The organism is Rhizobium sp. CC-YZS058 (genome assembly GCF_034720595.1).
Lineage (GTDB): Bacteria > Pseudomonadota > Alphaproteobacteria > Rhizobiales > Rhizobiaceae > Ferranicluibacter.
The window spans coordinates 57672-100369 of record NZ_JAYESJ010000002.1; the positions used below are offsets into that span (position 1 = coordinate 57672).

Below are 42698 nucleotides of genomic sequence, written 5' to 3' on the forward strand. Positions count from 1 at the left end.
CGCACGGAACCGCAACCAATCTCCCCAGAACTCGGCTTTCGCTCCATCTGGGGGCGGCAGCCTAGAGAGGGCTGCCTCTTCGATTCCTTCAGACGCCGAAAGGAGCAGCGAAGCCAAATGCGCTGGCCCTGCATAATTTGTTTGCAGAGGCCCTCCAAACATCTCGGCGCTACCATCGTCAGTGTACGACGCAAGCTCGATGACAGTCGCAAACGCGTGTCTGGCGGAATCAAAACGAGAAGGTGTTGCCGCAGGGACATCGACGGACATCATGTTTGCAGCCAAACGTTCCACACCCTCGATCAAAGCCGATAGGAGGTAGCGAAACGCACGCGTCTGGATGGTGCCTAGGATTGGTTCATCGCGGCGCCAGCGCTCGGCTCGCGCTAGGATCGCTACCAGCCTTCCTTGTGCTAGATCGCGTAGATGGTCTGCGAGTATTCTGTTCTCGTAAGGACCCCGCGCGCGGGGAATGGAACTGCCCGCCTCAAATGCGTCCGCGTATTGTTCGGCCCCTAGGAAAAGAACAGCAGCAGCAGTGGTAGGGTCGAGGCCGTCTCGACTAACAGGGATTTGTCGCTCGATCTCCTCTACAGGCGGCGCTCGCCGCGCGAGGATTTGCTGAGCTGTTCCGGCAACGAAAGCTGCAGCACGCCGCAAAACAACATCGCTTTCGATTGAAGCTACTATCTCGTACGCATCCGCGATTCGGTCGAGCGTCCAGTTTCCTTCGCCGGCTGGCTCGTCGTCTCCGCCCCGGAGCCTAGTCGATACCAGTTCAGCATAGTGCCGAGTCAGCATCTCCGGAAGTTTGTCGGCCTCAAGCTCCGGCAGGCTAGGGGCTGAGCGAAGTAGTTCCGCGGTCCGCACGTCAAACATCGGCATTCTCGTATTCATTGAGGGCGACGATAACTTCATCGGCCAAGCTCTCAAACCATTCGCGGAGTTCTTCCACGATCAAGGTTGCTCCAATACGTTGCTCTTTCTTGATTTCTTCGAGGTCAGTATACCCCTTAAACAGCTTCTTCCGCCGCTGTGGGGTCGAGATGTCCGAACCTACCGTGAGCGATGCCCTATAGGTTCGAAACGACCGGTCAAGCACCCTTGCTGCCGCCTTCGTCGCCTCTGACCCGTTGAGCCCACTCTCTCGTATAAGAGAAACCGCATTGGCTACCAGGTCCCGGACCCGCTTGCTCGTGTGATGTTCCCCGAATGTCACCATCACCTCACTATGGAACTTCTTCCTGGGGTTATCCGTGCATTTGTCCTCGAATATGGTTGCCCCGATCATTTCGTCCTTCTCGGAGTCCATCTCAATCGCCAGGCCATCCAGACCCTGCGTCGTCGCTGCGATATGCGGATCTTTCATGAAAGTGCGCGGTGAGCTCGACTGGCGCGCGACGATCCATGAAATGCACTCAAATAGAAAGCCATCTCGATGGTAGCGCGATGTCTCTTTCTGTGCCTCGGTCGTCCCCCTGATAAACATTTGCCCCCGGGCTCCTCGAAAAAGCTCCGCAGCTGACAGGGCAGGAGCGACGGGCTCGAGCTCGTCGATTATTCTAACCGCGTGCTGCGCTTGACCCAGTGCGATCACCGCTATCAGTTGCGCAAGCGACTTGACGTCGTTCACATTCCACAGTTGCCCGGTGACGTCGTCGTCAACCTCAACCGTCGATGATGTTACAGCGCGCATCCCCCACCCCCTGACCTGACCGCAGCGTTGCCGCAAGATATTGGGAACGTTTCATTCCTTCAACGAGCGATGGTCGATTTCGCTAGAAAATCCGTCGGTACTCGCTGTCCCAGGGCAATGTCAAAAGGCCTATGTCATATACAACATCGTGAGTCCCACAGTCGCCCTCGTCTTCCTCTCACACGCTACTGTCTAGGTTGGCATCATGCCCGCAGTGTCTTATCCAAGTTGTCAGCCGGAAACTTTCAATATTATTGATAACTTTTAGATACTTAAACTAATCCGAACCCCACATTTCACGCCAAGGCCTTCCCATGAGCAGAGTTCGCCCTCAACTGAGCAAACAGCATCGGCCCAAGCGAAAATTCCCCGCGCCGCGCCTTCGCGGTCAGGTCCCGCAAATAGCCCCCGGCCGAATTGATATGGCCTGCCCGCTCGTAGATGCAGCCGATCGCTATCGCCGCGCCGGCTTGCCCCATCACCTCACAGCATTCTTCGTAGGCGGACGGGCTGACACCAAGCATGGATTTAACCGTAATCGCGGCCGACATCAGCTCCCGCCAACTCCCAATGGACCCGCCAGGCCCAAAGGTTGAGATTTCGGGGCAAGCCCGAAGCACCATCGATAACGGGAACACCTCCGGTTCGACTTTCCGTTCCGGCCGTTTGGTTGGCTCCAACTTCTCGCCCGGCTTCTTTTCGAAGCGAGGTTCAAGTTCATTGAAAGATTCGGTATTTGAATTCTGTTTGTGGCATCCAGATGCGTTGTCATTGCCATCGCTTTTTTTGGATTCTTCCCGTGTTTCCAGCATCCTGGAGACTTCTTCATGCAACAGAGACATTTCGTCGAGGCTCGCAGTCAGATTGTCTAGCGTCGGGCGACGAACGAAACGTCCAACGATCTCAACAAAAGATGCCTCCGCGGCCGCCCAATCACCAGGGAGATTTTCTTCCATCCCTACGGTAATGAGCTTGCGAACGTCTCGGCGAACGATCGTGAGGCGGTCCTTCGTGATGCGGAAACGGCGCTGCTCGGCGGCAACATCCTGGGCGAGGGCCGCGAATTCGCTCGCTCGCGCGATGAGAGGCGCCAAGCTGAAACCGTAAGCGTCCTCGATACCGCCTTCGTTTCCTTTACGGGCATAACGTTTGCCGTTTGGGCTATCCTTCCTGATGATAACCCCAGCGTCTACGAGCATACCCAGGCATTTCCGAAGCGTCGTTCCCGCGATGCCGTTCGAGCGCGCGGACAACTGGGTATTTGAAGGGAACACGATGAGATTCGTATCGTGGCAAAGCTCCGTTGCAGGATAAAAGGATAGCAGTGCGTTAAGGACCGCGAGTGCACGGTCCTGCAAACCAAGGCGCGATCGGGCGTCACCGACGTCGCGAAACACTCGCCATTTGTCGATCGGCCTTGCGGATTCCATTTGTTCTGTCTCTACCTGCCTCTTCACTAAGGCAAGCGTCATCGGCCGCCGCCCAAAGGGCGTCGTTATGTATCCCGTTTCCATGTTCCTCACCTTTCACAAGGCAAAGAAAAGGCTACGCCGGTGTGGCGTTGACTCTTGACTGTGATTCCGGGAAGTGCGATTCTCTAAGCGACCAAACTGAGAGAGGCCTTCTGGAACACCGTTTCGGAGGGCTTTTTCTTTGCTCTAACGATCCTTTCCTCGTTTCGTCTGACCTACTGCTTCGTTTTTTTGAACGACGCGTAGATTTCAGGGAGCATCGACATCAGGTAGTCCCCGAATTCTGGGGCGGCCTTTTTGTCGATCATCAATGTTAGTGTGCGCTTGTCCTGGCGGAAGCTCGCGGCCTTAACGCCATCATCAGCCTGCCAAGTCGTCGCAGCGGATTTCTCTTTCTTGACCTTTTTGGGCGCGGCAAGCTCAAAGATCCGCGCGAAGCGTTCGTCAGAGGGGAGGGTTTTCACTTCCTCGTCAGACAGCAGCGCTCGAACCCTATCCGCGGCGTCATCCTTGCTCAGCCGTGTGGCGAGTTCACCCCATCTGTCGCGGCCCGTTTTCGGGGCTGCGCCAATGCCACGGATAATATCGGCCGGTAACTGCGTAGCCGCCTGGATCAAGCGAGACAGATTGCTTTTGTCGACCGCAAGGGCAGCCATGATCACCGGCCGTTGAAATCCCTTTGCTTCGAGCTCGGCCGCGTAAAGCGCGCGTTCGATGAACGATAGGTCCTGGCGAGCACTGTTCTCTTGGCCTTGAGCCAAAACAAGCTCGTCGTCAGTCATCGTCCTGACGGCCGCTTTCACTTTAAGCCCAGCAGCCTTGACTGCACGAAGGCGCCGACGACCGTAGGCGATTTGATAGCGTCCATCGATGGACGGGTGAGGGCGGACGAGAATTGGAACTTGCTGCCCGTTCTCTCGGATGTTTCGAGCAAATTCCTCGAACTGCTCGCCATCTTCGTCAAGCCGATCAATCACAGACGGAGCATCAATGAGATCTGGGTCAAGATCGGTAAGCGACTGAGACTTTAAAAGCTCAATCGAACGAGAAACAGCACCGATTGCTCCTCGCGGCGCGTATTGGGGGGTGATGTTTCCCTGGGCTGTGCCATCAATATTCTCAATGGCTTGGGTCTTCGGACCTGCAAGATCGGAAAGAAGGTGCTTTCTAGCCATTTCTTGCTCCTTTCTTCCAATCTAAAATCACCAAATCGCTCATATTATTCAGGCAATTGAGCGTGAAGTTTCCGGCTGGCAACTTGTCAGCGAAAGAGCAACTCATGTGGGTCATGGTGTGCATCACTTTCGGCCCCACGATGATTGGATCAACTGCTCGATCTCTTTGTTCACATTATCGAGTGATTCCATCGCTCGGTCGTATGTGGCTCTTGTGAACTGATCTCGGCTTACTTCGTACAGGGTCTGTTTGGTGATACCAGCATCAGAGATCGCAGTGCTCTTAAGCATCGGATGATTGAGCACGTGATCGCCAAACATTGTCCGCATGAATGAAACCATCTGGTTCTGCGGGCCATCGCCGGGCTCATAGCGGGTCACGAGATAGCGCATCCAGTCGTAGTTCATGCTGCCGCCCGCATCAGCGACAACACTGAGCAGCTCCGAGGTCATCAGTAGGAACTGACACATCGACATGACGTCCAACATCTGCGGGTGCACAGTCACGAGAACAGCTGTCGCAGCACAGAGTGCCGAGATCGTCAGAAAACCCAGTTGCGGAGGGCAATCGACCACGACGACGTCGTAGTCGTCGGCCACGGAGGAGATCGCTTCGTCCATGCGCGTGAAAAAGATGTTCTTTCGGTCGTTAGAACCGAGAACCTTGGCGGTGTCATGCTCGAACTCCATAAGCTCGAGATTGCCCGGCACGAGATCGAGATTGGTGAAGTAGGTCTTCTTGATGACCTCCTTCAACGGACGCCTTTCACTGTCGTAGCGCACCGCGCCATAGAGCGTCTCGTTGTCATTGACATCGAATTCCGGTTGGAAACCGTGCAGTGCAGACATACTAGCCTGCGGGTCGAGATCAATCGCAAGCACACGATATCCGTTCAACGCCAGAAATTGAGCGAGATGTGCGGCGGTTGTCGTCTTCCCGGAGCCACCCTTGAAATTGACGGCAGTTATGACCTGAAGATGTTCGCGTCCGCTCCGGCGAGGTGAATATCGGCGATCACCTTTGCCGTTCTCGTCGAGGTATTCTCGGAGAGCCTGGATCGTTTCAACCGAATAGGAACGGCGATTGTTGTTCCCGATTTCAGGCTGGGGTCCTTTCCCTTCGAGAGACAAATGGCGGAGATAGCCGTCGTTGATGCCGATCAGCTTTGCAGCTTCGGTTGACGAAAACGAGCGAAGCGTCTTTCGAGCCTCAGGCGGGTACAGCTTCACACGATGTTCGTGGAGCGCGCCCGACAGATCTCGCGCATGGGCGGCTATCAGTTTATGGATAGCTTTCTGAAGCTGAGCGGGATTCTCCACGACGTCCTCTCGTACACACGGTAATTTTCGTAAACACAGCGATTTGCCGTGGATAGGTCAACCGATTCCGTTCGGTTTTGCAAGATATTTAAAGTTAATCAATAGTTAACGCGCTCGTCTCCTGCCGCTGTACGAGAAGAAGAAATGGACCGATTCTGTTTATGAATCGGCAGGTTAGCGCCGAACAATGCTAAGTTGGGATCAAGCCTTCACTAACACTTTTGTTAGTGCTCCGATCGCTGCTCCATCTCCAAAAGAGCGGTGGAAGGACGCTGACAGATAGAATCACTCGCTAACACTTTTGGCAGTTGATCGAATTCTTCAGCCCCGGCAAACCTCCATGCGTCACCAACGCAAGGGAGATTTGCTCGATGCGCGTCGTCGCCATCAAGAACCCAAAGAGCGAGGCTGAGCACCGCCTTATTCACGAAATGCACCGGCTTCGCGCCCGCATTTTCCGCGGTCGCCTGGCATGGACAGTTCGTTGCACCTCCGGTCTCGAAGTCGACGGTTTCGACAAGCTAAAGCCGACATACGTCCTATGCATCGACCCTTCTGATGCAGTGATTGGATGCGCTCGGCTCCTGCCCGCGACCGGCGGCACGATGCTGGAGAAGGTTTTTCCTCAACTCCTGGAGATGGACCATCTCGCCACTCACCATCGGATGATCGAAAGCTCCCGATTTTGCGTGGATACGAACGCGGCTGCCGAGCGCGAGCAAGCGGGCCTCCACTCAGCGACACTCGCCATGTTCGCCGGCATCATCGAGTGGAGCATCCTGAACGGCTATCGAGAAATCGTCACGGCCACAGATGTCAGGCTTGAGCGTATCCTCCGTCGCGCTGGCTGGCCTCTCACCCGCCTCGGCTCACCGGCCCAGATCAACGAGACCAGAAGCGTCGCCGGACTGCTCCCCGCAGACTGGGTGAGCTTCGACCGACTTCGCCCCAGCATCTATTCGTCGAGTTTCTCACTCCATCACAAGAAAGCGGCCTGATCATGCTTAGCACCCAAAACCGCTCACTCCCCCGCCTCGTCAGTAAGCTACAGAACGCTCTGGGTGACCATTTGTGCGTCGCGCTCGAAGACCCGAGCGTCGTTGAGATCATGCTCAACCCTGATGGGCGTTTGTTCATCGAAAGGCTCGGTCATGGTATGGCTGCAGCAGGCGAGATGACACGCTCAGCCGCCGAAACCGTGATCGGGAGTGTCGCACATGTCCTGAATTCGGAGGTCGACGACGATCGCCCGATCGTGTCGGGCGAACTTCCAATCGGCGGGCACCGTTTCGAGGGATTGCTGCCACCGGTGGTTTCCGGACCATCGTTCACGATCCGTCGTCGCGCGTCACGCCTCATCCCTCTGGATGATTACGTGGCGAGCAAGGTTATGACCGCGAAGCATGCCGAGATCATCCGCAGCGCTATCGCCTCAAAGCTCAACATCCTCGTTGCCGGTGGCACGGGCTCGGGTAAGACCACCCTCACCAACGCGATCCTGGCGGAGATCGTATCGAGCTCTCCCGATGACCGCCTCGTCATCCTGGAAGACACAGCCGAGATTCAGTGCGCCGCGGATAACGCAGTCAGCCTGCACACCAGCGATGCCGTAGACATGTCGCGTCTCCTGAAGAGCACAATGCGCCTCCGACCGGATCGGATCATAGTTGGCGAGGTCCGTGACGGCGCAGCGCTGACCATGCTGAAGGCCTGGAACACCGGGCACCCCGGAGGAGTCGCAACGATCCACTCGAACAGCGCACGCTCCGCGCTTCAGCGCCTTGAGCAGCTGACTGCCGAGGCCAGCCATCAGCCGATGCAGGCCGTTATTGGAGACGCAGTCGATCTGATCATTTCGATCGAGCGAACCGCCAAAGGCAGGCGCATCAGCGAAATCCTTCACGTTACCCGCTTTGCAGGCGGCCAGTACCAAACAGAACCCTATGCAGAGGAAAACCGCGATGCAGCATAAGAGATCACTCCTGACCCTTGCCGCGATGGCCCTTTCTATCGCCTCCGCTGCGTCCCCCGCCTTCGCGAGTTCCGGCGGAAGTCTTCCGTGGGAAGGACCGCTCGAGCAGATCCAGGAATCCATCACTGGTCCGGTCGCCGGCTATATCGCACTGGCAGCAGTCGCGATTGCCGGCGGCATGCTGATCTTCGGTGGCGAGCTCAACGATTTCGCCCGCAGACTGATGTACGTCGTCCTGGTCGCCGGCATTCTGCTCGGTGCGACGACAATCGTGGGCCTCTTCGGCGCCACCGGTGCGTCTATCGGCCTGCCAAAAGAGCAGGTCACGCAGGTCGTTTCAGACGGAGCGGGGGAGGAGGGCGCGTCGTGAGCCTCCACCGCAATCGCATTCATCGCGCGCTGTCTCGTCCGAACCTTTTGATGGGCGCCGACCGCGAGCTGGTGCTGATCACCGGGCTTGCGGCCGTGATCCTGATCTTCGTCGTGTTGACGGTCTATTCGGCGCTCTTTGGCGTGGCCGTCTGGATCGTCATCGTTGGTCTACTCCGCATGATGGCCAAATCCGATCCGCTGATGCGGCAGGTCTATGCCCGTCACATTTCCTACAAGCCCCACTACCGGCCGACGGCCGCGCCGTGGCGAAGATACTGAGGTGTCCTGATGGCTGCCCTCAAACGGTTCCGCGCGACCGGTCCCTCGTTCGCTGATCTCGTTCCCTATGCAGGCCTGGTCGATAACGGTGTTCTGCTTCTGAAGGACGGAAGCCTGATGGCCGGCTGGTATTTCGCGGGTCCGGACTCCGAAAGCGCCACCGACCTCGAACGCAATGAGCTGTCCCGACAGATCAATTCCATTCTGTCACGACTGGGGACCGGATGGATGATCCAGGTCGAAGCCATCCGCGTGCCGACGGTCGACTATCCCACGCCGGACCAGTGCCATTTCCCGGATCCTGTCACCCGCGCGATCGATGCCGAGCGTAGGAGCCATTTCGGGCGGGAGCAGGGGCATTTCGAGAGCAAGCACGCGATCATTCTGACCTATCGGCCGCTCGAGTCGAAAAAGACGGCGCTCAGCAAATACATCTATTCGGACGAGGAGAGCCGGAAGAAGTCCTATGCGGACACGGTCCTGTTCGTGTTCCGCAACGCGATCCGGGAAATCGAACAATACCTGGCTAACACCCTATCGATCGCCCGCATGCAAACCCGCGAGGTCCGCGAGAGGGGAGGGGAGCGTGTCGCACGCTATGACGATCTCCTGCAGTTCGTCCGCTTTTGCATTACGGGGGAGAGCCATCCCGTCCGGCTGCCGGAAGTACCCATGTATCTCGACTGGCTGGCGACGGCAGAGCTCGAGCATGGCCTGACGCCGAAGGTTGAGAGCCGGTTCCTTGCCGTCGTCGCTATCGATGGCCTACCAGCAGAGAGCTGGCCCGGCATCCTCAACAATCTTGACCTGATGCCGCTGACCTACCGCTGGTCTTCCCGGTTCATTTTCCTCGATGCGGAAGAGGCGCGCCAGAAGCTCGAACGCACGCGAAAGAAGTGGCAGCAGAAGGTTCGACCATTCTTCGATCAGCTCTTTCAAACGCAAAGCAGATCGGTCGATCAGGATGCCATGACAATGGTCGCCGAGACCGAGGACGCCATCGCTCAGGCCTCGTCCCAGCTTGTCGCCTACGGCTATTACACTCCGGTCGTCATCCTGTTCGATGAGCATCGTGAAGCGTTGCAGGAAAAAGCGGAAGCCATTCGGCGACTGGTCCAGGCCGAGGGATTCGGGGCTCGCGTCGAGACCCTGAACGCGACAGATGCGTTTCTCGGCAGCCTGCCCGGGAACTGGTACGCCAATATCCGCGAGCCGCTGATCAATACCAGCAACCTGGCAGACCTCGTCCCGTTGAATTCGGTATGGTCGGGCAATCCGATGGCGCCGTGCCCGTTCTACCCGCCGAACTCGCCGCCGCTGATGCAGGTGGCCTCGGGTTCAACGCCGTTTCGCCTTAACCTGCATGTCGACGACGTCGGCCACACTCTGATCTTCGGACCGACGGGCTCGGGGAAATCAACCCTTCTCGCGCTGATCGCCGCGCAATTCCGTCGCTACGAGTTTGCGCAGATCTTTGCCTTCGACAAGGGCAACTCCCTCCTCCCACTTACACTAGCCGCTGGCGGCGATCACTACGAGATCGGCAACGATCAGAACGGGGAGGGGAGGGCCTTGGCATTCTGCCCGCTGTTCGATCTTTCGACAGATGGCGACCGAGCCTGGGCGACCGAATGGATCGAGATGCTCGTCGCCCTGCAGGGCGTCACCATCACGCCCGACCATCGCAATGCAATCTCACGCCAGATAGGCCTGATGGCGACGGCGCCAGGAAAATCACTGTCCGACTTCGTTAGCGGCGTGCAGATGCGCGAGATCAAGGATGCGCTCCATCACTATACCGTCGATGGCCCGATGGGCCAGCTTCTCGACGCGGAAGAGGACGGTTTGACGCTCCGGGCGTTTCAGTGCTTCGAGATCGAGCAGCTCATGAACATGGGCGAGCGTAATCTGGTGCCCGTTCTCACCTACCTCTTTCACCGGATCGAGAAGCGGCTCGATGGCTCTCCAAGCCTCATCCTCCTCGACGAAGCCTGGCTGATGCTTGGTCATCCCGTGTTCCGCGACAAGATCCGGGAGTGGCTCAAGGTTCTCCGCAAGGCCAATTGCGCTGTTGTTCTGGCGACGCAATCCATCTCCGACGCCGAGCGCTCCGGCATTATCGATGTGCTGAAAGAATCTTGCCCGACCAAGATCTGCTTGCCGAATGGCGCCGCGCGCGAACCGGGCACGCGCGAGTTCTACGAGCGGATCGGGTTCAACGAGCGCCAGATCGAGATCGTCTCAAGCGCCATCCCCAAGCGTGAATACTACGTCGCGACTCCGGACGGCCGTCGGCTTTTCGACATGTCGCTCGGGCCGGTAGCGCTGAGCTTTGTGGGCGCATCCGGAAAGGAAGACCTGAAGCGGATCCGCGCGCTGAAGGCGGAACACGGCCAGGACTGGCCTACCCATTGGCTTGAATCGAGAGGAGTTCACGATGCCACGTCGCACCTCAATGTCCAGTAACTGGATCGTCGCAACGATGACTGCGGCAATCGCGCTGTCACCGACAGCTCCCGCCCACGCTGGATCTGCAACGGGCGCTGCCACGGAATGGACGCAGCTTGCCAACAATGCGCAGCTCATCGACCTTCTGAAAAGCTCCGGCCTGCAGGTCGATAACCAGCTGACCCAGATCACGCAGCTGGCAGAGCAAATCCAAAACCAGCTGAAGATCTACGAGAATATGCTGCAGAACACGGCACAGCTCCCTGATCATATCTGGGGCCAGGTCGAGAGCGATCTCAACCGTCTGCGCAGCGTTGTCGATCAGGGGCAAAGCATCTCGTTTTCGATGGGCAATGCAGACGATGTCCTTCAGCAGCGGTTCAAGAGCTATGCGGATCTGAAGACCAATCTGCTCAATTCTGAAACCTTCTCGAGCACCTACCAATCCTGGTCGGACACGAACCGGGACACGATCGGCAGCACGCTGAAGGCGGCGAGCCTGACAGCGGATCAGTTCGACACGGAAGAAGGCACGATGAGCTCGCTGCGATCCATGTCGGAGTCGGCCGACGGCCAGATGAAGGCCCTCCAGGTCGGACACCAGATCGCCGCCCAGCAGGTTTCCCAGATGCAGAAGCTGCGTGGTCTTGTCTCGCAGCAGATGACGATGATGGGGACATGGCTCCAGACCGAGCAGACGGACAAGGATCTCGCGCAGGCCCGGCGTGAGAAATTCTTCAATGCCGATGTTACTACAATTCCGAGCGGCCAGAAGATGGAGCCACGCTGGTGAGCCGCCCGGTCCTGATCGTCATGGCGCTGGTCATGGTCGCTGCCGCGGCTTCCGGTGCCAGCTTCTATCTCGTCCAGGTGAACGCCCCGGCAACACCCGAGATGAGCGAAGAACAACGCATCACCCGTGAGAAATTCTTCGGCACAGCCAAAGAGCTGCCGCCGATCGAGAAAGGCCAGGAGATGCGCCCGCGATGGTGAAGCGAAGTCTTGAGGACGCTTTCGTGCTCGCCGGCATAGCGTGCCTGATCCTGGCCACTCCCGCGTTCGCACAGCAGGGACAGGTCCTGACAGAGCTTGAAAACCAGGTCTCTGCTGCCGCGAAGGGGTGGGAGACCACCATCATGGACGCGGCAAGGTCGCTGTTCTGGATCCTTGCGGGGATCGAGGTCGGCATCGCCGCCGTCTGGCTCGCTATACAGGCCGCATCCCTTGAAAGCTGGTTCGCCGAACTCGTCCGACGGATCATGTTTATCGGCTTTTTCGCGTTCGTTCTCACCCAGGGACCAACGCTTGCGAGGGACGTCGTCAACAGTCTCTACCAGATCGGCGCGGGCGGGGGCTCTGCCTCACCGGCCGAGGTCTTCGATGCCGGTATTCGGGTCGCATCGCAGATGTCCGAGCAGGCCAAATTCGGGGTTTTCGAGGACAATGCGCTTGCGATAGCCGCCGTGCTGGCGATGGGGGTCGTCGTTATTTGCTTCTCTCTCGTCGCCGCAATCTTCGTCGCGGTCATGGTGGAGATGTATGTAGGGCTGCTGGCCGGCATGATTATGCTCGGCCTGGGGGGCTCGTCCTTTACGAAGGATTTTGCCGTCCGCTATCTGGTCTATGCCTTCGGCGTCGGCATGAAGCTCATGGCGCTGGTCATGATCGCGAAAATCGGCTCCGAAGTCCTTCTCGGTCTGGCGCAAGCGCCGACAGCGGATAGCGATCAGTTCATCACGACATTGGCGATCGCCGGCATTTCAGTCGTGGTGTTTATCATCTCGATGTACGTGCCGACGATTATCCAAGGCGTCGTTCAAGGTGCGTCTGTCTCTGGCGGCATGGAAGCCATCCGCCATGGGGGGCAGACCGCATCATTTGCACTTGGCGCAGCCTCGCTGGCCGCCGGAGCCGTCGGAGCCGGAGCCGCGGCAGCACAATCCGCACGCGCGGCGGGATCCTCTGTTGCGGGGGCAGCACTTCGCGGCATGGGCGCTGGGATCGGGTCGGCAGGGAAGGCCGCCGGGTCGGCTGCCAAGGAGAAGGCGATCGGTTCGCCCGGAGCCTATGCCGGTTCGATCATGGGGCTGGCCAACGCCAAGCTCGACCAGAGCCGCACCGGTCAAGCCGGCCCCAAGACGCCACCCGAACGAAACGACAAATAAGCATCAGAAAGGCGACAAGCGATGGCAGCAAACCGGCCGCCCGACAGCCCTTACCTTGCCGCGCGGCAGGAATGGACGGAACGATATGGATCCTACGTGCAGGCCGCGCGCGCATGGCGGATCGTCGGCATTCTCGGACTATCGATGGCCGTGATCGGCTTCACCTATGCGATGTATCTCAGCACGCAGGTCAAGCTCGTGCCCTACATCGTCGAGGTCGACAAGCTCGGGACCTCTGTGACGGCCGGCTTTCCCCAGCAGATCGAATATGCCGATGCCCGGGTCGTTCGCGCGACACTCGGCAATTTCATCACGAGCCTGAAGTCGATCACGCCCGACGCGGTGGTGCAAAAGCAATATATCGACCGGACCTATGCGCTTCTCAGGACGTCCGATCCGTCGACCCAGAAAATCAATGCCTGGTTTCGCGGCAATTCGCCGTTCGAGAAGGCGAAGGCATCGACCGTCGCCATCGAAGTCAACAACATCGTGGCGCTCTCTAATCAGACCTACCAGATCGACTGGACCGAATATGAACGCGACCGCAAGGGCAAGGAGACCGGCACGCGCCGGTTTCGCGGCATCGCGACGGTTGCGCTGACCGCGCCACAGGACGAGGCGATCATCCGGCTCAACCCGATCGGTCTTTATGTCCAGGACTTCGACTGGACCGCACAGCTTTAAGGGCAGGGGAATTCACATGCACAGAACAGGATTGATCGCGGCCGTCGGCTGCATGGCCGGGCTCGTCCTTGCGGATTGCGTGATGGCGCAGAGCATGACGTCGAACGAGGTGAAGGGGACCAACATCTCGCGCAAATGGCGGGGGACGCCCGGTCTGGTGACGACCGGTCCAGACGGAAAGGTGATCTTTCTGTTCGGCGAGACCCAGCCCTCCGTCATCTGCTCACCGCTTCAGGTCTGCGATATCGAGCTGCAAGGCGGCGAGATCGTCCGCGATGTGCTTGTCGGTGACACAGTCCGCTGGAAGGTCGAGCCCGCGACATCGGGGGCAACCGGCGGGCAGGCGATCCACTTGATCGTCAAGCCATCCGAGGCGGGCCTGGTGACGTCGATGGTCGTCACGACCTCGCGGCGCACCTATCATATCCAGCTCAAATCCCATCCCAGCCAATACATGGCCCGGATCGGTTTCGAGTACCCTGAAGATGTGTCGACCAAGCTGGCCGACATCAATACCCGGCTTGAGACCGGCGGTATTCCGGGAGCCGCACCAGACAAGCTGAACTTCTCCTATTCGGTCAGCGGTGGCGCCTCGTGGCGGCCGAAGCGCGTCTATTCCGACGGCACAAAGACCTATATCCAGTTCCCCCGGTCGATCTCCGGCCAGGATGCACCAGTTCTCTTCGTCGTCAGTGGCGGCCAAAACCGCATCGTCAACTACCGCATGAAGAACGACATGATGATCGTCGACTACGCCATCGACAAAGCCGTGCTCGTCTCCGGGGTTGGCTGGCGCCAGCAGAAAATTACGATCCGGCGGGGAGGCTGACCGATGAAGAAAACCATCGCCGCCATCATCTTCACTGCCCTCCTTTCCGGTTGCCAGACTGCGCATGAAACACTGACTACAAGCTCCACACCGATTGCCATTACTGGCCCCACAGCAAGTGCGATCGCCGGCGATATGGCAAGCCGTCTTGCCGAACAGGTCGGCCCGGCCGGCACCACGATCCTCAAGATGGATAAGGACACCTCCGAGTATGCCGCCGCGCTCGAGGCAGCGCTGAAGGGATGGGGATACACCGTCATCACCGACAATAAGGTCGGAAAGGATCAGAAACCCGTCGAGATCGCGTGGTCGGTCGACAGCTTCGACGGACAGGTCCTGGCGCGGATCAGCACCCCGACCATCGCGCTCGGGCGCGCCTATACCGCGACATCAGCCGGCGCCACGCCAACCAGTCCGCTTTCGATCATGCAGCGAAACTGAGGGGAGGGGAGACCATGGTTCAATCGCTCCAGCTCGGCACGGCGGGCAATGCCGACGATCAACAGAGTATGCGACGCCTTAATCGCCTGCCGATCATCGTCGCGATTGTCATCATCATTCTGTTCTTCGGCGTCGTGATCGTCGGCCTGTCGTGGCGCGGTCTTTCCTTCAACCGTGGGAACGAGCTCGACACCACCTCCGCGTCGCCAGCGACAACGTTTGGCGATCAGCTGAAACGCGGGGTCTCAGACGGGATCATCGGCGAACCGGAACAGCGCGAGGTGTTTCAGCCAACGCCCGTCGTTGTCAAGCGCGAGCCAGTGAGAGAACCGGTTGTAGAGCGGCAGAATGAGGTCCGGACGGAACGGCGATCGCAACTCGAGCCGGAGGCCGAGTGGAAGGCGCGGCTGAAGCGGGAACAGGACGAGCAGATCCTTCGCGAGGCGCAGCGTCAGAGAATGGCGAGCCTCCAGGCGCGGGCGACGGCGCTCGATTCCCCGCTCAAGGTGGACGTCTCTGAGGTCCAGAAGAGCGCTTCCGAAAGCAAGACGGACGCCCGCCAACCGCTCAACGCCACGACGAACAGTGCATCCGATCTATACAGCGCTGCGATGCAGTCTGGTCTCCTCGGCCAGAACGCCGATCAAAATGGCCAGACCTCGAAGGAAGATTTTTTCAATCAGGACATCAAGGATCTTGGTTATCTGCCGAACCAGGTCGTCCCGCAGCTTTCGCCTTACGAGTTGAAGCGTGGCTCTGTTATTTTAGCGACCATGATCACGGGTCTGAACTCAGACCTTCCGGGGCGGATTTCGGCTCAAGTCAGCCAGAACGTCTATGACAGCGCCACTGGCTACCGTCTGCTCATCCCTCAGGGAGCGAAGCTGTTTGGGCGCTACGATTCCAAGGTCTCATTCGGGCAGGAGCGCGTGCTGGTCGTCTGGACCGACCTGATCTTCCCCAACGGCTCAACACTTCAGATCGGCGGCATGTCCGGCACGGATGCCGAGGGGTATGGCGGCTTCAAGGACAAGGTCGATCGCCATCTCTGGCGCACATTCGGGTCCGCAGCTCTCGTTGCCATCATTGGCACGGGGATCGACATGTCGATGCCGGAGAGTTCGACACTGGCCACGCAGGACACGGCTTCAGATGCTGCACGGCGAAATTTTGCCGAATCGTTCGGACGTGTCGCGGAGCAGACGATCTCGAAAAATCTCAACGTGCAGCCAACGATCCGGATTCGACCGGGCTACAAATTCAATGTGCTCGTGGATCAAGACATTATATTCCCAAGTTCTTATCGACAATAGAACCGACCTTGGCGCAACCTGGTCATCGGGCAGGTAATTGAAACGAAGCGACATAATACAATCTTGCGTGGGTAATTTCTTTCTCTTAATAGTCAACTTTAGGCGAGCGCGATCGTGTGCTTCGCCTTTGTTTTGGAGCGACCGGACCCTCGACAAGGGGTACTGCCACATATGATTGCAACCCTGTTGCGCTCATATCCTCACGAATAGGAGGCCTTGAATTGAACCAATGGTTTGAGCGTTTGACCGAGCAGGTCGCCCTGGCGCATGACGAAGCCTCGGTAAAAGCGACCCTGGAGAAGCTAAGCCAGGAAGCAGGTTTTGGGGCATATGCCTACTTCAATCTGCAGGCAGAGACGCAAACGGCGATCTCAAACTATGATGTCGAGTGGCAGCAGCGATATTTCGAGAAATCTTATGCTCTGATCGACCCCGTCGTGCGCAATGCGCGCGATCAGTTGGAAGCATTCGCATGGTCCAACGAATCGTCGCTCAGGATGAGCAAGGAGCGCCGGAATTTTTACGGCGAAGCCGGCGAGTTCGGGATTCGCTCCGGTATCACAATACCCATCAAGACCGGTTTTGGCCGGATGGCGATGCTCACTTTGGCCTCGGAAGAAGCGGAATTTGCTCTGAGGCAATCGCTGAACCCCGTGCTTGCGGCTTCCGCGGTCGCGCAACTGCATTCGCGGCTGGAAGGACTTGGAGCGAAGCCGACACACCACACACCGATCCGCATGAAATCGGATGAATTGACTTGCCTGCGCTGGTCGGCCGAAGGCAAGTCCATGAAGGCCATCGCCATCATCGAAAACACCACCTACGCCAATGTCGCGTTCTTCCTCCGCAACGCCAAATCGGCATTGGGTGCGACGACCTTGCCCCAAGCGACTGCCATGGCCAAGGAGTTCGGCCTGATCTAGTTCAGTGCCCCTTTGATCTCGGCATGTCCGGTATGTAACCCAGAATGTCGAGAAGCGTTGAAACGACCGTCTGCTGTGCGTGGACGGCGATCATCGCCGCGATATAATTCTGACTTGCCTCACGAGCGGCTTCTGGCTCCGATGCTGCATCGAGTTTTGCTTCGAGCATCACAGCACTATCGCGCAAGCGACGGTGCTTCTCGAGCTCGCGCACGACGTGGCGTTCGATATCTTCGGGCGCCTGGTCACTCATCAATCCGATGAGTGGGCGCAATATGAGTTTGGTATCAGACACTGGCCCGTCTGCATTTGCTTTAAACATTATCGGTCCAATTACCGTCCATTTACCTCTGGTGTAAACCTTCTTTGAAACGACCTATCTACAAAAGCAAATCGGTTTAAATCCCAATTACATACTATAGTTGATAAACTTAAAGTATGTAAACGTCGATCTTCCGACCATGGATATGCGCAAGCTGGTCGGTCGGAATTTTGCCCGCCTCCGTCGGGAAAAAGGCCTGACACAGGAGGATGTGGAAGCGCGCTCCGGCTTCAGCCAGCAGTATCTGAGCGGTCTCGAAAGAGGGAAGCGAAACCCCTCCATCGTGACACTTTATGAGATCGCTCAGGCCCTCGGCGTCAGCCATGTAGAGCTCGTCACGCCAGACCAGTCAGACTAAGTAGGCGAGGCTCTCCACCGGTCAGTATGACTGGAATTCTCTCTGATCACACCTAGAACCGAGGTCCCATTTCACAACGCGCAGTGAAATCGCTATATATTCTCCGTAAGGAGAATGATTATGGTTCAGATGTCACGTGCCTACACGCCTGCAGAAGCCGCTGCCGTCAGCGAAATTGCCGTGAAGTCGGTTCATAATGCAATCGACAAACGGATCATCGCGCGTCGTCTTTCGGAAGACGAGGGACGGGCACTCTCCGACGACGACCTGCTGCGCCTCAAGCTCTGGTATGGAGTCGGCTCTATCCTGTCGGCCGAGCGGCGCCAGCGGCTCTTCGACATGATTGACCAGAACCCGGAAGTCGATACCGTACGAGCGGACGATTACCTGATCGTCGATGTTGCCCGAGCGCGCCAGCAGCTTGCCGCACGTGCAGACGCTCTTCGGGAAGCGGAGCAGGCGATCGAATTCGTGAAGGGTGTCGTTGGCGGCGACCCGGTTTTCAGCAAAACCCGCGTCCCAGTCAGGACGATTGCCGCCATGAGGGCCCACGGTGCGACAACGGAAGAGATAGTCGAGGGTTATCCGGCGCTTACCGCGCGCATGGTCGAACTCGCGGAGATCTGGACGGCCGCTCATCCGGCACGGGGTCGGCCTCGCAGGCTTTCCGACCTTGGCGCGACGGTGAAGTAGTCCAAGCGTATTTCGCTGCCAAAAGCTGACTGAGTAGAGTGTTTGGGAAGTAAAAATGCCCAAAAGACTAAAGGCGCGGTCTATTAGACCACGCCTAGCCATAATTCCGTTTAGACTCTCCAAGTGCCGTGGTAAGGCCACGGGCTCGCAGCACCATTGTGCCACCACTCAGCGAGTGACTATGTTATAGAGATCCGACTCGGGAATTGCAAGGGGGACAAGTGTCTAGCGTTACCAAGCGGCATGTGCCGACGTCCCAGTTGCTCGGGGAGTATCTCACCTTCGTACCCACTCCGCAACAGGTCGACCACTTCAAGGTCGATATGCGTACTTTGAACCCGACCCTGCTACGTGACAGCATACGTGAAGGCGTGAAGGTCCAGGCCCTGCAGCAGATACCCGTGCATGAGCAGCGACTGGTCATCCACCGGATCTACACCCGCAAGGTCAAGGAGTTCTCCTCAATCTATCCATTCGTGTTCGCCGTCGAGAACGGCTTGCGCTCGGTGTTGGCTGACTATCTGGAAGAGCGCTTTGGCCGGATGGATTGGTGGGTATTGATCCGCAATGCCCGGCAAAATGGACAGGCCTACACCGCCTTCCCGAACATCCTAGGCACACCGGTCAATCCTGCCTTCGTGAAAGCTGTTTGGCGAGTGTTCGACAACATGGTCAACCCCCAGCACGTCAAGGATGTGACCGGCAACAACAAGTCCGATGAGTTCTACTATTGCCTGACACTTGGGGAACTTTGGAGGATCATGGAGGCCGATTGGGTTCTGATCCGCGACATGTTCGCCCCTGACGCCGTTCTTGGCTTCACATTCACCAAGACCATGTTCATCGATACGATGCGAGTGATCAAGGAGACGCGCAATGAGTTGTTTCACAGCAACCCGATCAAAGATCGCAAGAAGATCGTCGAAGCGTGCGAGCGGATTCTGAACGGTTTGCAGTTCCATCTCGGCGACTACGACGCTGACCTTGGTGCTGCAACCTACGTGCGTGTACCGTCAGCCGTCATGCGCCAAGCTCGACATGTCATACCGGCCCGATAGTCCAAGCAGAACGGCGAGTATCCTGCAACGAGCGCACTAAGGCAGATGATCTTCATTTCTGTCCGCCGATCCTCGTCAGGTCGATCCGGATACCGGCGTCATCGGGTTTCATTGGAGCTTCATCCGGCATATCAGCAATTTCGTCGTCTGCAACCTGGGCAGCGTCGTCACTCTCAACCGCCGACCGCTGCACGACCGCGCCACCCGGATCCTCCGCCTGGAACACGCTCTTCCCCTCGAACTTTCCGGTCTGCCACGCATGGACAGCATCGTCGAAGAGCTGCGGAAAGACCTCCTCGCTCGTCGGATTGCCATACCATTTCGCGACGATGCGCAGGATCTTGGCAAACATTGTCGTGCCCATGCGCAGATTCGTGCAAGGGTCAACCAGATCAGCCTTCAGCTCCGACGCATCCTTCAGGCCAATGCCCGCCGGGATCTGGGTCAGGCCTACCCGTACGATAGAACCGCCAATGTTTTCGCGGACAATCTCGATGGCTTCCTCGGGCGTTTTCGGTTTGGGAACGAGGATCAGCCGGCCGCCAGATTTGACCGTAATGGCAAGGGGATCATCCGAGCCGACCGCCTGGACGAACTGTTCGACGATTGCCGGCTTTAACGATGGGTCGGCACATTCCTTGATCAGCGCAGCTTCCAGCATACGAGCTCCAAACGTTAAGTGTTGAACGAGATGACGAGCGGCAGGCCGAACAGGCGGGCCCACGCCCCGCTACTCGCCCGCTGAATGTCGATGATCGATGTCCCAGCGGTCCACCAGCCGTTTCCGACTGCGACGATGGCATCGGGCCGATGGAAGGCCGATTGCAGGATCGGCCAGACGAGGAGCAGCTCGTAGCAGATCAGCGGCGCCACACTTTGGTTGCCGACGTCAACGACGGGATTGGCAAAGAAATGTGCCCGGGCGCTGCCTTGATCGCCGATCCAGGCGCTCCAAGGCTGCCACATCGACCCGGGCACCGGCATCCGCTCACGGTAGAGAACCTGGCCACCGTCAGCAGACAATTTTACGAGCACATTGTCGTAGCCTTGGCTGTCGACGATGGCTGCTCCTGCGATGGCGATGATGCCCGTATCCGTGAGAGCTCTCTGCCAGATGCGGCCAACAGTCGGCGTCCAGAAACCGATAGCGCTTTCCGGCAGCACGATCGTTGTGCCCGGCGGTTGGGCGCGAGCAATTTCGATCAGCTCCTTTTGCCGCTTGAGGCCAGCTTCGCGTCCGAGAGATGCGCCCATTTCGAGGTCGACACCTATCCACGACGAAGGTAGAATCGGCGGCGTCCACTCAGCGGCGGACCAGAGCCAGAAGCCTGCCATGGCTATGGCTGCAGCCGGCCGATACCGCGTCGTCATGACGATCAGGCCGGCTGCCATCGCTCCCAGACCCCACCATTCCCAGCCGGGAAACAGAACGCCTGCGGCGGTGACCGGATGTGCCCATCCCAGGATGCCGAAGGGTGGAACCGCCATCGCAAAACAAGCAGCCATGTATCGCAGAGGCTTTCGCCATCCCTTGCGATCGGTCCAGAGCACCGCATGGACCGCAACGAAGGCGGAGGAGGCGACCAGCCATAGCAGAAGACCGGGCCAGATATCCGATGAATAGAAGTTGGCCACACCCTGCGGCAATCCCCTCGATGCGGCGAGAAAGTAGGCTGCAGAGATCGCCGTTCCCTGCAGGCGCGTGCGCGCCAGAGACCAGAGCATAGGGAATGCCCCAGCGATGGGCAAAAGAAGCACGTCACCGCTCCAGCCGATCCATCCGGTGCTCGTCGATAGAGCAATGAGGACACCCGATCGGAAGAGGTCATGGCGCATAAGTCCAGACCTCCTGCGCCAGTCCAAGGATGCCATTCATCGGAAGAGGGCCGAAGTACCGGCTGTCGAATGACCCTGGAAACTCGGAATGCAGGAAGGCCATCCCTGGCGGAACGACGCCCCCGTCGTAGCGCACCATCTCACGCCCCTGGCCGTCCACCCCCGCAACACGGGATTGAGGCAGCGGCCGACCATCGACGCGGACATCATCAGCTATCTCGATCGTCTGTCCGGATGTCGCCGCAACCGTCTTGATCAGCGGCGCGACGCTGCCGGCGCAGAGGCCGAAGCGCAGATATCCCCGCGCGCGCGCCTCACGCATTGCATCGGTGTCCGGTGGGCAAATGAAGACCAGATCGCCGACCAGGATCGGGCGATCGGGCTTGACGATCCGCCACAGGCCCAGCGGTTCGCTTGGTGTGAGATTGACCCTGAAGCCCTGTCCGCCAAGCAGCACGATGAAGCCAAGTGCGAACAGAGTGAAGCTGGAAACCCGGTAGAACCAGACAAGCCGTTTCATGCGCCGCAGCACTCTATGACGATGACGCATCTTCATTTGAGGGTCAGGCCCTGGGACTTGATCTGGCGCAGTGTCTCTGCCTGCTTGAGTGCCGTCACGCTGCGCTCGTGGGCAGACAGTTGCTGAACCGTCCGCATCGTGTTCCAAGCCTGTTGCACCTCGCTCTTCTGGGCAGCATTCATGCCTGCAGTCACGCGCTGGAATGCCTCGCCATCGGAGTCTTTCGCTGCGAGCGGAAGCAGGGTTCTTTCTCCGAAACGTTCCGTGACCGCCTTGGCAAAACCCTCGAGTTCAGCCTTCACCATTTTGTCGGCAAGGGCATATTCCAGACCTGCTGGCAGATCATTCCTGTCGATGGCGTCACGTACCCGTTCGAGCACACTCTTCGCATTGGCAGAGAGGGCAGGGATCTCCAGGGCGACTTGTCTACGGACAGCCAGTTCCTGGGCGTGGTTGCGGCGTTCGGCCTCGCCACGCTGGCGCAGGTAATCACCGATGCTGTCGGCCAGCGGCGCAACATTCTTCAGCGCACGGTCGCGATCCGCCTTGTCGATGCGGCTTGCGAGAAGACCGGTCTTGCCTTTGAGGCCGCCGAAGGTTTCCGGCTCTGCAGTGATCCTGGAAATTGTCTTCGCCGCGGCCGCCTCATCCTGCAGCATCGCGTCAACATTCACCGCCTTGAACGCCGCTTCCGGGTTGGCGAAAACATGATGGAAGCGCATGGACACTTCCTCCCACTGCTTCTTCAAGGCGGGGTCGGCGGCGATCCTGTCTTCGACGGCCTGGTCGATTGTTTTGGGGAAGGTCGTGATGCCTGAAACCATCGGCTTTTCCTCCTCGGCTGTGTTCGGGATGGAGATGTTGCTGCTGTGACGCGCCAAGCCGAGCCTCGTGCCAAGGGCTGCGAGCTTTGCGGCGAGATCGATGAGCCGCTGCTTCTGGCGGACGGTCCAGGCGAGCCGGTCCTTCGAGATCGTGCGCGCGACATTCATCAGATGCAGGCCACGCGCTTCCGCAAATCGCAGCGCGGCGCGATAGGACGATGCACCCTCATAGTCCAGGGTCGTTTCCTTCGATCCATCGCGGGCCAGCCGCTCCTTGAGCCGCTCCATCGCCAGTTCCGCGACGCGAACGACCTTCCAGGTGTTGCGCTCGGCCGTCGTGCCATCCGGCAATGTGACCGTCTCCGATCCATCGTGCTTCAGACCGATGCGATCACCGATATCAGGCCGAGCGTCCTCGAGGGCACGCTTGAGATCGACACCCCAGATCGTGCGTTGCTGTCCGTCACTATCTTCGAGCATCACGAAGTAGCTGTCACGGTTCCCAGGCTTGTGTTCGTAGGGCGCGACACCATGCTCGAGCAGGATGCCACCGCGGCGGTTGGTGAACTCTTCCATGCCGACATGAAGCTCGGCGACCTCGCGATGGCGCGTCATCGCGACATAGGTCAGGTGACGGTCGAGCGTGCTGGATGCAAGGACTTTGACACGGTCGACGGTTGCGCCCTGGGACTTGTGGATCGTGGTCGCATAGCCATGATCGACATTGGCATAGAACCGCTGTTCGACGATGACCCGCGTGCGGCTCTCTCCGTCGCCGATCTCGGCCACGATGCGACCAGGTGCTGCATCCACGACCTTGGCCAGCATGCCGTTCTTGACGCCGAGGCTGCCCTCGTTCTTCAGGAAGACGATCTGGTCCCCGGCGGCAAAACGACGGGGGCCATCTTCGGTGTTGAACGCAAAACCTTCGCCGACAATACCGCGCTCGACGAGCCTCCCACGCGCAAGCTCGTTCAGTTCACGCACGTCACGACGACGGTGTGCGAGGATGAGCGTGGTCTTGTCAGGATCGAAATCACGGTTCCAGCTCTCGATCAGCCCTTCGATCGCATCCTGCCTCGTCCAGCCGCTATGTACCAACCCGGCCTGCTCATAGGCGTTCAGCGCGCTCCCCACGTTTCCACGCGCCAGATCGAGTGAAGCATCTCGCATCCACTGATCACGCTGGCGGTAGATCGTCTCCAGCTCCGCATAGCCAACGCGATCGGTGATGGCCCGGAATGCCGCACCTGCTTCGATCGGCTGTAGCTGATCGGGATCCCCGATCAGGACGAGCTTGGCGCCGGCCTTCACCACCGCTTCCACGAACAAGGCAAGCTGACGCGAGGACACCATGCCCGCCTCGTCGATGACGAAGATCGTCTTATCGTCGAGGTGATCCCGCTCCTTCTCCCAGCGCAGTTCCCAGGATGAGAGCGTTCGGGAAACGATGCCTGCTTCCTTCTCCAAGCCTTCTGCAGCTTTGCCGGCCAGTGCCCCGCCGACGACCCGATAGCCAGCGGCCTCCCAAACCTCGCGAGCAGCCTTCATCATCGTGGTCTTGCCAGCGCCGGCACGGCCGATGACAGCGGCGATCCCGGCGTCGCCAGCGACATGTTTGATCGCCGTCTTCTGCTCGTCGGACAGACGATCATGCCGGGCAAACGTCGCCTCGATAACAGAGTTACGAACGCCGTGTGATGAACGGCGCGAAAGCGAGATTGCGCGACTGGCCATCTCGGCTTCGAGCCTGATTAGCTCGCGCGTCGTGTACTTTGCCGATGTCCGGGCACCTGTCGCAAAGTCCACCTGCTCGCGATCCAGGCGAAGGGTCTCCGGGCTCTGCAGGATGCGCGCCATCAAGTTCTGAAAGAGACCGGCGTCATCGATATAGCGATGCAGGACCTTGGCGACATCTTGGCCGTCGAACACGCTCTTCTCCCGCGTGATCAGGTCAAGCACGATCTCGGGATTACGCTGGATACGGCGCGCGTTCTCCGCCCGCCGCTCTTGCTGGAACCCCAGCCGTTCGAGCGCAGTTCTCTCTTCCGCACTCTCCGATTTCCTTTCGATCGCCTTCGTACCGACGCCGAGATGGATGGTCGGCGCAAGTTCGATGCCCTGCTTCTCGAAGGAGCGACCGTCGACCCGGATGTCGAGGCCGGCCAACGCCAGATGCCGGTTCTGGCAGGCAAACCAGCCGTCGCGAAACACGTTGAAATTCTCGAGCCCACCGGCCCAGAGTTCGTAGACGATCTTGTTACTGTCATTGCGTAGCGCATTGCCGTCCGGTCCCACGACGGCCACCTTCTTCGAACCGAAACCGTCTTCGGTCAGGGGCCGCAGCGTCGTCATCAGGTGGATATGCGGATTGCCCGGCGCGTCGTGAAACACCCAGTCGGCAACCATGCCTTGGGCCGTGATGTGCCTGGCAACGAAATCCCTGACGAGCTCGACGTTCTGCTCGGCTGACAGCTCGATCGGCAAGGCGATGGTGATGTCCTTTGCGAGCTGCGCGTCCGACCGTTTCTCAAATTCTTCGACCTTGTTCCAGAAAGCTTCCGACGCCCCCGCGACAGACCTATCGGCAATCAACGATTGCAGCCATTCCGGCGCGTCGGCCGGGATGACAAACTCCTCATGCAGCAGGCCCTGCTTGCGGGTGTAATCGATCGTCCTGGCTTCCCGCTCATAGTCCATCTTGGCGCAATGCCGGTAGGCCGCCGACAACACGGCGCTGCGGCCGGAGCCGCGCGCAACGATGCTGACTGAGAAATGCGGGACGGCCATGACCAGGCAAGCTCCTCGATCGAACAAAATCAACGTGTTCGTCAGGAGCGGAGGGCCCCGCCAGGGCCCGAAAGCGAAGCGTCGCATCAGCGACGTATAATTGCGCCCTTCGGATCCGTCCTTGCGAACGGACGGGATGATGCTCAAAAGCGTAGGCTCCGCCTACTCGCATTTCTGTTAGTAGATCGGCACGCCGATCTGAACGACTCTGGCTGCGTGAACCACGTCATGCAGCAATAGAGGACAATCCAGAGATGAAGAAGCCATCCTCCAAGATCCGCGAAGAAATCGCCAAACTCCAGGAGCAGCTCAAGCACGCGGAAACGAGAGAGGCCGAGCGCATCGGTCGCATTGCGCTCCGGGCAGGCCTTGGCGAGATCGAAATTGAGGAGACCGAGTTTCAGGCAGCGTTCGAGGAACTGGCGAAACGCTTTCGCGGAGGCAAGTCCAGCACGAGCGGAAGGAAAGGGGCGGGCGACAGCAGCACGGGCAGCGGGCAGACCGAGGCGCTCGCGTCTGGCTCGACTTCGGGCGGCGTTGGCGAGGCTTGAGCGGATGAGCAGGAACGCAACGTCCGACGCCCGGAAGAAGGACACGCGCGACAAGATCGAGCTCGGTGGCCTCATCGTCAAAGCTGGTCTCCGGTTCGAGAAGCGGGCGCTTCTGCTCGGCGCATTGATAGACCTGCAGCGCCGGCTGAAGTCCGACGGCCATGAGCGATCACGATTGACGGCGATCGGGGCGGAGGCTTTCGGCAATGAAGGCGAATAAGATCGTTCTCGTTCTTATGCCTGTGGCCATCATGGGCGCGGCTCTGTTCGCTCTCACCGGCATCGAGACCTGGCTTGCCGGCTTCGGGAAGACCGAGGCGGCAAAGCTTGCACTTGGTCGCGCAGGGCTCGCAGCACCCTACATAGTGGCGGCTGGGCTCAGCCTGATATTGTTGTTTGCTACAGCTGGATCGGCAAGCATTCGCGCCGCAGGCGTCGGGGCTGCGATCGGAAGCGCTGCGGTCATCTTGATGGCTTGCTTGCGGGAAGGCGTGCGACTTGCAGCGCTTTCCTCCCAGGTACCAGCGGACAAATCCGCGCTGTCCTATCTGGATCCATCGACCATGATCGGCGCTGCTGCAGCACTGATGTCCGGCTGCTTTGCAGTGCGCGTGGCAATCGTGGGCAACGCCGCTTTCACACCGGCCGCACCGAAACGCATCACTGGCAAACGCGCCTTGCACGGAGAGGCCGATTGGATGACCTTAGTCGAAGCCGACAAGCTGTTCCCGACAACTGGCGGCATTGTGGTCGGCGAGCGGTACCGTGTCGACCGCGACAGCGGTGCCGGCGTTTCGTTCGGTGCGGATACCAGCGAGACGTGGGGTGCTGGGGGCAAGTCTCCGCTGCTCTGCTTCGACGGATCGTTCGGCTCCTCCCACGGTATCGTCTTCGCTGGATCGGGCGGCTACAAGACGACCTCCGTCACGATCCCGACGGCTCTGAAATGGGGAGGCTCGCTCATTGTGCTCGACCCTTCCAACGAAGTCGCGCCCATGGTCTCGAGGCATCGCGAGGGGGCAGGGCGGCGGGTCAGGATCCTCGATCCACGCAAACCCGCGACCGGCTTCAACGCCCTCGACTGGGTAGGTCAATTCGGCGGTACGAAGGAGGAGGACATCGCCTCTGTCGCATCATGGATCATGAGCGATAGCGGTCGCGCGAGCGGGGTCCGAGACGACTTTTTCCGTGCCTCAGGCTTGCAGCTCCTGACGGCGATCATCGCCGATGTCTGCCTGTCCGGGCACACACCCAAGGAGCAGCAAACGCTGCGCCAAGTGCGCAGCAATCTGTCGGAACCCGAGCCGAAGCTGCGACAGCGCCTGCAGGATATCTACGACAATTCGGAATCGGAGTTCGTGAAGGAGAACGTCGCCGCCTTCGTCAACATGACGCCCGAGACCTTCTCCGGCGTCTATGCCAACGCGATCAAGGAAACGCATTGGCTTTCGTACCAGAACTATGCAGCACTTGTGTCGGGATCGACATTCCGAACCGAGGATATCGCGTCGGGCAAAACAGACGTGTTCATCAATATCGACCTGAAGACGCTGGAGACCCACAGCGGATTGGCGCGCGTCGTGATCGGCTCGTTTCTAAACGCGATCTACAATCGCGATGGCGCGATGGATGGCCGCGCCCTCTTCCTCCTCGATGAGGTCGCCCGCCTTGGCTACATGCGCATTCTGGAGACCGCGCGCGATGCCGGTCGAAAGTATGGCATCACGCTGACGATGATTTATCAATCGATCGGCCAATTGCGCGAAACCTATGGCGGGCGCGACGCCTCCAGCAAGTGGTTCGAGAGCGCAAGCTGGATCAGTTTCGCGGCCATCAACGATCCGGAAACCGCCGATTACATCTCTCGCCGCTGCGGCATGACGACGGTCGAGATCGATCAGGTCAGCCGTAGCTTCCAGTCGCGCGGGTCGTCGCGGACGCGCTCGAAACAGCTCGCAGCCCGGCCACTCATCCAGCCACACGAAGTGCTGCGCATGAGGGCGGACGAGCAGATCGTGTTCACGGCAGGCAATCCGCCGCTGAGGTGCGGGCGTGCCATCTGGTTCCGTCGGAAAGATATGACAGCTTGCGTTGAGCGAAGCAGGTTTTTGCCGCGCGAAGCGCCAGCCCATGAACAATGAAGAGCATCGGAGAAATCAGCATAGCGACGACCGCCAGGGCGTGATTTCGGGAATTCTCGTCATGCTTCGGTCGGATATGGGGCAGCCGCAGGAGGCTTAGCATAGCGCCGCGTTAGCGGAAGCCGGGACCGACTGTCCCCGACCGAGGCATTCTGCTTCAGAAAGCCGTCTACTCGTCGGAGACCCCTTCGGTCAGTCCGTCGAAAACCTCCATCATCGCGTTGGTGATGGCTTGGCCGAGAGCGTTGCCAGCGACGCGAACGTCGTCCTCAGAGCCATCGCGAGCAGCACGCGCAAGTTCATACCCCTGATCCGCGACAATCTGCTTGGCCACCTCGATCGCCCAGAGACCGAAGTCCCCGCGGTTACCAATCTGGATTTCGTCTTCCATCTGCGTCTCCCGAAATTGGCTCGCCGGCTTCTTTTCATGGGCGTTGCGCAATGACAAGCGCAAGGCACCGACGTGGAGCGGCGACACCAACGCGATGGGCACTAACGAACTTACGCATGCCGGCCGAACGATGTTGCTCACCTGCAATATACGGCCATCCGTTTTCGGCCCAAATCAGTCACTGGTCGTCGCAAATATCACTCTCAAAACACTGGCTTGTGCGAGTGATTTTCGCGACGAAGATTTCCCTGAAGGTTCAATCTTGGTGCTTTTGTCGTGGAATTTAGGACTTACGCGACATCCAAGCTCGTGTCCAAGTTGACAAGTACATTGGGCGTAGGTACGAGCAGATCAGCAGTCACACTGCCGTAGGCGTTACCGTCATCCAACGCAGCCTTGCCGAGAGGACCCCCGCTGGGAGATCTCGGTCCTCAAGGAGATCGAGATGACGATTAATTACGCCGTATCCAGCGATACGAAACCAACAGTTTTTTCCGCAATAGCACCTGTCGCCACCGCGGTGTTCCTGGGCTTCCTGGCCGCCAGCATGCCTCTGGCCGCTCTGCCGCTCGAAATGGGCGGTCACCTGAAGGCAAGTCCTACGACGATCGGCATGTTGATCGGCCTCCAGTCTGTCGTCACCGTCTTGACCCGTCATCAGGCCGGAACCCTTTGCGACCAGCGCGGTCCCCGCTTTGCCGCCATGGTCGGCCTGCCGCTGGCCGCCTGCTCCGGCATGGCATATCTCGCCGCGGGACTGTCCAGCATCACAGGATTGAGTATCGCGCTCCTTTTGCTTGGCCGGATTTTCATGGGCCTCGGTGAAAGCCTGTTCCTGACGGGTCTGATGAGCTGGGGGATTGCGCGCGTCGGAGCGGCGAAGACCGGCAAGGTGATGTCGTGGTCGGGCATCGCGATCTATGCGGCGCTCGGCCTTGGCTCGCCGATCGGCCTTGCGTTGCAGTCCCGTTATGGGTTTTCCGCCGTCAGCGCGATGACCGTCGTTGCTCCCGTAGCAGCATGGCTCATCGCCATGAGGCTGACGGCCGTACCGGCATCCGGCGGCCAACGCGTGCCGTTTCATCATGTGATAGCGTTGATCTGGAAGCCAGGCCTTGTTCTGGCCCTGGCGACTGTTCCCTTCGCCGGCATGGTCTCCTTCCTCGCCCTGGCCTTCGAGGCTCGCGGCTGGTCGCAGGCGGGGCTGGCGCTATTCGGGTTCAGCGCGGCCTATATCCTGGTGCGCCTGGTGGCCCCTGGTCTTCCCGATCGTTTTGGCGCTGCGCCGGTTGCGATTGGTTGCCTGGCAGTTGAGGCCCTTGGACAAGCATTGCTTTGGGCAGCGCCTGTTCCCGGCATCGCCGTCATGGGCGCAACGCTGACCGGTCTCGGGTTTTCTCTGATATTCCCGGCCATGGGCGTTCTCGCCACCAGCTCCGTGCCGGCCGAACAGCGCGGACGGGCCGTCGGAAACTTCATCGCCTTCGCCGATATTGCCCTGGGCGTCACGGCACCGATCGTCGGCCTTGCCGTCTACTCGGTCGGAGCAGCCTCGCCTTTTATCGTCGGCACAGTCGCGACATGCCTCGCGCTCTGCGTCCTCTCCTCCACGCGACTGCCTCGAGCCGCGTAAGGCACGCCCTTCTCCCGTTCAAAACCAACCGTGAACCGCGTTCGGCCATGCGCCGGGCAAATTCCTGTAACCATCGAAAGGAAACGACAATGAAAACCACCGGTAACACGATCCTCATCACCGGCGGCACCAGCGGCATCGGCCGAGCCTTGGCTGAAGGCTTCCACGACCTTGGCAATCGCGTCATCGTCACCGGACGCCGCCAGGATCTGATTGCGGAGATCGCCGATGACCGTCCCGGTATCGCGGGTTTTACCGCCGACATGACAGATCCTGCTTCCGTTACGAAGCTCGCTGAAGACGTCCGTGCGGCATTTCCCCAGACCAATGTCCTGATTGCCAATGCAGGCATCTCGCGGACGGAGGATGTGACGTCGGACGAGTGGGACGGCTCAGACGCGGCGGCGATCGTTGAAACCAATATCCTTGGGGTTCTCCGCGTCACGGCAGCCATCCTGCCCATCCTCAGAGCGCAATCCGCCGCCACGATCATGGCGACAAGTTCCGCACTGGCCTTCCTGCCGCGGGCGGATTTCCCGACCTATTGTGCCAGCAAGGCCTTCCTGCACTCGTGGCTAACCTCGCTGCGCCATCAGTTGCGCAGGACATCGGTCGAGGTTCTGGAACTGTCCCCGCCATATGTTCAAACCCAACTTACCGGCGCCTCGCAGGCGGCGGACCCGCGTGCCATGCCGCTATCGGACTATGTCGCCGAGGTGATGGGGATGATCGGGCGTGGCGACCATCCGCGTGGCGAGCTGTTGCTCGAACGGGACCAAGCCCGCCGCTGGGCCGAACGCGATGGCACATACGACAGCATTTTTGCTGCCATGAATGCATCTTGAGGGGTAGAAGGTCGTAGGGCCTACCAGCTCTACGATCACTTCGGGGCATCTTTTGCGGCGGGCACAATGTCCGGTGTTGGCGCGAAGCGGAAGGCCGCCCTCGGCCCAAACCGGTCATCGGCTAACGCTGTGCAGATGCCATGAACCCAGCGGCCAGCAGGATCATTCCGCCCGCCGTGCCGTCGATCAGCCGACGCTTCTTGTCACTGAGATTGCCACCGCCGAGACGGGATAGGGCTAGGCTCAGGATCGTGTAGACGACGCCGTACCAGAACATGAAAGCAAGCGACAGAGTTACAGCCTGCAGGGTCACATTGCCCTGATGGTCCATGAATTGGGGGAGGATGGCGACATAGATCATCATGCCTTTGGGATTCAGGAGCGCCGTCAAGAAACCCTTCGAAAGCTGATTCTCGACCTTCCGTCCGGACACGGTAATGCCATGAGACTGCATGGCTGATCTGATGAGCGTGTAGGCGAGGTAGAGCAGGTAGGCGATGCCGATCCATCTGATCGCCTCGAACAGCACGGGAGAGGCGGCGACGACGGCGGCAAGTCCAAGGGCGACCAGAAGGGAATGAACGCCGTAGCCCAGCACCACGCCGAGCGTTGCCCGCAGCCCTGCTTTTGCCCCCCCGGACACGGCCTGGGACGCGATGAAGAGCATGTCAGGACCAGGCGTGCAGATCAGCGGCAGAACCGTGGCGGAGAAGAGGAGAAGCAGATGTGTGTTCATGCCGATGTTGTATCGCGACGTGAGCGCAATCGGGTTGCTAATATTGCTGATAAAGCAGATATTTTGGCATCGACTGCCAATGAAGGGTGTATTTTCATGATCTACAAGCTCGATGAGATCGATAGGCGCATCCTGAAAGCTCTTCAACGTGACGGCAGGATGCAGAACATCGAGCTGGCCAAGGAGGTCGGCCTGTCGCCTTCCCCTTGTCTTCGGCGCGTGAAGGCTCTGGAGGAAGCAGGAGTAATCAAGCGATACGTCGCCGTCGTTGATCAGGCCAAGGTCGGCCTTCCTTTGTCGATGTTCGCGCGCGTCTGGCTCACGGCGCAGGATGCCGAGACAATCGACCTTTTCATCGCGGCAATGCGGCGTCTCCCAGAGGTGGTCGAATGCTACATCATGCTTGGGGAAAGTGACGCGCTGCTGCGCGTAGTTGTCGCCGATCTCGACGACTACCGTCGTTTTCAGTCCACGCACCTGACGCGGAAGAACGGTATTCAGTCAGTGAAGACGGATGTTCCGAGCGAGGTCATCAAGCAGACGTTTGCACTTCCTGTTTGAACGCGGAGCAATTACCATGTCCGGTGTTGGCGCGAAGGAGCCGTACCTATTGCTCGCGGGAGGATCGTGACCCGAATGGGCGAAGACCGCCTGCGGGCTTCGTTCGCGCCAGCGAATAGAGCCGCACGCCGAAGGCGGACCGACCGAATTCATCCGCATCTCCACATCACGGAAATGAATCAATGGCGTCCGAGCGATTCAAAACTCTCGTTGGACGGCAGTTTCGGGAAGCGTGATCATGCCGGAATGATCACCCAGCCCTACCATCTCTACATCGAAAGATCGGACGCCACGAAAAACATGGCCCGCTTCTATTCGATGTCCATCGACCCGAACCTTTTTGGAGAGGCTTGCCTGACACGGTGTTGGGGGCGTATCGGAACGACGGGGCAGACTATGAGCCACCATTTCGAAACGGAGCAAGAGGCAGTGGTGCTCTTTCTCGATCTCCTCCGGCAGAAGAAGCGGCGCGGTTACGCAGCGGTCCTCCAACATCCGCTGAACAACAGCTGATAAACGGCGCCCAATTCAAGGACTACGCATGAACTGCAGATCAGAAGGTGTCGTACGTCGGCAGATGTGGCGCTTTGTCAGAATGATCCAGGTGGCGATCTTCGTCATTGCTCCAGCTACCCACCCCTTGATCGGCAACAAAGCCTACGCGAGCGAAGCCGGATCCAAAGTAAGCCTGCCATTCCGAATGTGTGCTACTGGCTCGCGTAAGGCATGCGTCGTTGACGGGGACACGATCTGGTTCAATGGCCAGAAGATCCGTATCGCCGATATCGACACACCGGAGGTGAGTGAACCGAAGTGCTCATCGGAGCTCGCCCTCGGAAACCGCGCCACCGACAGAATGCTCGAGCTGATCAACGAGGGTCCATTCGAACTCAAAGCTTGGCCTGGTCGCGATGCCGACCGGTATGGTCGCAAGCTTCGAGTGCTGATCAGAGACGGCCGGAGCCTGGGCGACGTTCTGGTTTCGGAGGGCCTCGCCAGAACCTGGAGCGGCCGACGGGAGCCGTGGTGTTGAGGTAGGAAGACCGACCCGGCGAACCGGGCCGATATGGCGGTTAGGTCCGTCGGTTCCAATCGGTCTCGAAATTCACCTCGATATCAACGAAGAACGGGATCTTGATCGCGATCTTCAAGCCGAGCTTGCCCTTGCGGAAAAAGTGACAGATCACCTCGGCGAGGGTGCGGAGGCGGCGGCCGGTTGCAGTCAAGAACTTGGCGAGCTGTTGCATATGATTTCTCCTGTCGATTGCGTTTCGTCGCGGGGATGAAATGCGGATCGGGAAGGAGCGCCGCACCGGGACGGCCGCAGCGCAGCGGAGGACCTGACGACGGCTGAATTTTGCTGCGCGAGGAGCCGAAGGCGGGGAAAATTCTGCCGGCATCAGGTTGCGGCGGGACGCACGATCCGCATCATTCCCTATGTCGATGAAATGGGATCGACAGGAGAATTGCGGCAGCTCGACTTCGAAGACGACGGACGATGGAAGCCGCCTCAGAAGGGCGGTTCGCTTTCCGCAAGACCGTCCAGCTCGGCGGCAGCGACGATCAACTCCGCCTGGGCGATGTCGAGTTCGGCCTCGATTTGACGGCGCTCGGCGCCATCGACAGCGTTGCGGAGCTCGGCCCGCAGTTCTTCGATCTGGATTTCGAGTTCGTAGGTCATCTTCGTCTCCTTGACGTTTGTGAAAGATGACCGACCGGTCCGAGAGGGGATGGCGGGGTCAGGGATCGCGCCAGCGACCGGCAGAGCCGGGGAGTGGGGGAGCCGATTTGCGGAAGCTGCCCTCAAGGGCTGGTGAAACAAATTGGGGGAACCGCTCATCCTTGAGGCCGGCGTCGCCGCTTGGCACAATCATGCATTCTGAGCAGCTTCCCCGCTCACCGTATGCCACCAAAAAGCCGGGCCTGGCTCGATGCCAGATCCGGCTTTGATCTCTCGGCAGGAGAGAAGGCCCCGCCGATGGCGGAGCCTCGTGATCCTGATCAGTCGCGGTTCGGGCGGGACCAGATGAGCTGTAGGCCATCTTCGCCTTCGACCTCGGCGAGCGTTGCGTAGATCGGGGCAGGGAAGCTCGGATCGTCGAGCTTGACCGAGAGGTAGTCGCGGCCTTGCTCGGAGGTCTTCTGCCAGGCGGCGCCGAGCTCGACGCTTCCGGCATAGACGCGGAACTGCGGGCCCTTGTCGGAGGGGTTCTCAACCCGCGCGATGCGTGCCTTGACGTTGAGGGCAAGCGTGCGAATGGAGCCGGTGAAGCCGTTCTTTTCGGAGGTGAAGGTGCCGATGGTTGCCATTGTCGTATTCCTTTTCTCGTGTTCGGGCCGCGCCCATCGCGGCCTCGATGGCAGTCGACAAGACCGGAGACGATCGAACCGCACCCAATAGGGCCGCAATGCAATGGAGGGCGGCAAGTCGCAGATTTGTTAGTGGGCGAGGAGGGGACCGCAGGTCGTCGGGGTAAGAAATCTAAGCCTTGTCGTTGCGGGAAGACGATCGAGGCGCAGCCGGTCTCCGGTCAGACATGCCCCATCGAGCCCGCAGATGGAGCCACGGTGATGGGCAAAGGAATCTGACGAGAGCTGGGCCTATTTCGACCAGGTCCCAGCGTCACATCAGGCTTTAGTGACACGCTTTGCGGCTTCACGGCGAAACGCGTTGCGGCGGTCTGGGCTGTATCCGGGCACGAACCTCGTCGTATAGACGCAGTTCTCCGGGCATTTCGAGCGAGACGGCCAACCCGAACGGCACGGCTTCGTCGACCGGACCACCAGGATCAGGCTCACGCTGGATTTTGAGCGTGATCGTCATGCCCTCGGCGACGACGGCCGCTCGGTCGCCGCCCCAATGACGGGTGAACACCGTGCCGCGATTGGTCTGGTTCTGGTCGGGCTGGCTCCCCGAACCCTTCACGGCCAGATCGGTCATGTCGTCAGGCGCTAGGATTTTCATCTTGACGCCGCGATAGGATTTTCGACCTGGAAGCACGGGCGTGAACCAGGCGAGTGTTGCCGAAAAAGAATGAAAGCGGGCCTGACCGCCCATGACGGCGGGGATCGGAACGACGACGTCGACACTGCGCTCGCGCGCGAGATCGCCCACACACCAGAAAGTGGCGCGATCGGATGCGCAGGAGACAGCGTCGTCCGTGTCGTAGACGCCGTAACCGAAGAACCTGCGGATATTGTCTTTCTGGCGCGACGCCTGACCTTGACCGAACGGGCCGACCAGCCTCTTGACCAGAGCCGCAGCTTCTTGCGGCCATCGGGCAGGATGCACGAGAAGTGCCTTGATCAGCACTGCGCGATGCGTGCCCGACAGGTTCAGAAAGTCGGCGCCGTAAGCTGTTTCCAGCGCGTCATGGATCCGATGGGCAGTACGTGAGGCGAGCGCCGTTGCAGCGCTTGTTCCATTGGTGAACGCTTCTGCCCCCTCCATGCCAGGCCGTGGCGGCGCCGCAACTTTGAGGCCGGCACCACGAGCGGCCCCTGCAGGAATGACGACAATACCACCTCCACTTCCGACAACGCGAAGGTGTTCTCGTGCGGCAGGCATCAGGATGTCAGGTTTGACAGAATCGGCAAAACCCGGACCGAGTGCACTCGATGGATTGGCGGTGTCGAGCTGCGTGTACGGGTTCACATTGGCGCGCGCCAGCGCCCTGTCCGCCGGGGTCACCCAGTCCAGGTTTCGGCCACCCACGGTCAGTCCGTTGACGGTCTCTGACGGAGAGAGCAGTCGCCGGTCCGCGACGAGCGCGGCAATCGCGTTGACAACACCTTCGGCCCGCACGCCATGGACCGCGTCTTCGAATGCGGCGCGGGTTTGGAAAGCGGGTATCGGGAAACTGGATGTCACGTTTCCCGCGCTGACGAGAAACAGGATCCCGAACCGATAGGCCAACCGGTCCAGAAGGCGCGCCCATGGTGAAAGCTGGCCATGGAATGGCCGACGGGTATTGCCAAGCGAGATGTTGACGATGATGACCCAGGGCGCCGACGGTTGCGGGCCGCCGCGCATTTGCACGACGGCCTGATAAATGAGATCAACGATCAGCCGGTCCGTAGGGAAGCGATCGTTGTTTCCCATGACCGGAATGCAATGGACCTGGCGGGGAAGGGATGCCTCTGGCCGGTTGCGATCGCCATGAACGATCAGCGAGGCCATAGCAGAGCCATGCACGCGTTCGGACACGAGTGCATCGGGTTCCAGACCGAAATGATCCTCGACGTTCAGATGTCTTCGCAGGAGGGGATGGCTTGCCACGGGCACGCCGTCGAGGAGGGCAAGGATCGATGCCGGGCTGACGGGGTTCTCCGTGACGGGCGCCAATGGTGCGACGATGTCATTGGCCTCGATGCCGGTGACCACACTTTGCGGCCGAATATGCATGATCGGCTCGACGCCGGCGAGACTTCCCGGATCTCTGGCTATCACCATCCGGATTGCGGCCACTGGGATTTCGGCGAGAATAGCATGATAGGCGATGTCGTCGATCCGAGCCCGATGGATCGTTCGTCCGCCTGCCTGGGCAACCGCCTGCACGACCGCCGTTTCGCTGACCACGGCAGCACTGCCTGCGGCGCGGAAAATCAACTCGATTTCGAGCGCGACAAGCTCTCCGTCCTCGCGGCCGTCAATCTCCTCCTCAAGGATCTGCGCGTCCAGCGGCTGCACACGATCTGCCGGTCCCCAGACGCGCAAGTCGCGAAGGCACCCGAATACATCGCGCCACGGCGTGTAGCCCGTCGGAAGAGCCTGGCCCGCAAGCCAGTTGCGCCAGAGAGACAGGATCTGCCTCAACGCAACAAGGTCAGGAACGAGAAGGTATGCGAAAGGAGCCTTGTCATCGTCGCTCGGGAGTTCCTCCTCATCGATCAGCTCGAGGCCGGGCACCCGATTGATCGCACTGGCAAAATTGGCGATATCGCCCTTCACCTCGAAGACGAGCAGCCGCTCCGGCGCGAGCGCCGTTGGATCGGCGCGAAGGGCGAGGCCGCTTGGGTCCCTCTGAAGGACGTCGGCGAGACGCTGGAATGTTGGGGTGAATTGCTGATCTTGCCGTTGCCGACCGAACGGTTCAGGCTTCTGTATGTTTGCCTGTCGGCCGGTTTGCCTTGGAGCGGATGCGCTTGGGCGCAGTCTCAGTATCGGTTTGCTCGGATCGCTCGCCATTCAGAATTTCCGGTCCCACGCGTGTGGCCCAGAGGTCTAGCTCTGAACGCAGAGCGTCGTCGATAGAAAGCTCCCCCAAGCCAAGTATCTGCCTTCTTCGCACGTTTTGGCAGAAATCCAAAGCCTCGGCGTAACTTACGGTACCCAGTTTTCCACTGATCGTCTTCGATGTGGCCTTGGGCAGATCTGGCCATTGCGCGATGATCCGATTGAGAAAGCCTTCGATGCGCCAGCGGTCCGGCGCGGGAAAGCCCAGTCGCATCTGAAAGCGGCGCCACACGGCACGGTCCAGGAGCTCGGCATGGTTGGTCGCCGCCATCACCACGACATAGCTCGGAAGCTGGTCGAGCTGCATGAGCAGAAAAGAGACGACGCGCTTGATTTCTCCGGTCTCGTGGGTATCGCCTCTCTCCTTGCCAATGGAATCGAACTCGTCAAAGAAGAGCACGCTTGGCCGGGTTCGCACATAGTCGAATAGCTTGCGCAGGCGGGCGTTTGTCTCGCCAAGGTAGCTGCCGATCAGCGCATCGTAACGCACGACGAAGAAGGGAAGTCCGAGAGATTCCGCTATTGCCTCGGCGAACGACGTCTTGCCATTGCCCGGCGGCCCAGACAGGAGTACGCGGTGTCGCGGCTCATAGCCATGGGCGCGCAGGACGTCCGCCCTGACATGTTCTTCGATCAGTTGCCGCCCGCCCTGCTCAACGGGCAGTGGCAACATCAACTGATCGAGCTGGATACGGGGCTCGAGTTCGAGGATCGTATCTTTTCCGGATCCGCTCTGGGACGAGTTGGAGGTCAGGGCAGGGGGTGTCACACTGACGGCGGCAAGCGCACGCTCAAGGCGATCGGCAACGCCGTGGTGGTTTTTTGCACGTTCTTCGGCAACCAGCGCTTCGGCGGCCGACTTGAGGGTCGCGCGATCGCCGGCTGCTCCAGCCCTTACAAGGGAGATAAGAAGATCGCTGCGGGCCATGTCCTCACTGACTTTTCGTTTCCCATTTGTTCACTTTTCGAATCTTATCGCAAATAGTTTATAAAGTCTTCTTGTGCCAGCGCGAGGCTCTTAGAAGCGCTCGGTTATACATGCAATCAGATTGCTTCCGCGGCACGAAAACAACAACGTCTCGCCATGTCCGTCGTTCCGCTCGTCCATCGATGCGGGAACCGCCAGTTCCAGCGAGGGACGCGAAACAAAGCCAGGCAGGCGATCCGTCATTCTTCATCGAAACCATCCGCATCTGATCAGCCGCGCCGCAGCGGAGAATTCCGATGTCGTGGAGTTTCCCCTTTCTCCGACCTGCACGGCAACCTGATGATTGGTATCTACGGCGAACTACCTTGTGAGTGGATTTGCCATCCGGCTCAATGCGGTACTTCTTCGAGGTTCTCGAGAGAGGAATCGAGGTCGTCACCTCGACGTGGGAGAGGTGCCAGCATTTCTCCAAGGTCAACAGACCTCTCGAGGAGGACGAAGCTCTCCCATTGCTCCCCGACTTCGCAAACCGCACGGCTCGGCTACGGCCCTCGAGGGCCTTGAGTTTGGTTCGGCCCCGCTCTTGGAGCGAGGCCGGCTTCGTTCAGTCGCGGTTCGGGCGTGACCAGATGAGCTGGAGGCCTTCCTCGCCCTCGACCTCGGCAAGCGTTGCGTAGATCGGGGCCGGGAAGCTCGGATCGTCAAGCTTGACCGAGAGGTAGTCGCGGCCTTGCTCGGAGGTCTTCTGCCAGGCCGCGCCGAGCTCAACGCTTCCGGCATAGACGCGGAACTGCGGGCCCTTGTCGGAGGGATTTTCAACCCTGGCGATGCGTGCCTTGACGTTGAGGGCGAGCGTGCGAATGGAGCCGGTGAAGCCGTTCTTTTCGGAAGTGAAGGTGCCGATAGTCGCCATTGTCGTATTCCTTTTCTCGTGTTCGGGCCGCGCCCATCGCGGCCTCGATGGCAGTCGACAAGACCGGAGACGATCGAACCGCACCCAATAGGGCCGCAATGCAATGGAGGGCGGCAAGTCGCAGATTTGTTAGTGGGCGAGGAGGGGACCGCAGGTCGTCGGGGTAAGAAATCTAAGCCTTGTCGTTGCGGGAAGACGATCGAGGCGCAGCCGGTCTCCGGTCAGACATGCCCCATCGAGCCCGCAGATGGAGCCTCGGGAATTGCGTAAGAGAATATGGCTTTGGCGGCGTGCGCTGGATAGACCTCGGATATCGACCGAACGTACTGCCCCATCCCATCGCCACCTGTTTTCCTGGCTGGGCTGTAGGAACGCGGGTGGATATCCAACGCAGCTCTTTGCGTGCCCAAAAATGATTGCTATATTTGGGCAGCAGGTTGGAGCAGACATGGCCAAAGTCGTCGTCAAGAAGTTCGGCAATTCCAAAATTGGTGCGCGTGATACCGCGGTGACGCAGAAGCGCGTGCGGGATGGGGACAGCGGTCAGTTCATGACTGTTCGAACGATCGATGCGCAGAGTAAGACGCTCGGGAAAGATCTGAGCTATGTTTTTAGCAAGAATGTCGATAAGGCGCGCCGTGACAACAAGGCTGTAACCGGCGTGCGTGATCGTGCTCCCGTCCAGGACTGAGCAGCCAGTTTTCCTGATCATCGCAGGGCCAAACGGATCAGGCAAAAGCAGTGTATACGCGAATGCCGACCTGGAAATGGAAGGTCGATCCGTCTGGATCGTAAATCCCGACCTTCTCGCTGCGCGTATCAGCAGGGTAGAGGCTAAGCCGCTCCTTGAAGCCAATCTCACCGCGGTCCAACGCATCGAGGCATGGCTCGAAGCCTCGATCAGTGTTCACAAGACCATCGGCGTCGAGACGGTCTTGTCGACCGCCAAGTACCGACGGCTTGTGGAAGCGGCCAAAGCACTCGGATTTGCAATCTGGTTTCTATATGTCGTGCTCGACAGCCCGGAACGCTCGATCGAGCGGATCAAATTTCGGGTGGCCAAAGGCGGGCACCCGGTACCAGACGAGAAAGTCCGCCAGCGTTACCAGAGATCCCTGGAGCAATTCCCCTGGTTTCTCGAGCAGGCGGACAAGGCCTGGATCTGGGATAATAGCGGCGCAAGTCCAAAGACGATTGGCGAAAAGTCAGACGGGATCATCGAACTCGACGAGAACGCTCTTAAGGTCATCGCCAGAGCGGTCCAGTCGATCGCGACCGAGTAGCTGCCATCGCCGGCATAAGAAAAGGGTCGCACTGGCGCGGCCTTTTTCAATCGTCGCGATTGACGAGTTTAAAGCCCACGGACGAGGCTGCGGATGTTCCCACGCGCGACGCCGATGTCGTTCAGGACGCGGTCGTCAAGGACAGAAAGCTCGCGAATAGCGCGGCGCTCTGCAATGGCTCTCTTCAGCCGTTCAGCGATTTTCATGTGACTCACCTTTGCAATTTTGATGATGAGTATATGTGCAATTCTTCGCACAAAAAGAAGGCATATGCTTGCAGGGAAGGCATGCGCAATTGGCGGGGCTGGTAAATCGGCGCCATTTGTGTTGCCCTCGGTGCGAAAGTGCGCGTGCCATTGGCTCGTACTGCCATTCAAAGAGCGGCGAGCGGCTCAATACCTGCCTGCGGCTTGAGTCTGGGCCAAGGGGCAAGCCCCGCCTTGCGGCAGGGCCGATGTCCTCAGTCCCTGCTCGGGCGGGACCAGATCAGCTGGTAGCCGTCTTCACCTTCGACCTCCGTCAGGGTGGCGTAGATCGGAGCGGGGAAGCTCGGGTCGTCGAGCTTGACCGAAAGGTAGTCGCGGTCGGTTTGCTCGGAGCGCTTCTGCCAGGCGGCGCCGAGTTCGACGGCTCCTGCAAAGATGCGGAACTGTGGACCCTTGTCGGAGGAATTTTCGATGCGGGCAATGCGGGCCTTGACGTTGAGGGCGAGAGTGCGGATCGAACCGCTAAAGCCGTTCTCGGTAGAGGTGAAGGTGCCGATGGTAGCCATTGTCGCATTCCTTTTTGCTCAATCGGGCCGCTCCAGTGCGGCCTCGATGGCAGTCGCACAGGCCGGGGACGATCGGGCCGCACCTGACAAGGCCGAAACACCGTGGAGGGCGGCGTGAAGACACTTTCTTGTTTCGCGAGGAATGCCGGCGGAGCCGGCAGGGGATGAAAGTTTCAGAGCGCCGTTGCGGGAATACGATCGAGGCGAAGCCGGTCTCCGGTCAGACATGCCCCATCGAGCCCGCACATGGAGCCACTGTCAGACGGAAAAGGGATACGACCATGGCGATCCGCACGGGAAACCCCAGCGCGAATGGCCTCAGCCAACTCCAAGCACCTGTGCACGACGGACGGAAGATGCGCTGCACCATTGTGGCAAACTCCGACCAGGTCCGCTTGCGTGAAGACCATGCCGGGATAGAGTTGCACCGCGATTCGTCGCCTGGAGGAACAATGCCAAAGCAGACCAAGCCGTTTATCGTCGAAATCAAGCAGTCCCGGAAGCTGAAGCCCGACACCCGGAAACCGTCGATCTGGGGCAACCTCGATTTGAAACTGGCTCCTGACGATCGTCTCGAAGAGCCCCGTCGTCGGGATGCAGTGGACCGGGACACCGTCGGTGCGACCCGCTCGACGCTGCATCAGACTCCACCCGACAGCGCAGTCTAGCCATTTTGTATGGACAAATTTGTCCAGGACATCTGGCTATACTCCAGCATCCTCTTTCCGCTGATCCTATATCGGGATTGCGTTCTACTTCAGTGGACATCTCTGCCCAGATCGGACCGGGTCTTGAACGTCCACACGTATGCCCTCATATGTCCATACGTGATCGGGGTCGTGCCCCTTTATTTCCAGCTATTTATGCCCGAAATACAGGTCACAAACAAGCCAAAGGAGGCCGATGTGACTGAAGAAGGCAGTGGAAAGGCATCAGCGCCGCAGGGTGAAGACGCCGACAAGAAGGACGACAAGGTCCTGATCAAAAAGTGGGGTAAGGAAGCGATCGACGTCGGTTATACCGTACTGCCGAAAGCGCTCCTCCAGGGCCAAGCTCGCTTGAAGATCAACGCGACGGACCTCGCGGTGCTGATCCACTTGATCGAGCATTGGTGGAGGCCGGGCGAGATGCCGTGGCCGAAGAAAGCGCGAATTGCCGAAAGGCTCGCGGTCACTCCAAAGACGGTTCAGCGGTCAATTGCCCGGATGGAGCAAGAGA

48 protein-coding genes (1 of these 48 only partly in view) are annotated in these 42698 nt (G+C 59.4%); 28 read left to right on the forward strand and 20 right to left on the reverse strand.

Features of this window, described 5'->3' with window-relative positions; translation table 11 throughout:
• From U8330_RS20495 to repA, 5 genes are all read right to left on the reverse strand, one after another.
• On the reverse strand, positions 1-885 hold the 5' end (the start) of the coding sequence (locus U8330_RS20495) for a DEAD/DEAH box helicase (protein WP_323107428.1). Its footprint begins 2358 nt before the window's first position; 885 of the gene's 3243 nt are visible here — the first part of the coding sequence; its start codon is at positions 883-885; its stop codon lies off the left edge, out of view.
• Positions 872-1696, reverse strand: a complete 825-nt coding sequence (locus U8330_RS20500; protein WP_323107429.1) for a hypothetical protein — start codon at positions 1694-1696, stop codon at positions 872-874. Before U8330_RS20500 ends, U8330_RS20495 begins: the two co-directional genes overlap by 14 nt.
• Before the next feature lie 296 nt (positions 1697-1992).
• The gene (repC, locus tag U8330_RS20505) at positions 1993-3210 is read right to left on the reverse strand and encodes a plasmid replication protein RepC (RefSeq protein ID WP_323107430.1); all 1218 of its coding nucleotides are present in this window, start codon (positions 3208-3210) and stop codon (positions 1993-1995) included.
• A gap of 173 nt (positions 3211-3383) precedes the next feature.
• Complete coding sequence (gene repB, locus U8330_RS20510) at positions 3384-4343, reverse strand: plasmid partitioning protein RepB (protein ID WP_323107431.1); 960 nt, start codon at positions 4341-4343, stop codon at positions 3384-3386.
• Positions 4344-4466: 123 nt separating this feature from the next.
• Entirely contained in the window at positions 4467-5663 is a 1197-nt protein-coding gene (repA, locus tag U8330_RS20515) for a plasmid partitioning protein RepA (protein ID WP_174060321.1), read from the reverse strand.
• Positions 5664-6034: 371 nt separating this feature from the next.
• On the opposite strand from repA, the gene traI reads away from it, so the two are divergent.
• The 13 genes from traI to U8330_RS20580 all read left to right on the forward strand — a co-directional run bounded on the left by traI (position 6035) and on the right by U8330_RS20580 (position 17089).
• Positions 6035-6661, forward strand: a complete 627-nt coding sequence (traI, locus tag U8330_RS20520; protein ID WP_323107432.1) for an acyl-homoserine-lactone synthase TraI — start codon at positions 6035-6037, stop codon at positions 6659-6661.
• Between the two features lie 2 nt (positions 6662-6663).
• Complete coding sequence (gene trbB, locus U8330_RS20525) at positions 6664-7635, forward strand: P-type conjugative transfer ATPase TrbB (protein ID WP_323107433.1); 972 nt, start codon at positions 6664-6666, stop codon at positions 7633-7635.
• The gene (locus U8330_RS20530) at positions 7625-8005 is read left to right on the forward strand and encodes a TrbC/VirB2 family protein (RefSeq protein WP_323107434.1); all 381 of its coding nucleotides are present in this window, start codon (positions 7625-7627) and stop codon (positions 8003-8005) included. The genes trbB and U8330_RS20530 overlap by 11 nt, the downstream gene beginning before the upstream one ends.
• On the forward strand, positions 8002-8286 hold the full coding sequence (locus tag U8330_RS20535; RefSeq protein ID WP_149747971.1) for a conjugal transfer protein TrbD: 285 nt from the start codon (positions 8002-8004) through the stop codon (positions 8284-8286). The genes U8330_RS20530 and U8330_RS20535 overlap by 4 nt, the downstream gene beginning before the upstream one ends.
• A 9-nt stretch (positions 8287-8295) precedes the next feature.
• The gene (locus U8330_RS20540) at positions 8296-10752 is read left to right on the forward strand and encodes a conjugal transfer protein TrbE (RefSeq protein ID WP_323107435.1); all 2457 of its coding nucleotides are present in this window, start codon (positions 8296-8298) and stop codon (positions 10750-10752) included.
• A gap of 16 nt (positions 10753-10768) precedes the next feature.
• Positions 10769-11527 (forward strand): P-type conjugative transfer protein TrbJ, encoded by a 759-nt coding sequence (trbJ, locus tag U8330_RS20545; protein ID WP_416236948.1) that lies wholly within the window; start codon positions 10769-10771, stop codon positions 11525-11527.
• Entirely contained in the window at positions 11524-11727 is a 204-nt protein-coding gene (gene trbK / locus U8330_RS20550; RefSeq protein WP_323107436.1) for an entry exclusion protein TrbK, read from the forward strand. The genes trbJ and trbK overlap by 4 nt, the downstream gene beginning before the upstream one ends.
• Positions 11721-12899, forward strand: coding sequence for a P-type conjugative transfer protein TrbL (trbL, locus tag U8330_RS20555; protein ID WP_323107437.1), 1179 nt, complete (start codon positions 11721-11723; stop codon positions 12897-12899). The genes trbK and trbL overlap by 7 nt, the downstream gene beginning before the upstream one ends.
• 21 nt (positions 12900-12920) lie before the next feature.
• Positions 12921-13583, forward strand: coding sequence for a conjugal transfer protein TrbF (locus tag U8330_RS20560; RefSeq protein WP_323107438.1), 663 nt, complete (start codon positions 12921-12923; stop codon positions 13581-13583).
• A gap of 16 nt (positions 13584-13599) precedes the next feature.
• Positions 13600-14412 (forward strand): P-type conjugative transfer protein TrbG, encoded by an 813-nt coding sequence (trbG, locus tag U8330_RS20565; RefSeq protein ID WP_323107439.1) that lies wholly within the window; start codon positions 13600-13602, stop codon positions 14410-14412.
• Positions 14413-14415: 3 nt separating this feature from the next.
• A complete protein-coding gene (gene trbH / locus U8330_RS20570; protein WP_323107440.1) occupies positions 14416-14853 on the forward strand; it encodes a conjugal transfer protein TrbH in 438 nt (145 codons plus the stop codon).
• A 14-nt stretch (positions 14854-14867) separates the two neighbouring features.
• A complete protein-coding gene (trbI, locus tag U8330_RS20575) occupies positions 14868-16166 on the forward strand; it encodes an IncP-type conjugal transfer protein TrbI (RefSeq protein ID WP_323107441.1) in 1299 nt (432 codons plus the stop codon).
• A 221-nt stretch (positions 16167-16387) separates the two neighbouring features.
• Complete coding sequence (locus U8330_RS20580; protein ID WP_323107442.1) at positions 16388-17089, forward strand: autoinducer binding domain-containing protein; 702 nt, start codon at positions 16388-16390, stop codon at positions 17087-17089.
• Between the two features lies 1 nt (position 17090).
• On the opposite strand, the gene U8330_RS20585 is transcribed toward U8330_RS20580, so the two are convergent.
• Complete coding sequence (locus U8330_RS20585; RefSeq protein WP_323107443.1) at positions 17091-17411, reverse strand: transcriptional repressor TraM; 321 nt, start codon at positions 17409-17411, stop codon at positions 17091-17093.
• Between the two features lie 139 nt (positions 17412-17550).
• Here U8330_RS20585 and U8330_RS20590 point away from each other — a divergent pair, with 139 nt between their 5' ends.
• The 3 genes from U8330_RS20590 (at position 17551) to U8330_RS20600 (ending at position 19520) form a co-directional block, all read left to right on the forward strand.
• Positions 17551-17769, forward strand: coding sequence for a helix-turn-helix domain-containing protein (locus tag U8330_RS20590; RefSeq protein WP_037094170.1), 219 nt, complete (start codon positions 17551-17553; stop codon positions 17767-17769).
• Positions 17770-17889: 120 nt separating this feature from the next.
• Positions 17890-18462, forward strand: a complete 573-nt coding sequence (locus U8330_RS20595; RefSeq protein ID WP_323107444.1) for a DUF433 domain-containing protein — start codon at positions 17890-17892, stop codon at positions 18460-18462.
• Between the two features lie 221 nt (positions 18463-18683).
• On the forward strand, positions 18684-19520 hold the full coding sequence (locus tag U8330_RS20600) for a hypothetical protein (RefSeq protein WP_323107445.1): 837 nt from the start codon (positions 18684-18686) through the stop codon (positions 19518-19520).
• A 52-nt stretch (positions 19521-19572) separates the two neighbouring features.
• Here the strand turns inward: U8330_RS20600 and U8330_RS20605 are convergent, their stop codons facing one another.
• The 4 genes from U8330_RS20605 to traA are packed head-to-tail and all read right to left on the reverse strand — an operon-like array spanning position 19573 to position 25490.
• Positions 19573-20181 (reverse strand): TraH family protein, encoded by a 609-nt coding sequence (locus tag U8330_RS20605; protein ID WP_323107446.1) that lies wholly within the window; start codon positions 20179-20181, stop codon positions 19573-19575.
• A gap of 14 nt (positions 20182-20195) precedes the next feature.
• Positions 20196-21356 (reverse strand): conjugal transfer protein TraB, encoded by a 1161-nt coding sequence (locus tag U8330_RS20610; protein WP_323107447.1) that lies wholly within the window; start codon positions 21354-21356, stop codon positions 20196-20198.
• On the reverse strand, positions 21346-21876 hold the full coding sequence (gene traF, locus U8330_RS20615) for a conjugative transfer signal peptidase TraF (protein ID WP_323107448.1): 531 nt from the start codon (positions 21874-21876) through the stop codon (positions 21346-21348). Before traF ends, U8330_RS20610 begins: the two co-directional genes overlap by 11 nt.
• 32 nt (positions 21877-21908) lie before the next feature.
• Positions 21909-25490: a Ti-type conjugative transfer relaxase TraA gene (traA, locus tag U8330_RS20620; protein WP_323107449.1), complete on the reverse strand. Its 3582-nt coding sequence runs from the start codon at positions 25488-25490 to the stop codon at positions 21909-21911.
• A 254-nt stretch (positions 25491-25744) separates the two neighbouring features.
• Here traA and traC point away from each other — a divergent pair, with 254 nt between their 5' ends.
• From traC to traG, 3 genes are read left to right on the forward strand one after another with little or no spacing between them, the layout of a single operon-like run.
• Positions 25745-26041: a conjugal transfer protein TraC gene (traC, locus tag U8330_RS20625; protein WP_323107450.1), complete on the forward strand. Its 297-nt coding sequence runs from the start codon at positions 25745-25747 to the stop codon at positions 26039-26041.
• A gap of 4 nt (positions 26042-26045) precedes the next feature.
• Complete coding sequence (gene traD, locus U8330_RS20630) at positions 26046-26261, forward strand: type IV conjugative transfer system coupling protein TraD (RefSeq protein ID WP_113376220.1); 216 nt, start codon at positions 26046-26048, stop codon at positions 26259-26261.
• On the forward strand, positions 26248-28182 hold the full coding sequence (gene traG / locus U8330_RS20635) for a Ti-type conjugative transfer system protein TraG (RefSeq protein WP_323107451.1): 1935 nt from the start codon (positions 26248-26250) through the stop codon (positions 28180-28182). The genes traD and traG overlap by 14 nt, the downstream gene beginning before the upstream one ends.
• A 169-nt stretch (positions 28183-28351) precedes the next feature.
• On the opposite strand, the gene U8330_RS20640 is transcribed toward traG, so the two are convergent.
• Positions 28352-28573 carry a hypothetical protein gene (locus U8330_RS20640; protein ID WP_323107452.1) on the reverse strand — a complete coding sequence of 74 codons (222 nt, stop codon included), beginning with the start codon at positions 28571-28573 and terminating at the stop codon, positions 28352-28354.
• A 445-nt stretch (positions 28574-29018) separates the two neighbouring features.
• On the opposite strand from U8330_RS20640, the gene U8330_RS20645 reads away from it, so the two are divergent.
• Positions 29019-30206, forward strand: a complete 1188-nt coding sequence (locus U8330_RS20645; protein ID WP_323107453.1) for an MFS transporter — start codon at positions 29019-29021, stop codon at positions 30204-30206.
• 89 nt (positions 30207-30295) lie between these two features.
• Positions 30296-31051: an SDR family oxidoreductase gene (locus U8330_RS20650; protein ID WP_323107454.1), complete on the forward strand. Its 756-nt coding sequence runs from the start codon at positions 30296-30298 to the stop codon at positions 31049-31051.
• Between the two features lie 121 nt (positions 31052-31172).
• On the opposite strand, the gene U8330_RS20655 is transcribed toward U8330_RS20650, so the two are convergent.
• Positions 31173-31787, reverse strand: a complete 615-nt coding sequence (locus tag U8330_RS20655; protein ID WP_323107455.1) for a LysE family translocator — start codon at positions 31785-31787, stop codon at positions 31173-31175.
• A 96-nt stretch (positions 31788-31883) separates the two neighbouring features.
• Between U8330_RS20655 and U8330_RS20660 the strand changes: the two genes are divergently transcribed.
• From U8330_RS20660 to U8330_RS20670, 3 genes are all read left to right on the forward strand, one after another.
• Complete coding sequence (locus U8330_RS20660; protein ID WP_323107477.1) at positions 31884-32348, forward strand: Lrp/AsnC family transcriptional regulator; 465 nt, start codon at positions 31884-31886, stop codon at positions 32346-32348.
• A gap of 75 nt (positions 32349-32423) precedes the next feature.
• Positions 32424-32861, forward strand: a complete 438-nt coding sequence (locus U8330_RS20665; RefSeq protein ID WP_323107456.1) for a WGR domain-containing protein — start codon at positions 32424-32426, stop codon at positions 32859-32861.
• 28 nt (positions 32862-32889) lie between these two features.
• Positions 32890-33381, forward strand: coding sequence for a thermonuclease family protein (locus U8330_RS20670; protein WP_323107457.1), 492 nt, complete (start codon positions 32890-32892; stop codon positions 33379-33381).
• A gap of 40 nt (positions 33382-33421) precedes the next feature.
• Here the strand turns inward: U8330_RS20670 and U8330_RS20675 are convergent, their stop codons facing one another.
• The 6 genes from U8330_RS20675 to U8330_RS20700 all read right to left on the reverse strand — a co-directional run bounded on the left by U8330_RS20675 (position 33422) and on the right by U8330_RS20700 (position 39425).
• Positions 33422-33595 (reverse strand): hypothetical protein, encoded by a 174-nt coding sequence (locus tag U8330_RS20675; protein ID WP_323107458.1) that lies wholly within the window; start codon positions 33593-33595, stop codon positions 33422-33424.
• A 263-nt stretch (positions 33596-33858) separates the two neighbouring features.
• Positions 33859-34029 (reverse strand): hypothetical protein, encoded by a 171-nt coding sequence (locus U8330_RS20680; protein WP_323107459.1) that lies wholly within the window; start codon positions 34027-34029, stop codon positions 33859-33861.
• 320 nt (positions 34030-34349) lie between these two features.
• A complete protein-coding gene (locus U8330_RS20685) occupies positions 34350-34658 on the reverse strand; it encodes a DUF736 domain-containing protein (protein WP_323107460.1) in 309 nt (102 codons plus the stop codon).
• Between the two features lie 346 nt (positions 34659-35004).
• Positions 35005-37536: a S8 family peptidase gene (locus tag U8330_RS20690; RefSeq protein WP_323107461.1), complete on the reverse strand. Its 2532-nt coding sequence runs from the start codon at positions 37534-37536 to the stop codon at positions 35005-35007.
• Complete coding sequence (locus U8330_RS20695; RefSeq protein ID WP_323107462.1) at positions 37442-38512, reverse strand: ATP-binding protein; 1071 nt, start codon at positions 38510-38512, stop codon at positions 37442-37444. The genes U8330_RS20690 and U8330_RS20695 overlap by 95 nt, the downstream gene beginning before the upstream one ends.
• Before the next feature lie 604 nt (positions 38513-39116).
• Entirely contained in the window at positions 39117-39425 is a 309-nt protein-coding gene (locus U8330_RS20700; RefSeq protein WP_056320183.1) for a DUF736 domain-containing protein, read from the reverse strand.
• Between the two features lie 448 nt (positions 39426-39873).
• On the opposite strand from U8330_RS20700, the gene U8330_RS20705 reads away from it, so the two are divergent.
• Entirely contained in the window at positions 39874-40116 is a 243-nt protein-coding gene (locus tag U8330_RS20705) for a hypothetical protein (RefSeq protein WP_323107463.1), read from the forward strand.
• Positions 40091-40708, forward strand: coding sequence for a zeta toxin family protein (locus U8330_RS20710; protein WP_323107464.1), 618 nt, complete (start codon positions 40091-40093; stop codon positions 40706-40708). Before U8330_RS20705 ends, U8330_RS20710 begins: the two co-directional genes overlap by 26 nt.
• Positions 40709-40776: 68 nt before the next feature.
• Here U8330_RS20710 and U8330_RS20715 read toward each other — a convergent pair whose 3' ends face one another.
• Positions 40777-40914, reverse strand: a complete 138-nt coding sequence (locus U8330_RS20715; protein WP_323107465.1) for a DUF1127 domain-containing protein — start codon at positions 40912-40914, stop codon at positions 40777-40779.
• 254 nt (positions 40915-41168) lie between these two features.
• Positions 41169-41480: a DUF736 domain-containing protein gene (locus tag U8330_RS20720; RefSeq protein WP_323107466.1), complete on the reverse strand. Its 312-nt coding sequence runs from the start codon at positions 41478-41480 to the stop codon at positions 41169-41171.
• Positions 41481-41761: 281 nt separating this feature from the next.
• Here U8330_RS20720 and U8330_RS22450 point away from each other — a divergent pair, with 281 nt between their 5' ends.
• Together U8330_RS22450 and U8330_RS20730 are read left to right on the forward strand one after the other, a co-directional pair.
• Complete coding sequence (locus U8330_RS22450; RefSeq protein WP_416236946.1) at positions 41762-42148, forward strand: hypothetical protein; 387 nt, start codon at positions 41762-41764, stop codon at positions 42146-42148.
• A 237-nt stretch (positions 42149-42385) separates the two neighbouring features.
• A partial coding sequence (locus U8330_RS20730) for a helix-turn-helix domain-containing protein (protein WP_323107467.1) occupies positions 42386-42698 on the forward strand: 313 nt, incomplete at its 3' end.

Excerpts from the sequence above, each read along its gene's own strand:
- U8330_RS20690 (WP_323107461.1), bottom strand. The coding sequence starts at position 37,536 with ATGGCGAGCGATCCGAGCAAACCGATACTGAGACTGCGCCCAAGCGCA.
- U8330_RS22450 (WP_416236946.1), top strand. The coding sequence starts at position 41,762 with ATGGCGATCCGCACGGGAAACCCCAGCGCGAATGGCCTCAGCCAACTC.
- trbG (WP_323107439.1), top strand. The coding sequence starts at position 13,600 with ATGCACAGAACAGGATTGATCGCGGCCGTCGGCTGCATGGCCGGGCTC.
- traF (WP_323107448.1), bottom strand. The coding sequence starts at position 21,876 with ATGAAACGGCTTGTCTGGTTCTACCGGGTTTCCAGCTTCACTCTGTTC.
- traI (WP_323107432.1), top strand. The coding sequence starts at position 6,035 with ATGCGCGTCGTCGCCATCAAGAACCCAAAGAGCGAGGCTGAGCACCGC.
- U8330_RS20595 (WP_323107444.1), top strand. The coding sequence starts at position 17,890 with ATGGTTCAGATGTCACGTGCCTACACGCCTGCAGAAGCCGCTGCCGTC.
- U8330_RS20500 (WP_323107429.1), bottom strand. The coding sequence starts at position 1,696 with ATGCGCGCTGTAACATCATCGACGGTTGAGGTTGACGACGACGTCACC.
- U8330_RS20540 (WP_323107435.1), top strand. The coding sequence starts at position 8,296 with ATGGCTGCCCTCAAACGGTTCCGCGCGACCGGTCCCTCGTTCGCTGAT.
- U8330_RS20530 (WP_323107434.1), top strand. The coding sequence starts at position 7,625 with ATGCAGCATAAGAGATCACTCCTGACCCTTGCCGCGATGGCCCTTTCT.
- U8330_RS20560 (WP_323107438.1), top strand. The coding sequence starts at position 12,921 with ATGGCAGCAAACCGGCCGCCCGACAGCCCTTACCTTGCCGCGCGGCAG.
- U8330_RS20675 (WP_323107458.1), bottom strand. The coding sequence starts at position 33,595 with ATGCAACAGCTCGCCAAGTTCTTGACTGCAACCGGCCGCCGCCTCCGC.
- U8330_RS20700 (WP_056320183.1), bottom strand. The coding sequence starts at position 39,425 with ATGGCGACTATCGGCACCTTCACTTCCGAAAAGAACGGCTTCACCGGC.
- U8330_RS20705 (WP_323107463.1), top strand. The coding sequence starts at position 39,874 with ATGGCCAAAGTCGTCGTCAAGAAGTTCGGCAATTCCAAAATTGGTGCG.
- U8330_RS20645 (WP_323107453.1), top strand. The coding sequence starts at position 29,019 with ATGACGATTAATTACGCCGTATCCAGCGATACGAAACCAACAGTTTTT.
- U8330_RS20660 (WP_323107477.1), top strand. The coding sequence starts at position 31,884 with ATGATCTACAAGCTCGATGAGATCGATAGGCGCATCCTGAAAGCTCTT.
- repB (WP_323107431.1), bottom strand. The coding sequence starts at position 4,343 with ATGGCTAGAAAGCACCTTCTTTCCGATCTTGCAGGTCCGAAGACCCAA.
- trbB (WP_323107433.1), top strand. The coding sequence starts at position 6,664 with ATGCTTAGCACCCAAAACCGCTCACTCCCCCGCCTCGTCAGTAAGCTA.
- U8330_RS20650 (WP_323107454.1), top strand. The coding sequence starts at position 30,296 with ATGAAAACCACCGGTAACACGATCCTCATCACCGGCGGCACCAGCGGC.
- U8330_RS20590 (WP_037094170.1), top strand. The coding sequence starts at position 17,551 with ATGGATATGCGCAAGCTGGTCGGTCGGAATTTTGCCCGCCTCCGTCGG.
- U8330_RS20585 (WP_323107443.1), bottom strand. The coding sequence starts at position 17,411 with ATGTTTAAAGCAAATGCAGACGGGCCAGTGTCTGATACCAAACTCATA.
- repC (WP_323107430.1), bottom strand. The coding sequence starts at position 3,210 with ATGGAAACGGGATACATAACGACGCCCTTTGGGCGGCGGCCGATGACG.
- traA (WP_323107449.1), bottom strand. The coding sequence starts at position 25,490 with ATGGCCGTCCCGCATTTCTCAGTCAGCATCGTTGCGCGCGGCTCCGGC.
- U8330_RS20715 (WP_323107465.1), bottom strand. The coding sequence starts at position 40,914 with ATGAAAATCGCTGAACGGCTGAAGAGAGCCATTGCAGAGCGCCGCGCT.
- U8330_RS20670 (WP_323107457.1), top strand. The coding sequence starts at position 32,890 with ATGAACTGCAGATCAGAAGGTGTCGTACGTCGGCAGATGTGGCGCTTT.
- U8330_RS20685 (WP_323107460.1), bottom strand. The coding sequence starts at position 34,658 with ATGGCAACCATCGGCACCTTCACCTCCGAAAAGAACGGCTTCACCGGC.
- U8330_RS20655 (WP_323107455.1), bottom strand. The coding sequence starts at position 31,787 with ATGAACACACATCTGCTTCTCCTCTTCTCCGCCACGGTTCTGCCGCTG.
- U8330_RS20665 (WP_323107456.1), top strand. The coding sequence starts at position 32,424 with ATGGGCGAAGACCGCCTGCGGGCTTCGTTCGCGCCAGCGAATAGAGCC.
- traG (WP_323107451.1), top strand. The coding sequence starts at position 26,248 with ATGAAGGCGAATAAGATCGTTCTCGTTCTTATGCCTGTGGCCATCATG.
- U8330_RS20695 (WP_323107462.1), bottom strand. The coding sequence starts at position 38,512 with ATGGCCCGCAGCGATCTTCTTATCTCCCTTGTAAGGGCTGGAGCAGCC.
- trbH (WP_323107440.1), top strand. The coding sequence starts at position 14,416 with ATGAAGAAAACCATCGCCGCCATCATCTTCACTGCCCTCCTTTCCGGT.
- traD (WP_113376220.1), top strand. The coding sequence starts at position 26,046 with ATGAGCAGGAACGCAACGTCCGACGCCCGGAAGAAGGACACGCGCGAC.
- trbJ (WP_416236948.1), top strand. The coding sequence starts at position 10,769 with ATGACTGCGGCAATCGCGCTGTCACCGACAGCTCCCGCCCACGCTGGA.
- U8330_RS20720 (WP_323107466.1), bottom strand. The coding sequence starts at position 41,480 with ATGGCTACCATCGGCACCTTCACCTCTACCGAGAACGGCTTTAGCGGT.
- trbL (WP_323107437.1), top strand. The coding sequence starts at position 11,721 with ATGGTGAAGCGAAGTCTTGAGGACGCTTTCGTGCTCGCCGGCATAGCG.
- trbI (WP_323107441.1), top strand. The coding sequence starts at position 14,868 with ATGGTTCAATCGCTCCAGCTCGGCACGGCGGGCAATGCCGACGATCAA.
- U8330_RS20640 (WP_323107452.1), bottom strand. The coding sequence starts at position 28,573 with ATGGAAGACGAAATCCAGATTGGTAACCGCGGGGACTTCGGTCTCTGG.
- U8330_RS20680 (WP_323107459.1), bottom strand. The coding sequence starts at position 34,029 with ATGACCTACGAACTCGAAATCCAGATCGAAGAACTGCGGGCCGAGCTC.
- U8330_RS20610 (WP_323107447.1), bottom strand. The coding sequence starts at position 21,356 with ATGCGCCATGACCTCTTCCGATCGGGTGTCCTCATTGCTCTATCGACG.
- traC (WP_323107450.1), top strand. The coding sequence starts at position 25,745 with ATGAAGAAGCCATCCTCCAAGATCCGCGAAGAAATCGCCAAACTCCAG.
- U8330_RS20605 (WP_323107446.1), bottom strand. The coding sequence starts at position 20,181 with ATGCTGGAAGCTGCGCTGATCAAGGAATGTGCCGACCCATCGTTAAAG.